At 45.0% G+C, this 57,671-nt stretch carries 56 protein-coding genes (2 of these 56 running past the window's edge); 34 read left to right on the forward strand and 22 right to left on the reverse strand.

The genetic code is table 11. The annotated features are described in order from the left end of the window. From F0229_RS06690 to tsaA, 3 genes are all read right to left on the reverse strand, one after another. Positions 1–581, reverse strand: the 5' portion of a protein-coding gene (locus F0229_RS06690) for a tellurite resistance TerB family protein (RefSeq protein ID WP_017060754.1). The gene continues 109 nt to the left of window position 1, outside the view; only the first 581 of its 690 coding nucleotides appear in the window; the start codon lies at positions 579–581; the stop codon falls past the left edge of the window. 190 nt (positions 582–771) lie between these two features. Continuing rightward, positions 772–2,487: a proline--tRNA ligase gene (locus F0229_RS06695; protein WP_171732504.1), complete on the reverse strand. Its 1,716-nt coding sequence runs from the start codon at positions 2,485–2,487 to the stop codon at positions 772–774. Between the two features lie 101 nt (positions 2,488–2,588). Next, a complete protein-coding gene (gene tsaA / locus F0229_RS06700) occupies positions 2,589–3,284 on the reverse strand; it encodes a tRNA (N6-threonylcarbamoyladenosine(37)-N6)-methyltransferase TrmO (protein WP_171732505.1) in 696 nt (231 codons plus the stop codon). A gap of 125 nt (positions 3,285–3,409) precedes the next feature. Here tsaA and F0229_RS06705 point away from each other — a divergent pair, with 125 nt between their 5' ends. The 3 genes from F0229_RS06705 (at position 3,410) to F0229_RS06715 (ending at position 5,771) form a co-directional block, all read left to right on the forward strand. Continuing rightward, positions 3,410–3,670 (forward strand): type B 50S ribosomal protein L31, encoded by a 261-nt coding sequence (locus F0229_RS06705; protein WP_009847432.1) that lies wholly within the window; start codon positions 3,410–3,412, stop codon positions 3,668–3,670. Between the two features lies 1 nt (position 3,671). Beyond that, the gene (ykgO, locus tag F0229_RS06710; RefSeq protein WP_004734365.1) at positions 3,672–3,797 is read left to right on the forward strand and encodes a type B 50S ribosomal protein L36; all 126 of its coding nucleotides are present in this window, start codon (positions 3,672–3,674) and stop codon (positions 3,795–3,797) included. A 387-nt stretch (positions 3,798–4,184) separates the two neighbouring features. Next, positions 4,185–5,771: an AbgT family transporter gene (locus tag F0229_RS06715; protein ID WP_017066391.1), complete on the forward strand. Its 1,587-nt coding sequence runs from the start codon at positions 4,185–4,187 to the stop codon at positions 5,769–5,771. Positions 5,772–5,883: 112 nt separating this feature from the next. Here the strand turns inward: F0229_RS06715 and F0229_RS06720 are convergent, their stop codons facing one another. Together F0229_RS06720 and F0229_RS06725 are read right to left on the reverse strand one after the other, a co-directional pair. Then, positions 5,884–6,327, reverse strand: a complete 444-nt coding sequence (locus F0229_RS06720) for a YaiI/YqxD family protein (protein WP_017063355.1) — start codon at positions 6,325–6,327, stop codon at positions 5,884–5,886. A gap of 54 nt (positions 6,328–6,381) precedes the next feature. After that, on the reverse strand, positions 6,382–6,669 hold the full coding sequence (locus F0229_RS06725; protein ID WP_017069390.1) for a hypothetical protein: 288 nt from the start codon (positions 6,667–6,669) through the stop codon (positions 6,382–6,384). A gap of 768 nt (positions 6,670–7,437) precedes the next feature. Between F0229_RS06725 and F0229_RS06730 the strand changes: the two genes are divergently transcribed. Further along, on the forward strand, positions 7,438–7,956 hold the full coding sequence (locus F0229_RS06730; RefSeq protein ID WP_017060749.1) for a GNAT family N-acetyltransferase: 519 nt from the start codon (positions 7,438–7,440) through the stop codon (positions 7,954–7,956). Here the strand turns inward: F0229_RS06730 and F0229_RS06735 are convergent. Next, complete coding sequence (locus F0229_RS06735; protein ID WP_017060748.1) at positions 7,922–8,230, reverse strand: DUF3301 domain-containing protein; 309 nt, start codon at positions 8,228–8,230, stop codon at positions 7,922–7,924. The two genes, F0229_RS06730 and F0229_RS06735, sit on opposite strands and share 35 nt — an antisense overlap. A gap of 84 nt (positions 8,231–8,314) precedes the next feature. After that, entirely contained in the window at positions 8,315–9,355 is a 1,041-nt protein-coding gene (locus F0229_RS06740; RefSeq protein ID WP_017060747.1) for a DUF3549 family protein, read from the reverse strand. Between the two features lie 87 nt (positions 9,356–9,442). Between F0229_RS06740 and F0229_RS06745 the strand changes: the two genes are divergently transcribed. After that, the gene (locus tag F0229_RS06745) at positions 9,443–9,757 is read left to right on the forward strand and encodes a YqcC family protein (protein WP_017063358.1); all 315 of its coding nucleotides are present in this window, start codon (positions 9,443–9,445) and stop codon (positions 9,755–9,757) included. Continuing rightward, positions 9,757–10,506: a tRNA pseudouridine(65) synthase TruC gene (truC, locus tag F0229_RS06750; RefSeq protein ID WP_017060745.1), complete on the forward strand. Its 750-nt coding sequence runs from the start codon at positions 9,757–9,759 to the stop codon at positions 10,504–10,506. The genes F0229_RS06745 and truC overlap by 1 nt, the downstream gene beginning before the upstream one ends. Positions 10,507–10,659: 153 nt before the next feature. Here the strand turns inward: truC and F0229_RS06755 are convergent, their stop codons facing one another. From F0229_RS06755 to map, 3 genes are all read right to left on the reverse strand, one after another. Continuing rightward, positions 10,660–11,043: a DUF3461 family protein gene (locus tag F0229_RS06755; protein ID WP_004734354.1), complete on the reverse strand. Its 384-nt coding sequence runs from the start codon at positions 11,041–11,043 to the stop codon at positions 10,660–10,662. Between the two features lie 218 nt (positions 11,044–11,261). After that, a complete protein-coding gene (gene glnD / locus F0229_RS06760) occupies positions 11,262–13,883 on the reverse strand; it encodes a bifunctional uridylyltransferase/uridylyl-removing protein GlnD (RefSeq protein ID WP_171732506.1) in 2,622 nt (873 codons plus the stop codon). A gap of 138 nt (positions 13,884–14,021) precedes the next feature. Beyond that, positions 14,022–14,900 (reverse strand): type I methionyl aminopeptidase, encoded by an 879-nt coding sequence (gene map / locus F0229_RS06765; RefSeq protein WP_102333429.1) that lies wholly within the window; start codon positions 14,898–14,900, stop codon positions 14,022–14,024. A gap of 458 nt (positions 14,901–15,358) precedes the next feature. On the opposite strand from map, the gene rpsB reads away from it, so the two are divergent. From rpsB to F0229_RS06870, 21 genes are all read left to right on the forward strand, one after another. After that, positions 15,359–16,090 carry a 30S ribosomal protein S2 gene (rpsB, locus tag F0229_RS06770; protein ID WP_032546326.1) on the forward strand — a complete coding sequence of 244 codons (732 nt, stop codon included), beginning with the start codon at positions 15,359–15,361 and terminating at the stop codon, positions 16,088–16,090. Positions 16,091–16,231: 141 nt separating this feature from the next. Then, a complete protein-coding gene (gene tsf, locus F0229_RS06775) occupies positions 16,232–17,077 on the forward strand; it encodes a translation elongation factor Ts (protein WP_017063361.1) in 846 nt (281 codons plus the stop codon). Between the two features lie 161 nt (positions 17,078–17,238). Then, positions 17,239–17,970 (forward strand): UMP kinase, encoded by a 732-nt coding sequence (gene pyrH / locus F0229_RS06780; RefSeq protein ID WP_017060742.1) that lies wholly within the window; start codon positions 17,239–17,241, stop codon positions 17,968–17,970. Positions 17,971–18,068: 98 nt separating this feature from the next. Further along, on the forward strand, positions 18,069–18,626 hold the full coding sequence (gene frr / locus F0229_RS06785) for a ribosome recycling factor (RefSeq protein WP_017060741.1): 558 nt from the start codon (positions 18,069–18,071) through the stop codon (positions 18,624–18,626). 98 nt (positions 18,627–18,724) lie between these two features. After that, positions 18,725–19,477: an isoprenyl transferase gene (locus tag F0229_RS06790; protein WP_017063364.1), complete on the forward strand. Its 753-nt coding sequence runs from the start codon at positions 18,725–18,727 to the stop codon at positions 19,475–19,477. A gap of 15 nt (positions 19,478–19,492) precedes the next feature. Beyond that, positions 19,493–20,335: a phosphatidate cytidylyltransferase gene (locus F0229_RS06795; RefSeq protein ID WP_102333430.1), complete on the forward strand. Its 843-nt coding sequence runs from the start codon at positions 19,493–19,495 to the stop codon at positions 20,333–20,335. Positions 20,336–20,386: 51 nt separating this feature from the next. Then, positions 20,387–21,595, forward strand: coding sequence for a 1-deoxy-D-xylulose-5-phosphate reductoisomerase (ispC, locus tag F0229_RS06800; RefSeq protein ID WP_017060737.1), 1,209 nt, complete (start codon positions 20,387–20,389; stop codon positions 21,593–21,595). Then, on the forward strand, positions 21,592–22,950 hold the full coding sequence (gene rseP / locus F0229_RS06805) for a sigma E protease regulator RseP (protein ID WP_017066403.1): 1,359 nt from the start codon (positions 21,592–21,594) through the stop codon (positions 22,948–22,950). Before ispC ends, rseP begins: the two co-directional genes overlap by 4 nt. A gap of 48 nt (positions 22,951–22,998) precedes the next feature. Next, positions 22,999–25,404, forward strand: a complete 2,406-nt coding sequence (bamA, locus tag F0229_RS06810) for an outer membrane protein assembly factor BamA (RefSeq protein ID WP_017069384.1) — start codon at positions 22,999–23,001, stop codon at positions 25,402–25,404. A gap of 27 nt (positions 25,405–25,431) precedes the next feature. Continuing rightward, on the forward strand, positions 25,432–25,932 hold the full coding sequence (locus tag F0229_RS06815; RefSeq protein WP_017056311.1) for an OmpH family outer membrane protein: 501 nt from the start codon (positions 25,432–25,434) through the stop codon (positions 25,930–25,932). 5 nt (positions 25,933–25,937) lie between these two features. After that, positions 25,938–26,969 (forward strand): UDP-3-O-(3-hydroxymyristoyl)glucosamine N-acyltransferase, encoded by a 1,032-nt coding sequence (gene lpxD, locus F0229_RS06820; RefSeq protein WP_171732507.1) that lies wholly within the window; start codon positions 25,938–25,940, stop codon positions 26,967–26,969. A gap of 93 nt (positions 26,970–27,062) precedes the next feature. Further along, positions 27,063–27,515 (forward strand): 3-hydroxyacyl-ACP dehydratase FabZ, encoded by a 453-nt coding sequence (gene fabZ / locus F0229_RS06825; RefSeq protein WP_009847408.1) that lies wholly within the window; start codon positions 27,063–27,065, stop codon positions 27,513–27,515. 1 nt (position 27,516) lies between these two features. Continuing rightward, the gene (gene lpxA / locus F0229_RS06830) at positions 27,517–28,305 is read left to right on the forward strand and encodes an acyl-ACP--UDP-N-acetylglucosamine O-acyltransferase (RefSeq protein WP_171732508.1); all 789 of its coding nucleotides are present in this window, start codon (positions 27,517–27,519) and stop codon (positions 28,303–28,305) included. A 129-nt stretch (positions 28,306–28,434) separates the two neighbouring features. Continuing rightward, the gene (gene lpxB, locus F0229_RS06835; protein ID WP_171732509.1) at positions 28,435–29,631 is read left to right on the forward strand and encodes a lipid-A-disaccharide synthase; all 1,197 of its coding nucleotides are present in this window, start codon (positions 28,435–28,437) and stop codon (positions 29,629–29,631) included. 48 nt (positions 29,632–29,679) lie between these two features. Continuing rightward, the gene (gene rnhB / locus F0229_RS06840; RefSeq protein ID WP_017069379.1) at positions 29,680–30,300 is read left to right on the forward strand and encodes a ribonuclease HII; all 621 of its coding nucleotides are present in this window, start codon (positions 29,680–29,682) and stop codon (positions 30,298–30,300) included. Between the two features lie 112 nt (positions 30,301–30,412). Then, the gene (gene dnaE, locus F0229_RS06845) at positions 30,413–33,892 is read left to right on the forward strand and encodes a DNA polymerase III subunit alpha (protein WP_171732510.1); all 3,480 of its coding nucleotides are present in this window, start codon (positions 30,413–30,415) and stop codon (positions 33,890–33,892) included. Positions 33,893–33,937: 45 nt separating this feature from the next. Further along, entirely contained in the window at positions 33,938–34,897 is a 960-nt protein-coding gene (gene accA / locus F0229_RS06850; RefSeq protein WP_017060731.1) for an acetyl-CoA carboxylase carboxyl transferase subunit alpha, read from the forward strand. A gap of 124 nt (positions 34,898–35,021) precedes the next feature. Further along, positions 35,022–36,356: a tRNA lysidine(34) synthetase TilS gene (tilS, locus tag F0229_RS06855; protein ID WP_171732511.1), complete on the forward strand. Its 1,335-nt coding sequence runs from the start codon at positions 35,022–35,024 to the stop codon at positions 36,354–36,356. Positions 36,357–36,402: 46 nt separating this feature from the next. After that, positions 36,403–36,726 (forward strand): cytochrome c, encoded by a 324-nt coding sequence (locus F0229_RS06860; RefSeq protein WP_170791809.1) that lies wholly within the window; start codon positions 36,403–36,405, stop codon positions 36,724–36,726. Positions 36,727–36,856: 130 nt separating this feature from the next. After that, positions 36,857–37,195 (forward strand): nitrogen regulatory protein P-II, encoded by a 339-nt coding sequence (gene glnB, locus F0229_RS06865; RefSeq protein WP_017063373.1) that lies wholly within the window; start codon positions 36,857–36,859, stop codon positions 37,193–37,195. 61 nt (positions 37,196–37,256) lie between these two features. After that, positions 37,257–38,099: an endonuclease/exonuclease/phosphatase family protein gene (locus F0229_RS06870; protein WP_017060728.1), complete on the forward strand. Its 843-nt coding sequence runs from the start codon at positions 37,257–37,259 to the stop codon at positions 38,097–38,099. 106 nt (positions 38,100–38,205) lie between these two features. Here the strand turns inward: F0229_RS06870 and F0229_RS06875 are convergent, their stop codons facing one another. The 3 genes from F0229_RS06875 to gloB form a co-directional block, all read right to left on the reverse strand. Next, positions 38,206–38,892 (reverse strand): YIP1 family protein, encoded by a 687-nt coding sequence (locus F0229_RS06875; protein WP_017060727.1) that lies wholly within the window; start codon positions 38,890–38,892, stop codon positions 38,206–38,208. After that, the gene (locus F0229_RS06880; RefSeq protein WP_171732512.1) at positions 38,889–40,463 is read right to left on the reverse strand and encodes a LysM peptidoglycan-binding domain-containing protein; all 1,575 of its coding nucleotides are present in this window, start codon (positions 40,461–40,463) and stop codon (positions 38,889–38,891) included. Before F0229_RS06880 ends, F0229_RS06875 begins: the two co-directional genes overlap by 4 nt. 70 nt (positions 40,464–40,533) lie before the next feature. Continuing rightward, positions 40,534–41,292 carry a hydroxyacylglutathione hydrolase gene (gene gloB, locus F0229_RS06885; protein ID WP_017060725.1) on the reverse strand — a complete coding sequence of 253 codons (759 nt, stop codon included), beginning with the start codon at positions 41,290–41,292 and terminating at the stop codon, positions 40,534–40,536. A gap of 53 nt (positions 41,293–41,345) precedes the next feature. On the opposite strand from gloB, the gene F0229_RS06890 reads away from it, so the two are divergent. After that, positions 41,346–42,128 (forward strand): class I SAM-dependent methyltransferase, encoded by a 783-nt coding sequence (locus tag F0229_RS06890; protein WP_171732513.1) that lies wholly within the window; start codon positions 41,346–41,348, stop codon positions 42,126–42,128. A gap of 98 nt (positions 42,129–42,226) precedes the next feature. On the opposite strand, the gene rnhA is transcribed toward F0229_RS06890, so the two are convergent. Then, on the reverse strand, positions 42,227–42,691 hold the full coding sequence (rnhA, locus tag F0229_RS06895; RefSeq protein WP_017060723.1) for a ribonuclease HI: 465 nt from the start codon (positions 42,689–42,691) through the stop codon (positions 42,227–42,229). A 56-nt stretch (positions 42,692–42,747) separates the two neighbouring features. Between rnhA and dnaQ the strand changes: the two genes are divergently transcribed. Together dnaQ and F0229_RS06905 are read left to right on the forward strand one after the other, a co-directional pair. Further along, complete coding sequence (gene dnaQ, locus F0229_RS06900) at positions 42,748–43,515, forward strand: DNA polymerase III subunit epsilon (protein WP_017060722.1); 768 nt, start codon at positions 42,748–42,750, stop codon at positions 43,513–43,515. A gap of 9 nt (positions 43,516–43,524) precedes the next feature. Next, positions 43,525–44,772 carry a TIGR03503 family protein gene (locus F0229_RS06905; protein ID WP_171732514.1) on the forward strand — a complete coding sequence of 416 codons (1,248 nt, stop codon included), beginning with the start codon at positions 43,525–43,527 and terminating at the stop codon, positions 44,770–44,772. A 128-nt stretch (positions 44,773–44,900) separates the two neighbouring features. On the opposite strand, the gene fadE is transcribed toward F0229_RS06905, so the two are convergent. Next, complete coding sequence (gene fadE, locus F0229_RS06910) at positions 44,901–47,366, reverse strand: acyl-CoA dehydrogenase FadE (RefSeq protein WP_048664595.1); 2,466 nt, start codon at positions 47,364–47,366, stop codon at positions 44,901–44,903. Between the two features lie 328 nt (positions 47,367–47,694). On the opposite strand from fadE, the gene lpcA reads away from it, so the two are divergent. Together lpcA and F0229_RS06920 are read left to right on the forward strand one after the other, a co-directional pair. Continuing rightward, complete coding sequence (lpcA, locus tag F0229_RS06915) at positions 47,695–48,273, forward strand: D-sedoheptulose 7-phosphate isomerase (protein WP_171732515.1); 579 nt, start codon at positions 47,695–47,697, stop codon at positions 48,271–48,273. Positions 48,274–48,337: 64 nt separating this feature from the next. Next, positions 48,338–49,183 (forward strand): class II glutamine amidotransferase, encoded by an 846-nt coding sequence (locus F0229_RS06920; RefSeq protein WP_171732516.1) that lies wholly within the window; start codon positions 48,338–48,340, stop codon positions 49,181–49,183. Positions 49,184–49,292: 109 nt separating this feature from the next. On the opposite strand, the gene purN is transcribed toward F0229_RS06920, so the two are convergent. Next, positions 49,293–49,967: a phosphoribosylglycinamide formyltransferase gene (gene purN / locus F0229_RS06925; RefSeq protein WP_171732517.1), complete on the reverse strand. Its 675-nt coding sequence runs from the start codon at positions 49,965–49,967 to the stop codon at positions 49,293–49,295. Between the two features lie 132 nt (positions 49,968–50,099). Further along, positions 50,100–51,140 carry a phosphoribosylformylglycinamidine cyclo-ligase gene (gene purM / locus F0229_RS06930; RefSeq protein ID WP_102464690.1) on the reverse strand — a complete coding sequence of 347 codons (1,041 nt, stop codon included), beginning with the start codon at positions 51,138–51,140 and terminating at the stop codon, positions 50,100–50,102. A gap of 169 nt (positions 51,141–51,309) precedes the next feature. On the opposite strand from purM, the gene upp reads away from it, so the two are divergent. Continuing rightward, positions 51,310–51,936 carry a uracil phosphoribosyltransferase gene (gene upp / locus F0229_RS06935; RefSeq protein WP_004738627.1) on the forward strand — a complete coding sequence of 209 codons (627 nt, stop codon included), beginning with the start codon at positions 51,310–51,312 and terminating at the stop codon, positions 51,934–51,936. Between the two features lie 141 nt (positions 51,937–52,077). Here upp and F0229_RS06940 read toward each other — a convergent pair whose 3' ends face one another. Further along, a complete protein-coding gene (locus tag F0229_RS06940; protein WP_171732518.1) occupies positions 52,078–53,316 on the reverse strand; it encodes a uracil-xanthine permease family protein in 1,239 nt (412 codons plus the stop codon). 278 nt (positions 53,317–53,594) lie between these two features. On the opposite strand from F0229_RS06940, the gene F0229_RS06945 reads away from it, so the two are divergent. After that, positions 53,595–54,854, forward strand: coding sequence for a DUF2066 domain-containing protein (locus F0229_RS06945; RefSeq protein WP_171732519.1), 1,260 nt, complete (start codon positions 53,595–53,597; stop codon positions 54,852–54,854). Positions 54,855–54,964: 110 nt separating this feature from the next. On the opposite strand, the gene F0229_RS06950 is transcribed toward F0229_RS06945, so the two are convergent. The 4 genes from F0229_RS06950 to F0229_RS06965 all read right to left on the reverse strand — a co-directional run. Then, a complete protein-coding gene (locus F0229_RS06950) occupies positions 54,965–55,402 on the reverse strand; it encodes a DUF2069 domain-containing protein (RefSeq protein ID WP_017060713.1) in 438 nt (145 codons plus the stop codon). Beyond that, entirely contained in the window at positions 55,399–55,992 is a 594-nt protein-coding gene (gene wrbA / locus F0229_RS06955; RefSeq protein ID WP_171732520.1) for an NAD(P)H:quinone oxidoreductase, read from the reverse strand. Before wrbA ends, F0229_RS06950 begins: the two co-directional genes overlap by 4 nt. 6 nt (positions 55,993–55,998) lie before the next feature. Continuing rightward, entirely contained in the window at positions 55,999–56,349 is a 351-nt protein-coding gene (arsC, locus tag F0229_RS06960; protein WP_017060711.1) for an arsenate reductase (glutaredoxin), read from the reverse strand. Positions 56,350–56,471: 122 nt separating this feature from the next. After that, positions 56,472–57,671, reverse strand: partial view of a M48 family metallopeptidase gene (locus F0229_RS06965; RefSeq protein ID WP_171732521.1) — the 3' portion only. 255 nt of this gene lie beyond the right edge of the window; the window shows 1,200 of its 1,455 coding nt (coding positions 256–1,455); its start codon lies beyond the right edge, outside the window — the gene reads right to left on this strand; it ends in the stop codon at positions 56,472–56,474.

A 57,671-nucleotide genomic window follows, 5' to 3' on the forward strand; every position in this document is an offset into this window, starting at 1 on the left:
ACAATCAAAGAGGCTAAGTAGATCTCACTCGCCTGTTGAGGTGACGTTGCCAGTTGAGCGATTTCGCTTGGGTCGAGTGGCTTATGCAGTTCTTCAGAGACCAATTTAGTCAGTTGATAATCAGCGCCCATATTCTCGACGGCTTGCTCTATCTTAGCCATCTCTTCTTCATCAACATGGCCATCAGCTTTAGACGCGGCAATCATCGATCGTAGAATCAGCACGCTGTGGTTTGCATCATTTTCATCAAACTGAGCCTGTTCGGCGTTAGGTGTCTGGCCTTGTTTGGACTGGTAGTCGTTGTAGACTTTATAAGCCAAAGCGCCCAGTGCTGCTGCGCCGCCAATCCCAGCCGCTTTCTTACCCATTTTCTTAGTCTTCTTAGAGCCCATTAACGCACCTAACAGTCCTCCGCCAACTGCGCCTGCACCGAAGGCTCCGAGTGTACTTTTACTGCTACTCTTGCTATTGCTGCCTTGAGAAAGGCCACTTAAACTTGAAGACCCTTGTGAAAGTTTCTGAGTACCTTGTTTTACGAGATCTGATTTAAGTGCTTGGTTCAGTAAGCTTTTGATATCCATCGATACCTCCAATGGTGAGCATGTCCAAAAAGTTGATGACACCAATATACGGATTTAAAGATGAACAGGGGATTAACTTACGTTATTTACTCTACTGATAAATAGAAGGGAGTTTGAAGCGAAATGACAGGCACAAAAAAGGCCACCTAACGGCAGCCTTTCAATGTTTATCTAGTCAGTAATCGGATTACTAAGCTAGTTGAGCTTTAAGGTGCTCGATAACCGTGTCTATTGCGATAACTTCTTTATCACCAGTACGACGGTTTTTGTATTCGAAGTTACCTTCGTCCATGCTGCGATCGCCGATAACGATAGTGTGAGGAATACCCACAAGCTCGATATCTTTAAACATAACACCAGGGCGCTCTTTACGGTCATCGAATAAAACTTCGATACCCATAGCTGTTAATTCAGCGTATAGCTTCTCAGCGGCTTCTTTAACGCGCTCAGATTTGTGCATGTTCATTGGTACGATAGCAACTTGGAACGGTGCTAGTGCGTCTGGCCAAGTGATACCGAATTTATCGTGGTTTTGCTCGATAGCCGATGCAACAACACGTGAAACACCGATACCGTAACAACCCATTTCTAGGATTACGCTCTTACCATCAGGACCAAGCACGTTACAGTTCATTGCTTTAGAGTAAGTATTACCTAGTTGGAAGATGTGACCAACTTCGATACCACGCTTAAGTTGGATAGTACCTTGACCACATGGGCTTAGGTCGCCTTCAATAACGTTACGTAGGTCTTCAACTTGAGCAAGCTCAACGTCACGACCCCAGTTGATGCCGAAGTAGTGCTTACCATCTACGTTTGCACCAGCGCCAAAGTCGCTCATTACAGCAACAGAGCGGTCAACGATGAATGGTAGCTCTAGGCCAACAGGTCCAAGTGAACCAGGACCTGCACCAACAAGTGCGCGTATTTCTTCTTCAGAAGCCATCTCTAGCGGAGCAGCAACTTGTGGAAGGTTCTCTGCTTTCACTTCGTTCAGTTCGTGGTCACCACGGATGATCAGAGCAATGATATCTGCTTCTACTTCATCAGATGCTTTAACGAATAGAGTCTTAACTGTCTTCTCGATTGCTAGACCGTGTTGCTCTACCAATTCTGCGATAGTTTTCGCATTTGGTGTATCAACCAGTTCCATCTCTTGAGTTGGTGCTGCTGCATCTTCAGTAGGAGCAAGTGCTTCTGCTTTTTCGATGTTTGCTGCGTAATCTGACTCAGTTGAGAATGCGATTAGGTCTTCGCCGCTTTCAGCAAGAACGTGGAACTCTTGAGAGCCGCTGCCGCCGATTGCGCCAGAGTCTGCCAATACTGGACGGTACTCAAGGCCCATGCGGTCGAATGCTTTACAGTAAGCATCGTGCATCGCTTGGTAAGACTTTTCTAAGCCTTCTTTATCGATATCAAAGCTGTACGCATCCATCATAGAGAATTCACGTGCACGCATTACGCCAAAACGAGGGCGGCGCTCATCACGGAATTTAGTCTGGATTTGGTACAGATTTAGAGGTAGCTGTTTGTAAGAGCTGATCTCGTTACGTACTAGGCTCGTTACTACTTCTTCAGCTGTTGGGCTAAGAACAAACGGACGAGAGTGACGGTCTGTGAAACGAAGTAGCTCAGGGCCCATCTTTTCAGAACGGCCAGTCTCTTCCCAAAGCTCAAACGGTTGAACTACGGGCATCAAGATTTCAACGGCACCTGCATTATCGATCTCTTGGCGAACGATATTTTCGACTTTACGCAGTACACGTAGACCAGTAGGTAGCCAAGTATATAAACCTGAAGCTAGCTTACGGATCATACCTGCACGTAGCATCAGCTGGTGGCTGATAACTTCTGCGTCGTTTGGAGTCTCTTTCAGAGTAGAAAGAAGGTAGTTACTGGTACGCATTCTATGGTATCCGTTTCATCATTGATAAAAGAAAACTTGCTGTCGTTAGCGACGACAGCAAATCTGATATAGCCGCATATAATATCAGCCTATTTGGGATCTCAAAAGCGTTCAATGTCAGTTACATTGATGAAAAGTGTTTCAACTACGAATTTCACGTTAAGATCGAACAAATTTACCGCATATTCCTTGTTGTCAGGTTTACCTTTCTTATAGGCAGGACGAGGATCTTGGCCTAATACTTCTTTGATCACCTGAACGATATGGCGCGCTTGTGGATGACTGGCTAGCTTACTTTGCGCTTGTTGCGAAAAGTTAACTTCGAGCACTTCTGGTTCGTCAGCAGCAAACCCTCCCAATGCGTCCGGAATCGAATCTGAGTAGGGGATGTAAGGCTTGATGTCGATGATCGGTGTGCCATCTACTAAGTCGACGCTGCCGAGATCCAACCAAGTTTGCCCTTTCTCTTGAGACACACCTTTTAGTTCAACCGCAGACATGCCAATTCCATTCGGTCTGAATGTGGCACGAGACGCGAATACACCAATACGTTCATTCCCGCCAAGGCGAGGTGGCCTCACGGTTGGTTTCCAGCCTGCTTCAAGGTTCTTGTCGAACAGAAATAGTAACCAAACATGGCTAAATTGCTCAATACCACGAACAGACTCAAGGCAGTTTGCTGCATCAACTAATCTGACTCTTGAGGTGGATGTGGGTACCAACCTAGGCTGCCTTGGCACAGCGAACTTCTCTTTATAAGGAGACTCAATAAAGCCAACAGGTTCAATGGTGTACATAGTTGGGTGTTCTCTGATTACGATTAAGACGGAAAAATATCATAAAATCGCTTGTTTTTCTTTTGATAATAATTAACATTTGCAATGTTATAACATATCAAAATTAGTTGTTTAAGGGAAATACAATGAAACCGAATATCCATCCAGATTACCGTCCCGTGGTTTTTCATGACACCAGTGTCGATGAGTACTTCTTAATCGGCTCAACGCTAAAAACAGACCGTACTATCGAATGGGAAGACGGCAATACTTATCCTTACTTCACGATTGAGGTGTCGTCAAAGTCGCATCCTTTCTATACGGGTAAACAACGAGTGCTACATAAAGAGGGACGTGTTGCGAACTTCACTCGTCGTTTTGGTCAATTAGGTAAGGGAGCGAAATAGAATGAAAGTTGTGAAATCACTTAAAAGTGCGAAAAGTCGCCATCCTGATTGCCAGATAGTAAAGCGCAGAGGTCGTCATTATGTTATCTGCAAAACCAATCCGAGATTCAAAGCGGTTCAGAAATAGTCAGTCAAATTGATGTGACGCGAGTGTAAAAACGAGGGGAAAGTCAAACTTCATTCATTTGTCTGTTTTTCTTTTCCCTCGAGAAGAACCTGACAGAATATTGCGTATTAACTTAGAGTATGGCGTGTTTTATTTTCAAGTGAATCAATGGCTTATATTATCAGTTATATTTGTAGTGAATGTGTATTTGTGAATTATAAATCTAGATTTTGTATTTAATGTAGATTTATTTGCTAATTAATTGTTCAAATAGAGTTAAAAATCGTCGTTTGTTACACATTTTGTAACATTTTGAATTTCTAATTGATAATTTTGTCGCGTACCCTTCGCTGGCAATTTGAACATTTTTGTCACAATTGCATAGGAATCACTACAAGGAGGGAACTGATGAGTTCATCAGCTTCAATAAAAAACAACTCGCCAAAGAAACCTATTTTTACCCGTTTTCTCGATGGTGTTGAATATTTGGGGAACCTATTACCCCACCCGATCACTCTTTTCGCAATCTTCTGTGTCGCTATTCTAGTTACTTCAGGTATCGCTGGATATTTTGATGTGTCTGTTATGGACCCTCGTCCAGAAGGTGCTCCAGGTCGTGCTGCTGACGGCATGATCTACGTTGTAAGCTTACTTAATGCTGAAGGCTTACAGCTCATTGTTACTAATCTAGTGACAAACTTTGTTGGCTTTGCGCCATTAGGTACCGTGCTTGTTGCAATGCTAGGTGTAGCGATTGCTGAGCACTCAGGTCTATTATCTGCGGCGATGCGTGGCATGGTAATGGGCGCATCTAAGCGCATGGTTACGGTAACCGTAGTTTTCGCAGGTATTATCTCTAACACGGCTTCAGAGCTTGGCTATGTAGTACTTATCCCGCTTGCAGCAATGCTTTTCCACTCTTTGGGTCGTCACCCATTAGCAGGTCTAGCGGCAGCATTTGCTGGTGTATCTGGTGGTTACTCTGCAAACCTTCTAATCGGTACGGTTGACCCGCTGCTTTCTGGTATTACTACAACAGCAGCACAAATGATTGACCCGACTTACAACGTTGGTCCTGAATCAAACTGGTACTTCATGTTTGTTTCTACTTTCTTCATCGCGATTACAGGTGCATTTGTAACTGAGAAGATTGTTGAACCAAAACTGGGTAAATACAACGACGAAGAAGCGTCTGAAGATTTATCAAATGATTCAATGGGCAAGCTAACAGACGTTGAGAAGAAAGGCCTTAAGTTTGCGGGTATCGCAGTGCTAGCGGTTTCAGCGCTTCTTGCTTGGACGATTGTTCCAGCTGATGGTGTTCTACGTTCAGCAGCAGGTACGGTTTCAGGTTCTCCATTCCTGAAAAGTATCGTAGCGTTCATCTTCGTATTCTTCGCAGTTCCTGGTTTTGTTTACGGTAAAGTTACCGGCACAATGAAAACAGACCGTGATGTAATCAATGCAATGTCTAAGTCTATGTCTTCAATGGGCATGTACATCGTACTTGTGTTCTTCGCTGCTCAGTTTGTTGCTTTCTTCAAGTGGACTAACTTCGGTCAAGTATTCGCAGTTGCAGGTGCTACTTTCCTACAGGATATCGGCCTAACGGGCCCAATGTTGTTCTTCGCATTCATCCTAATGTGTGGCTTCATTAACCTGATGATCGGTTCGGCTTCTGCTCAGTGGGCAGTAACAGCGCCAATCTTCGTTCCAATGCTAATGTTAGTAGGTTACGCACCTGAAACGATTCAAGCGGCTTACCGTATCGGTGATTCAACAACCAACATCATTACGCCAATGATGAGCTACTTTGGTCTTATCCTAGCTGTAGCGACGCGTTACATGAAGAACCTAGGTATCGGTACTCTGATTGCAACTATGCTTCCATACTCAATCGTATTCTTGGTTGGTTGGAGCTTAATGTTCTACGTTTGGGTATTCGTATTTGGCCTACCAGTAGGTCCAGGTGCTGCAACGTACTACACGCCTTAGTTGTAGAGTAGGGGAAACCTTCTTCTAATTGATATTAAAAAAACCTGCATTGTTTGCAGGTTTTTTGATTTTTTATGGAGAGATAGAACTAGGTTAAGCTCGGATGAGCCAGCTAGCGTTTGGCTAGAATTCTATCTAAGTGGTTGGCAAACTCACGACGGTCGGTTTGAGAAAGGGCACTTGGTCCACCCGTTTGGATGCCACTTGAGCGCATGGTATCCATAAAGTCACGAATGTTCAGACGCGCTTTAATGGTCTCTTTGGTGTAAAGCTCACCACGAGAGCTGAGTGCTTGCCCACCTTTAGTGATCACTTCGTCAGCCAGAGGGATATCGGATGTAATCACAAGATCGCCGGGTTCAGTGCGCTTTACGATTTCATCATCAGCAATATCAAACCCGCTTGGCACTTGAATTGAGTGAATGTTATTGCGTTTAGGAACGGGAACCAGATGGTTTGCCACAAAGGTACATTCAACCCCTGTGCGCTCAGCTGCGCGTACGATTGTTTCTCGGATAACCTTTGGACAAGCGTCCGCATCAACCCATATCTTCATAGTGTTCTATTTCTCTGTTAGCTTATTTATCGGTCAACTTATTGCTCAGTTGCCTTATTGATCAGTTAGTTTAGCTTCAAGCATGGCAACGCGAGCAGTGAGTTCAAGGATTTGCTTTTCCAGTTGGCTAACACGATCAAGTGCTGGCTCTTCTTGTGTCGCGACTTCAACTTTAGGAACACGATTTGCGCTTTTCCAGCTCTTGATGGTCGTGATTAAAGCGGGCATCGGAACGGATGTGCTCATACGAGCCTTAACTAAAGCAACTGTCGGCTCTTTCCCTTGCGCTTGCAGTCCTTCAAGCACTGATTTCAACTCTTCAGAAACATCTTTTGTCAGCATGTTGATCTCCACTTTTAGTCTTTAGTCATTTTACTCGCTCTGGTGAATGATAGCGAATCATAAAACCGCCCATGGCTTGTGAGAGATCTCTTACAAAGGTTGTGAGATAACACGAATACATCGCTAGAGAGATTGATGCGCACATGGTTAAGGTGTTGAATTTTAATTGTTTTATATAATTAACAACTTTCTTGAATTCAAAATGTGATGCAAATCTATTGTCCGAAATCCTAAATCGCGTAAATTAAACCTTGTCGGAAGGATTCTGACACGGAACAGGAAAGCACCAAGGATTTGGTTATCTTCAGGATGAAGATTTGGTTACTTAGGATTGAGTGATCAAGCATGGAGCGTAAGGACATTGTAGGGATACAGTCAGTTAACAGGAAGTTAGCTGCAACGGAATGACAATGGACACCTTTAGGATTAAAGGGTTGGATTAGCATCAGGACGATGTAAAGGACACCGCTCACGGAACAAGTGATGTGCGCTAACTAGGATTGTTAGCTTTCAGGATGATTGGACACCGCTAGGACGGCGAAGTAAAGGAAAGAGCTGAAGGATTACAGCCACTATTATGGATGATGCATGGAGCATTAATTAGTAGCCGGACTGCTGCGAGTAAGACCCTAGCCCTGACACTTCGGTGTCGGGGCTTTTCTTTTCCTAAGGCTTTTTCTCTATCTAGGGGCTCTCTTTAATTCAGGAGCTTTTATCTAAGCACGCGACATCTGCTTTTCTGCTAATGGTCAACACAAGGAGTGTTTTATGACGATAGCAACCTCAAGAACGCTGTTGGTACCTTATACCGAGCAGTTAGAACATGACTTTATCAAGTTGAATTGCTGCCCCATCAATCGTGCTGAAATGAACGGGCCGCATTCTATTGCCTCTGCAAAACACCTATTTCAAGAAATACTGAACGACAACGTTGGTTTTTGCCGAGCCATTATCCACAACCAAACCCGCGAATACCTCGGGCATTTGTTTGTTTCGTCTGAAGAAGGGAAGCATGAACTGGGATTTATTCTAGACAAGGAGTTTTGGAATCAAGGCCTTGCTAGTGAAGTGCTAAAACCTTTCTTTAGTTTGGTTTGTTTTGAAGAACACCTAACGAATGTTGTCGCGACCGTTAATGTTGGTCATAACCCATCAATTAAGTTACTTGAAAAGTTAGGCTTTGCATTTAAAGAGACCAAACAAGATCAGTTTGGCCCTTATCATGAATATAGTTATACCGCGTATTGCGACGTTACATTCTATGAGGCTGTAGCTCAAACCGCATAGAACGGAAGCCCACCATGGTCAGTTTCCCTTGGTACAGGTCATCACCTAACGCTGAAAACTCAAATTGATACACGGTGTGCCAGCGCCAAATGGTGGTGAGCTCATGGCGCATCTTAAGTTTATGACCACTAAAGGCAACACTTAATAGCTGTAAGTCGAGCTCTTTACATTTTCTCGCAATGGCAGCTTTCGCAAGCTCGGATTGCCTGCGCTGTTGCCAAAACAGAAAGCAAAAGAAGCACAGCATCAAAATAGCCAATAAGTTATCTATCATTTAATCCATACTTCCTTTTATCTCTCTATTCCGTTCGTGATTTGAGCTTTTTGTTATGAGCTACTGAGCTGTTCTGTCTGGTATCTATTGCGACTTAGCCGCTTGTTGTAATTCTACAAGTGCATTGGCGAGTTCTGGTGATGGGTTCGAGTTCAATAATGGTAAAAATACCATTCTCAGTGTCGGAATCATCACTAAATCTGCAAATAACTGATTGAACAAGTTTTGGTTGCCCGTTTGTGCGAGACGCAGCAAGAACTGCTCAGCAATCGCAGGATCTTGCAGTGCGTGCCAGCTGCGACCAGCCAAACCAATCAATACTTCTTGGTGGCTTAAGCGCGGGCTAGCCAGAACTTGGTTAATTACGGCGTTGGTTGTGCTTTGCTCTGCGCCAGAAAGGGCACGTACCAGTGCTGACAGTAAGAACAGATCTGGCTCTTGACTGTTAATCTCATTCTCTGCCATTTCTTGTAAGCGTTGAGCGAGCTTGTCATTGATTTGCGTATGCTCAAGCGCCCCGAGAGTCGCGTATAGAGGTTCTGAAGGCAGCTTATTCAATGCTTTGCGAATCGCGACACCATTTTGTTGGCTGCCTAAACGAGCACACATATCAGTGATGCCTTGTAGGCCAACGGTTTTCCAGTTGTCCCAGCCTAGATCGCCTGTGAAGTAGTGTTGAGCGTGTTCGTAGTATTGGCTCGTTGCAAGGTCTAAACCTGCTCTTACTTGGCTATGGAACACGGCCATTTTGTCTTCTGAAGGCTTGAAGGTATATGGGTTGTTTGACAGCTTTTGTTGTTGCTCTTCGCTGATCTCACCGTTCAAACGTGTGCCCATCGCTTCGATAACAAACTTAAGGAAATTGCCGACATCACCTTGATGTAATAGGCCTCTTTCGTCCAGTTTGAATTTTAGGAACCAGATCCAAGGTTGCTTGTGTTCGTTCCAGTAACTAATCGCTAAGTGAGCTTGTTTCTGAAGTGGAAATGGGTACGGCTGTTTCCCTTGCTCAACATCAGAGAATAAGGTGTTGTCGATCTTCTGAATACGGCGACCTAGGTCGTAGATATCGTACTGGCAACCGCTATTCTTTAGTAACTGAGTGAGCGTGTGAATCGTTTCCATAGTAATAAAGCTCCTAACTTTCTTTCCTAAATAGATGGTACTCTATGCCCCAATTTCAAGGTCACTAGATAAATAACTTGGTGAAAAATGACAGCAGCCACAAAGTTACCTCTTTTACTTCAACAATTAGAAGAACAAATGCGCCAATGTTCGCTATGGAGCACGCTTCCGCCTTCGGATGAAGCTCTGGCGAGCGTTGAACCTTTCGGGATTGATTCGTTACAACCGGAAGAGTGGTTGCAGTGGATCTTTATCGTTAAGATCAACGCAATGATGGATGCCCAAATGAGCCTACCGAAAGGCTTTGCTATCCATCCTTATTTTGGTGAAGTGTGGAAAAATGAGGCAGACAAAGTCGAACTGCTAGTGACAATTCAGAGCATTGATGAGGTATGTGCGTAATGTTAGAGATCATTTATCAAGATGAGTACTTTGTCGCGGTGAATAAGCCCGCTGGCATGCTAGTGCATCGTTCATGGTTGGATAAACACGAAACGCAATTTGTTATGCAGACATTGCGCGATCAAATTGGTCAGCATGTATTTCCATTACACCGCTTAGACAGACCGACATCGGGTGTGTTGGTGTTTGCGTTGTCGAGTGAGGTTGCTTCACAGGTGATGCCAATGTTCGCTAATCATGAGATGCAAAAAACCTATCATGCGATTGTCCGTGGTTGGATAGAAGAGGGCGATACGCTCGATTATGCACTTAAGGTTGAGCTGGATAAGATCGCAGATAAGTTCGCGAAAGAAGACAAAGAAGCGCAAGAGGCAGTGACAGTCTATGAACCGCTAGCAAAAGTAGAAGTGCCATATTCAACAGGACGCTTTCCTACGAGCCGCTACTGCTTGGTTGAGATGATGCCAAAGACAGGTCGCAAACATCAGCTGCGTCGTCACATGGCTCATCTAAGACATCCGATTGTCGGTGATACTTCACATGGTGATGGTAAGCACAATCGACTGTTCCGTGATGATTTAGATTCGCATCGTTTGTTGTTGCACGCTTCTGAGCTTCGCTTTATCCATCCTTTCACAAAAGAAGAGTTGGTGATGAAGGCCAACCTTGATGAAACTTGGCTAAGGTTGTTTGAAACCTTTGAGTGGGATACTAACTTAATCGATGCTCAAACTTGCTTGTCTAAGTAAGTCTCGCGTGTTTAGGCAATCTCCAGTCTAAGTGAATAGAGAAAATAGAATAAAAAACAAAGGGCTGATAGTGATATCAGCCCTTTTTGTATCTGTATAACCTTAACGGCATAACTAATGTTGGTTAGTTAACAGTAATAGTTAGTCGCGGGATCATTTTAGCTTTTCTAGATCAGCTTCGATCTCAGCGATCTTGCTTGATACCACTTTCTCTAGATGGCGTAAGTCGGTAAGGATCTTCTGCTTCACATCCACCTCAGCCGTTGGAGTCGGTTTGGTGATTTTGTTGAGTTCATCAATCACAAGAGTGAGGTTGCGGTTAATCTCTGTCACTTCTTTGTATTGATTATTGCCACCGCTAACAAGCACACTTTTTACTTGTCGTGGGTACTTAAATTTAACGCTTTTCGCGAACAGTTCCCCTTTCTGCTTACGAAAGTAAATCTTCAGGATATCTTTGTGCGCTTCTTGGCGAAGGGAGTAACGTTCAATCTGTTTAGGTTCGTGGATACCTAAGCCAGTGAGGTTTGGATACATAAGCGACCTCTAGGTTATGAATGTAATACTTTTATGTAATTGACTTGATCAATGTAGCAGCCTAACGACGAGCTAGATAGTTGATATCTGTGAATTGATTGTAAGTTGTGGGCAAGATCGCTCTCTATCTTTGCCCACACTTATTTGGCTATTAAAGCTGTTCCTAGAGCTAAACTTGTTTCCTAGTCATAACTTACTTCTAGCACTAAATTAGCTTTCTAAGGTGCGAGTTCTGAAACATGCTCAGTTAACCTTTCTCTTAGCGCTTGTTCCTGTTCTTCAGACAGTCTGCCTCCCGCATCACTGGTCAGAATAAACAAATCTTCAGCTCTCTCACCTATCGTGGTGATTTTCGCACCGTGCAAGTTGATGTCTAATTCTGCAAAGGTTGCACCGACTTGAGCCAATAACCCCGGCGTATCAAGAGCTCTTAACTCCATCAAGGTACGTTTCTTGCTCTTGGTTGGTAGGAACTCAACTAAGGTTTTGACCTTAAAGTGTTGCAAGTTACGTGGCGTGCGACGCGTCTTAATCTTAGTCGGGCGGCCATCAGTCAATACATGAGTCAGATGTTTAGCAACGGCTTTGTGTCTTGCTTCATCAATCGCTTCGCCGTGCTGGTCTAGTACGATAAAGGTATCCAAAACATGACCATCTTTGCTAACCATGACCTGCGCGTCATGAACGTTAAAGTTACGTCTGTCGAGTTCGGCAACCACGGTCGCAAACAGTGCTGCTTGGTCTTTACAATAAACGAACACTTCTGTGCCACCGCGCGTCGCTTTCTTACTGATCAGCACTAACGGTTGGCTTGGGTCTTCTAGGCGAAGTAAGTGCTCACAGTGCCAAGCGATTTGTTTATGTGTGTGACGCAAGAAATAATCGGCCTTAAAGCGTTGCCACAACACTTCAATCTCACGAGCGGTGAAGCCTTCTTTACGCAGCAGTGCTGATGCCAGTTGTTGGTTGTGACGAATACGGTCTCTGACATCGACAGGGTTTTCCAAGCCGCGGCGCAGTGCTCGCTGCGTTGAGTGGAACAGCTCAGCTAACAGGGTTCGTTTCCAACTGTTCCATAGCTCAGGGTTAGTCGCACAGATATCGGCAACGGTTAAACAAACCAGTAGCTCGAGTGATTCTTCATCACGCACTTTTTTGGCGAATTCGGTGATCACATCTGGGTCGTAGATATCACGACGTTGAGCCGTTACTGACATCAATAGGTGATTTTGTACCAACCACGCGACTTGTTTGGCTTCAGGCTTCGATAGCCCGTGTTCAATACAGAAAGAGTAAGCCTCAACCGCACCTATCTCAGAGTGGTCTCCGCCGCGGCCTTTGCCGATGTCATGGAAGATAGCGGCAAGGATCAGCAACTCTTTCTTCTGTACTCGAGGATAGACTTCACAGCAGATAGGGTGCTTATCGTGGTTTTCGATTTGACCAAAGCGGTTGATGTGCTTGAGCAGGCGGATACTGTGCTCATCCACGGTGTAAACATGGAATAGGTCAAACTGCATCTGACCAACGATCTGGCTCCACTGCGGTAAGTACGCAGAGATCACGCCCAATTTGTGCATTAAGCTAAAGGCTTTGTGCAGGGCATTAGGGTGGCGAACTAGATCCATGAACTTGTCACGAGCTTCAGGAATGGTATGCAGGAATCGGTTCAATCGACGGCGTGCCGTACGCAGTTGTCGCAATGTTGGTGGACTTACCCCTTCGATAGTCGAGTCATTGGCGATATGGATGAACATATCGAGAATGGTTTCTGGTCTTGCTTGGAATAGGGCAGGCTTGCGCGCTTCGATCAACGAACCTCGACGTTGGAAATCACTATCGAGAATTTCAGCGTCTTGGGTTTGACCGCCATTGATGATCGCTTGATCGAACAGCTTAAGCAGCATCTTATTCAGTTCAGCAACACGACGAAGGGTTCGGTAGAACTCTTTCATCATCATCTCAACACCACGGTTTCCTTCACCCGTATAACCCAGATGTTCAGCGACTTGAGCTTGATGCGCGAACGTTAAACGGTTGTCGTAACGGCGCAGTTCAATATGCAATGCAAAGCGAACACGCCATAAAAAATCTTGGCACTCAACGAGCTCACGATATTCAGCATCGGTCAGAAAGCCGTATTTGCTCATCTCTAACAAAGAGGTCGCGCCGAAGTGGCGACGCGCAACCCAGCTCAGGGTATGGATGTCTCTGAGCCCTCCCGGAGTCGATTTGATGTCCGGTTCTAAATTATAGGTGGTGTCGTGGTAGCGAGCATGACGCTCTCTCTGTTCTTGAATCTTGGCTTTGTAAAACGTCTCACTTGGCCAAAATGAATCGGAATGAATATTCAGTTTTAGTTCTTGGAAAGTGTCTTCACTACCACATAACAATCGCGACTCTTGTAGGTTGGTCGCGACGGTTAAATCATCGGTGCCGATATCGAGACACTCAGTAATAGTTCGCACAGCATGGCCAACTTCGAGCTTTAAATCCCAAAGTAGAGTAATGAATTGACTGACCTTTTCACCAAGAGCTGGTGGTAGTGTTTTTTGCGAGACAATGAGAATATCAATGTCAGACAAAGGATGCAGTTCGCCACGACCATAACCACCCACTGCGACAAGTGAAATATGAGGCAGTTTGTTGAATCCGAAATTTTCCCACAAACGATTGAGAAGTAAATCCATGTATTCGGAGCGCAGTAGAACCAAATCGGTGACGGGATGGTGGTTCAGAAATTCATTTTTTTGATACTGCGTGAAGATCTCGAGCTGATTTTTTAATTCGCAGATTTCAATTTGTTCGTCATTGAACGTAAGAGGGCATTGATAAGGCATAGTCTGCTATCCGTGCAAGCAAATGAGAATAGTAAACAATTTAACAGAAGCTGATGGAAAATCGAAATTGAGTGGATAAAAAATATCCTCGACAATGCGAGGATATTTTTAAAAGGCTGATGCGCTCAGTTCGGTGAACTAAGCGTTCTTCATGATACGTGGGATTGTATCATCGCTGCGCAGTGTTAGTACTTCACAACCAGTATCAGTTACAACCAGAGTGTGCTCCCATTGAGCCGAGTTCTTGCTGTCTGCTGTGTATACTGTCCAGCTATCTTCGTCATCAAGACGACAGCCAAACTTACCCGCGTTGATCATTGGCTCGATAGTGAAGCACATGCCTGCTTTTAGCACGGTGCGATCGCTGTTCTTGTAGTGAACTACTTGTGGATCTTCGTGGAATTCAGAACCAATGCCGTGACCACAGTAATCTTTAACAATAGAGAACTTAGCGCGTGGGTTGTTCTTGTTGTTTGTTTTGATGTACTTCTCGATAGCAGTACCGATTTGACCAAGTTGAACACCTGGCTTAACTTGGCGCATGCCTTCGTAAAGTGCTTCTTGAGCAACCATGCACAGACGCTTGTTTGCAGGTGAAACCTCACCCACTAGGAACATCTTAGAGGTGTCACCGTGGTAGCCTTGAGGGCGAGTACTAAGATCGGCATTTGCGTCATCAGGGATGATAACTGTGATATCAACGTTCAGAATGTCGCCATCTTTGAGTACCGCAGGTTTGAATTGACCTGTGCTACCCGTCTCGTCTTGTGACGCGGGAATGCCGTGACACACAATATGATTGATAGACGTACAGATAGACTTAGGGAAACCGTGGTAATCGAGTGGTGCTGAGTATGCGCCTCTTTCTAGAGCGTACTCGTGACAGATTTTGTTCAGTTCTTCTGTCGTTGTACCTACTTGGATGTGAGGTTCAATCATCTCTAGAATTTCAGCGGCCAGTTTGCCGGCAACGCGCATTTTTTCGATTTCTTCAGCAGTTTTAATTTTTACAGCCATTGCATATCTCTTAATTTGGTAGCACCTAAGTGTGCATATTGGGGCTATTCTATCAGTGCAGCATTTTAGCGCAACATTACCATGTCCGTACAATATTGGTGGATACTGCTCAATCTGAGTGGATAATGTTCGGTTTAATGGTGCAGAACCTGCTTGATATAGACACTATTTTTTAGAGAAAATTTACCTTTAGAGATCAGTATAGCAGTCGCCATTTTTAGAATTTTTTCTAGCCATAGATAGACAAAATATGGTATAAAGCGCGCCGGACATCAGGACTGTTTTCTCCAATTGGCGAAACAAGCTTTATGTCCACTAACTTATTTCTTTAAATCACACACATTCCGACACATGTTCCGGGGTGCCTCAACAACACAGATAACGGCTGAAAAGTGGTTAGTTGTTAGGGGTCGGATTCATGGGGGATGTGGAGGCCTAACCCCATAGAGGATTTTAAAATGGCAACTGTATCAATGCGCGATATGCTTAAAGCTGGTGTTCACTTCGGTCACCAAACTCGTTACTGGAACCCAAAAATGAAGCCATTCATCTTTGGTGCTCGTAACAAAGTACATATCATCAACCTAGAAAAAACTGTACCAATGTTCAACGAAGCTCTAGCAGAAATCGCTAAAGTTGGTGAGAAGAAAGGTAAAGTTCTTTTCGTTGGTACTAAGCGCGCTGCATCTGAAGCTGTTAAAGAAGCTGCTGTAAACAGCAACCAGTTCTACGTTAACAACCGCTGGTTAGGCGGTATGCTAACGAACTACAAAACTGTTCGTCAGTCTATCAAGCGTCTGAAAGAACTTGAAGCGCAAGCTCAAGACGGTACTTTCGACAAGCTAACTAAGAAAGAAGCTCTAATGCGCACTCGTGAAATGGAGAAGCTAGAGAAGTCTCTTGGTGGTATCAAGAACATGGGCGGCCTACCAGACGCTCTATTCGTAATCGATGCTGATCACGAACACATCGCAGTTAAAGAAGCAAACAACCTAGGTATCCCAGTTTACGCTGTAGTTGATACTAACTCTAACCCAGACGGCGTTGACTTCGTTATCCCAGGTAACGACGATGCAATCCGTGCAGTACAGCTTTACCTAAACGCTGCTGCAGACGCGGTTAAAGAAGGTCGTAACAAAGACGTTGCTGCTGTAGCTGCTGAAAAAGATGGTTTTGTAGAAGCTGAATAATAGCGGCTCTGAATCACGCTTGGCTTAGCTAATATAGATTTTGAAATCTTTATTAAATGTAAGCTAAGTTATAGTTAGATCGGGGGCCTCATTTTGGCCCCTGATTTTTACCTTATTTTCGAATCAACCGAGGAATAGAGAATGGCAACTGTAACTGCTGCTCTAGTTAAAGAACTTCGCGAGCGCACTGGCGCTGGCATGATGGAATGTAAGAAAGCGCTTGTAGAAGCAAACGCTGACATCGAACTAGCAATTGAAAACATGCGTAAATCTGGCGCAGCGAAAGCAGCTAAGAAAGCTGGTAACGTTGCTGCTGAAGGCGCAATCATCATCAAAGAAGAGAACGGTGTAGCTGTTCTTCTTGAAGTTAACTGCCAAACTGACTTCGTAGCAAAAGATGCTAGCTTCACTGCGTTTGCAGAAGAAGTTGCAGCTGCAGCCGTAGCTTCTAAAGCTTCTGTAGAAGAGCTACAAGCACAGTTCGAAGAAACTCGCGTTGCTCTAGTTGCTAAAATCGGCGAAAACATCAACATCCGTCGCGTAGCTTACGTTGAAGGTGCTGCACTAGCTTCTTACCGTCACGGTGAGAAAATCGGTGTTGTTGTAGCTGGTGAAGGCGAAGCTGAAACTCTTAAGCACGTTGCTATGCACGTTGCTGCTTCTCGTCCTGAGTTTGTTAACCCAGAAGACGTACCAGCAGACGTAGTTGCTAAAGAGAAAGAAGTTCAAGTTGAAATCGCTATGAACGAAGGCAAGCCTCAAGAGATCGCTGAGAAAATGGTTATCGGCCGTATGAAGAAATTCACGGGCGAAATCTCTCTAACTGGTCAAGCTTTCATCATGGAACCTAAGAAAACTGTTGGCGAAATCCTTAAAGAAAAAGGCGCTGCAGTATCTAACTTCGTACGTCTAGAAGTTGGTGAAGGTATCGAGAAAGCTGCTGAAATGAGCTTCGCTGACGAAGTTGCAGCGGTACAAAAAGGTTAATCCTTAGCGTATTGTTTGAAAAAAGACCGTGGCAAATGCTGCGGTCTTTTTATGAATAGTGAACTATTTTTGAAGGCAACGTTAGTGGTTATGAATGCAAACTGACTTACTCAGTTTTTATCCATGACTGTTAATCATCAACTCTTTGGAAGGTAAACTCCATGACTACGAACCCTAAACCAGTGTATCAACGTATTCTGTTAAAACTTAGCGGTGAAGCGCTACAAGGCGAAGAAGGTTTTGGTATTGACCCAACGATCCTTGATCGTATGGCTCAAGAAGTAAAAGAATTGGTTGAACTAGGCGTTCAAGTTGGTGTTGTTATCGGTGGCGGTAACTTGTTCCGTGGTGCTGGTCTTGCTGAAGCTGGCATGAACCGCGTTGTTGGTGACCACATGGGTATGCTTGCAACGGTAATGAACGGCCTTGCAATGCGTGACGCTCTTCACCGTGCTTACGTAAACGCACGTGTAATGTCTGCAATCCCTCTTAAAGGTGTGTGTGACGACTACAACTGGGCAGATGCAATCAGCCAACTACGTCAAGGTCGCGTTGTGATCTTCTCTGCTGGTACGGGTAACCCATTCTTCACTACGGATTCTGCTGCATGTCTACGTGGTATCGAAATCGAAGCTGACGTAGTTCTAAAAGCGACAAAAGTAGATGGTGTATTTACTTCTGACCCTGTAGCAAACCCAGACGCAGAGTTGTATGATACGTTGTCTTACAACACGGTTCTTGATAAAGAACTTAAAGTAATGGACTTGGCTGCATTTACGCTAGCACGTGATCACAAAATGCCAATCCGTGTATTTAACATGAATAAACCAGGCGCACTACGTCGCGTGGTTATGGGTGAAACTGAAGGTACATTAATCAGCGACGCTGACTAATTTTTCGGGCTTACTGAGGTGTTGTACCTTGGTAAGCTTATCCTTATCACTCCAAATAAAAAGCTTTCTTGAAGAAAGAACATAATCAAGGTGAAATTGTGATTAACGAAATCAAAAAAGACGCTCAAGAGCGCATGGTAAAAAGTGTTGATGCACTAAAAAACAGCCTGCAAAAGATTCGTACAGGCCGTGCGCACCCGAGCCTACTTTCTGGTCTTACTGTTGAGTACTACGGTGCTCCAACGCCTTTGACTCAAGTAGCTAACGTTATCGCTGAAGATGCACGTACACTAGCTATTACAGTGTTTGATAAAACACTGACTCCTCTAGTTGAAAAAGCAATCCTGACATCTGACCTAGGCCTAAACCCTATGTCTGCTGGTACGGTTATCCGTGTTCCACTTCCACCGCTAACGGAAGAGCGTCGTAAAGACCTAGTTAAAATCGTTCGTGGCGAAGCTGAAGGTGGCCGTGTTGCTATCCGTAACATCCGTCGTGACGCGAATGGCGATCTAAAAGCACTTCTTAAAGATAAAGAAATCTCTGAAGATGAAGATCGTAAAGCACAAGACGAAATTCAAAAGCTAACTGACGCTGCGGTTAAGAACGTAGACGAAGTTCTAGCTGTTAAAGAAAAAGAGTTGATGGAAGTTTAATTTTCCATATTCTTTTCTTTCCGGAAAAACGCTGTACTCACGGTGCAGCGTTTTTTTATGCTACTCTGTTCGACTATTAGAATTTGATTCACTCTTTTATGCATAATTCTCAAGCGTTCACAGACTCTCTTCCTAAACACATTGCTATCATTATGGATGGTAATGGTCGCTGGGCAAAAGCTCAGGGCAAGCCTCGCGTCTTTGGCCATAAAAACGGTGTTCAAGCCGTTCGTAAAACTATCTCTTCTGCAGCCAGACTTGGCATTAAAGCCGTTACTCTTTTTGCATTTAGTAGCGAAAACTGGCGTCGTCCTGAAGAAGAAGTCGGTATCTTGATGGAACTGTTTATTTCAGTGCTGTCGAGTGAAGTTAAAAAGCTTCATAAAAATAATCTACAACTTCGTGTTATTGGTGATAAAAGTCGTTTCAATGATCGACTACAAAAGAAGATAGAAGAAGCGGAAGCTTTGACTAGCACCAATACGGGTATGGTTATTAATATTGCAGCTAACTACGGCGGTAAGTGGGATATTCAGCAAGCAATGACCTCTATTGCTCAACAGGTAAAGTCTGGTGATATTAATGTAGATGACATTGATGAAGCTATGATTACACAGCACCTGACAATGGCAGATATTCCTGAAGTCGATCTACTTATCCGTACCAGTGGCGAATGCCGCATTAGTAATTTTATGCTTTGGCAGTTGGCTTACGCCGAAATGTATTTCACTGAACAATTCTGGCCAGACTTTAATGAAGACAGCTTAGTAGAAGCTGTGACTTGGTTTGTTAACCGTGAGCGTCGTTTTGGATGCACCGGTGAGCAAATTAAAGCTCTGATGGACAGTTAATAAGGATTTTTTGGTTTGAAACAACGAATTATTACGGCGTTGATTTTAGCTCCCCTAGTTATTCTAGGTATTTTCGAGTTATCACTTCCTACATTTATTCTTTCACTAGCGGTAATCTCGCTATTGGGTTTTTGGGAGTGGACTCAGTTTGTTGAAAGCAAATCACGTTATGTAGCGTTGATTCCAACGGTTGTGGTAAGTGCTGCAAGTTTTGCTTTTATCCCTTTTGATGCATTTAGCCTTAATAACTTGTCTACTGCTCACTACGCCATTCTAACGATTGGCTCGATTTGGTGGGTAATCGCGAGTGGCATGGCGGTGACTTATCCTAAGTCTATGCCTGCATGGAAAGACTCTTCTCTTCTTCGTCACGCCTTTGGTGTGCTGACTCTGCTGCCATTCTTCTGGAGTGTGGTTATCCTGCGTGCTAACGGTATCGATGCTGATCCTTACCACGGTGCTAAACTGGTGATGTTTGTTTGCTTGCTTGTTTGGGCTGCAGATAGCGGCGCATACTTTTCAGGAAAGAGTTTTGGTAAGCGTAAAATGGCACCAGCGGTAAGCCCTAATAAGACGATTGAAGGTCTTATCGGTGGCATTGTTACTGCGGTGATCGTGGCTTGGATCTTTGCTGACTTGTTTGACATCCAATTCACAAGCCCACTTCACATGATTGTTATTACCCTTGTGACCGTTGTTATTTCTGTTCTAGGTGACCTTGTTGAAAGCATGTTTAAGCGTGTTTCTGGGGTGAAAGACAGCAGTAATCTGATTCCTGGTCATGGTGGTATACTAGATAGAATAGATAGCTTAACGGCTGCATTCCCTGTCTTTGCTCTGCTTTATTTAGCATTCTAATAAAAAAGGGCAGTGATTCTGCCCTTTATTACATTTCTACGGTCATATGTGATGCGAAATCTAACTATCCTTGGCGCTACCGGCTCAATTGGTGCAAGTACACTAAAAGTCGTTGAGCAAAACCCAGATCTCTATTCGGTCGTGGCACTGGCTGCAGGCTCGAATGTTGAAAAGATGCTGGCGTTAGTTGAAAAGTGGCAACCAAGCTATGTTGCTATGGCTTGCTCTGATGCAGCGTCTCAACTGACTGAAGTGTTGTCCGTGAGTTACCCTAACGTAAAAGTACTTTCAGGCACTGAAGGCATGTGTCAGGTTGCTTCTCTAGAGGAAGTGGACACGGTAATGGCCGCGATTGTTGGTGCCGCTGGTTTACTTCCTACTATGTCTGCGGTTAAAGCGGGCAAGCGTATCTTGCTTGCAAACAAAGAAGCTTTGGTGATGTCTGGGCAGTTGTTTATCGACGCCGTGGAAAAATACGGTGCAGAGCTGCTTCCTGTCGATAGCGAGCATAATGCTATTTTCCAATGCCTTCCGCAGAACGTACAAACTAACCTAGGCCGCTGTAACCTTGAAGAAAACGGCATTAACCATATTCTTCTGACTGGTTCTGGTGGTCCTTTCCGTTATACCGATGTGGCTGAACTCGAATCAGTGACTCCTGAACGCGCAATTGCACACCCTAACTGGTCTATGGGGCCTAAGATCTCTGTCGATTCTGCGACTATGATGAATAAAGGGCTAGAGTACATTGAAGCGAAATGGCTATTTAATGCTTCTCAGGAGCAGTTAAAGGTCATCATTCACCCGCAGTCTGTGATTCACTCGATGGTTCAGTACAAGGATGGCTCTGTGCTTGCTCAAATGGGCGAACCAGATATGGCAACGCCAATCGCTTTGACGATGTCTTACCCTAATCGTACCGAGGCGGGTGTTAAGCCTTTAGACTTTACTAAAGTGGGTGAGCTTACCTTCTTAGAACCAGATTTCAGTCGTTACCCGTGTTTGAGGTTAGCGATTGAAGCGTGCTACTTAGGTCAGCATGCGACAACAGCCATTAATGCAGCAAACGAGATCGCGGTCGATGCTTTCTTGAACAATCAGGTGAAGTTTACCGATATTGCTGTCATTAACGAACACGTTATGAGCAAAGTATGTGAACAACATAACTCTGAGGGCTTAGATAGCTTGGAAAGCCTTCTCGAGCTCGATAATATGTCTCGTCAAATAGCCATTCAATTTATTAAAGAGCAGCTAGCATGAGTGGAATTCTGTGGAACTTCGCATCTTTTATCGTAGCGCTTGGCATTCTGGTTGCTGTTCATGAGTTTGGACACTTCTGGGTCGCTCGTCGTTGTGGTGTGAAAGTTGAAAAATTCTCGATTGGTTTTGGTAAATCGATCTGGAGCAAAGTAGGCCGAGATGGTACGGAATACAGCTTGTCCGTGATTCCATTGGGCGGTTACGTAAAAATGCTCGACGGTCGTGTCGATGACCTATCAGAAGATGAGCAGCAGTACGCGTTTGATAAAAAGCCATTGTGGAAGCGAACCGCGATTGTTGGCGCTGGACCAGCGTTTAACTTCATCTTTGCTGTGTTTGCATATTGGTTAGTATTTTTGATTGGCGTACCCGCGGTTAAGCCCGTGATTGGTGAAGTCACTCCACAATCTATTGCTGCACAAGCCGGAATTGAAACTGGAATGGAACTTAAATCTATTTCAGGAATCAAAACCGCAGATTGGGAATCAGTCAATATGGGGTTGATATCGCACATTGGTGATCAATCCATGACAGTGACGGTTGCTTCTCAAGACGACATCGGCTTTGAGCAACAAATGACATTGGATATTTCAGACTGGTCGTTCAACCCAGAAACTGAATCTGCAATGACAACGCTGGGCTTTAGACCGTATTCTCCAGAGATATCGACCGTACTGGCTCAAATCATTGATGATGGCGCTGCATACGATGCAGGTCTTGAAGCTGGCGATAAAATTGTTGAGATTAACGGGCAACCTATTGAACAGTGGCAGTCGGTTGTTGAGTTAATTCGTGCTAATCCAATGACATCATTGGACTTGGTCGTATTGCGAAATGGTGCCGAGCAGTCATTGGTTATGACGCCAAAAAGCCGCGAGCTTTCTGATGGTTCGACAATCGGCTATGCAGGTATTGCTCCGGAAGTCGCAGAATGGCCAGAAGATTATCGCTTTGAGTTACAATTTGGTGTAATTGAGTCTGTAGGAAAAGCATTTGATAAAACAGGTCAAATCATTGGATTGACACTGACAATGCTTAAGAAGCTCATCGTTGGTGATGTTGGCTTAAACAACTTGAGTGGCCCTATTTCAATCGCTAAAGGTGCAGGTACAACCGCCGATTATGGTCTGGTTTACTTCTTGGGCTTTTTGGCTCTGATTAGTGTTAACTTAGGGATTATTAATTTGGTTCCGCTGCCTATGCTTGATGGCGGACATTTGCTGTTTTTCGCTATTGAGGCCGTTACTCGTAAACCGGTACCTGAGAAAGTTCAGGAAATGGGATACAGAGTGGGAGGGGCAATCCTCTTCTCATTGATGGCTCTGGCAATATTTAACGATTTTACTCGTCTGTGAATGGTTTCTCACAGGCATTGGTAGTAGCAAGGAATAATTAGAATAAGTATGGCGATTAAGCAAATTCTGTTCGCAAGTCTATTGGCCACTAGTGTGGCTGCGAACGGAGCACAAAACTTTGTAGTTCAAGATATCAAGATCGAAGGTTTACAGCGTGTTGCACTTGGTGCAGCTCTACTGAAAATGCCAGTACGTATTGGCGATGAAGTGGATGAAAGCGATGTGTCTGAGATCATTCGTGCATTGTATGCTTCGGGCAACTTTGAGGACGTTAAAGTACTTCGTGATGAAGGTGTATTGATTGTTCAAGTTCAAGAACGACCGACCATCGCAAGCATCTCATTCTCTGGTAATAAAGCGATTAAAGAAGAACAGCTTCAGCAGAACCTAGATGCGTCTGGTGTTCGTGAAGGTGAAGCCCTTGACCGTACTACGCTGAGTAACATTGAAAAAGGCCTTGAAGATTTTTACTACAGTGTTGGTAAGTACAACGCGACAGTAAAAGCGGTTGTGACACCTCTGCCACGTAACCGTTCTGACCTTAAGTTTGTGTTTACTGAGGGCGTATCCGCTAAGATTCAGCAAATCAACTTTATCGGTAATGAAGTCTTCTCTGACTCTGAACTGCTTAGTCGTTTCAATCTGAATGTTGATGTTGCATGGTGGAATTTCCTTGCGGATGAAAAATACCAAAAGCAAGTATTAGCCGGTGATATCGAAGCGCTGAAATCTTACTACCTTGACCGTGGTTACCTTAAGTTTAAGGTTGACTCTACGCAGGTGGCGATCTCTCCAGACAAAAAAGGTGTTTACATCACGCTTGGCCTCGATGAAGGCGAAGCCTACACCGTTAAAGATGTCTCTTTCCGTGGTGAATTAATCGGTCGTGAGGCTGACTTCGAAGCGTTAGTGCCATTCGAAGACGGCGATACGTACAACGGTTCTTCGGTAACGTCTTTGGAAGAGAACGTAAAACGAATTCTTGGTGAATCTGGCTACGCGTACCCACAAGTTCGCACGATTCCTGAATTTGACGATGAGACCAAAGAAGTGTCGTTGGTTATCAATGTAGAAGCGGGCAGCCGTATCTATGTTCGTGATATTCGATTCACGGGTAACAACTCAACGAAAGACGAAGTACTGCGTCGTGAAATGCGTCAAATGGAAGGCAGCTGGCTTAACTCTAAGTCCATTGATACCGGTAAGAGCCGTCTTAACCGTTTAGGTTTCTTTGAAACGGTTGATGTACAAACAGTGCGTGTTCCTGGCAGTGAAGACCAAGTTGATTTGGTTTACAACGTTAAGGAAGCGAACTCAGGCAGTATCAACTTTGGTGTCGGCTACGGTACTGAATCTGGTGTGAGTTTCCAAGTTGGCCTGCAACAAGACAACTTTGCGGGCTCTGGTAACCGTGTTGGCGTAAGTGCCATGATGAACGATTACCAAAAAAACGTGAGCTTAGACTACCGTGACCCATACTGGAACCTGGATGGTGTGAGCTTAGGCGGTAAGATCTTCTACAACGAATTTGAAGCCTCTGAAGCGGGCATCGTCGACTATACCAACCAAAGTTATGGTACGAGCTTAACCTGGGGTTTCCCTATGGATGAGCTGAACCGCATTGAGTTCGGTGTTGGCTATACGCACAACAAGATCGGTAACGTACCGACTTATATCCAGGTTGAACAGTTTGCGAGAAGTATCGACCAATACGGTGATGAGCACATCTTAACCGATGACTTCGATATCAATATTTCATGGACGCGTAACAATTTGAACCGTGGTTTCTTCCCAACTGAGGGTAACCACCAACGTGCTTTCGCTAAAATGACGGTACCAGGCTCTGATGCTCAGTACTTCAAAATGCAGTACGATGTAAAACATTACATCCCGCTGACCAAAAAGCATGAGTTCACACTATTGATGCGCGGCCGATTAGGCTATGGTAATGGTTATGGTCAAACAGATGGTAACGATAACTTGTTCCCATTCTACGAGAACTACTACGCAGGTGGTTTTACAACCCTACGTGGTTTTGGCTCTAACTCAGCTGGCCCGAAAGCCGTTTACGGCAGCAGCACAGGTAATAACCCAACCTATGATACCGCTACTGATGATTCAGTGGGTGGTAACGCGGTTGCCTTAGCAAGCTTAGAGTTAATTGTACCAACGCCGTTTGCTTCTGATGAAGCGCGCAGCCAAATTCGTACCAGTGTCTTCTTCGATATGGCAAGTGTATGGGATACCGAGTTCGTAGACCGTGGCGCACCTAACAGTGGCGGCCAGTACTACTACGATTACTCTGATCCAACAAATTACCGTTCATCTTATGGTGCAGCCCTTCAATGGATGTCACCGATGGGCCCACTGGTTTTCTCTCTAGCTAAACCAATTAAAGTTTACGAAGGTGATGATGAGGAATTCTTCACATTCACCATTGGTAGAACTTTCTAATATTTAAAGGACAATATTTTGAAAAATATGATTAAAGCAGCAGGTTTAGGCCTTGTAGTTCTTAGCTCTTCTTTCTTTGCAACAGCTGCTGAAGCTGCGCAAAAAGTGGGTTATGTAAACACTGCACAAGTATTCCAGGCTCTACCTCAGCGTGAAGTTGTTCTTCAAAAAATGCAGGAAGAGTTCAAAGACAAAGCAGCTGAGCTACAGAGCATTCAAGCTGAAGCTAAAACCAAGATTGAAAAGCTTAAGCGTGATGGCGAGCTACTAGGTCCTGACGAAGTTGAGAAGCTACGTATCGAAGTAGGCCAACTAGACAGCAAGTACAAAATCAAAGCTCAAGCACTAGAAAAAGCAAGCCAACGTCGTGAAGCACAAGAGAAGCAGAAGCTATTCAAAGTGATTCAAGATGCTGTAACGAAAGTTGCAGAGAAAGAAGGCTACGACATGATCGTTGATATTCAAGCTCTGCAATACGGCAAGCCAGAATACAACATCTCTGAGAAAGTAATTAAAGCACTGAAATAAGTTTTATGAAGAATCTGACTTTAGCCGAATTGGCAACGATTACCGGGGGAGAGCTACACGGAGATGGTACAATTACCGTTTCAGCAGTCGCTCCGATGGATAAAGCGCAAGAAGGTAACATTACGTTCCTTTCTAACGTGAAGTACAGCAAGCACCTAGGTGACTGTAAAGCGTCCGCTATTATGGTTAAAGAGAGTGAGCGTGAACTGTGCAAGACTAACGTGATTGTGGTTAATGACCCTTATGTTGCTTTTGCTAAAGTTGCTCAAGCGCTTGATACTACTCCTGCTCCCGCAGCGGCTATTGCTGATTCTGCTTCAATCTCTAGCGAAGCAACCATTGGACAAAATGTGTCTATTGGCGCGAACGCTGTGATTGAGTCTGGTGTAGTACTTAGTGATGATGTGATCATCGGTGCTGGTTGCTTTATTGGTAAAAATGCAAAAATTGGCGCAGGCACTAAGCTGTGGGCTAACGTAAGTGTTTACCATGAAGTTGTGATTGGTGAAGGATGTCTGATCCAATCAAGTACTGTTATTGGCTCTGATGGCTTTGGCTATGCGAACGAGAAAGGTGAGTGGGTTAAGATCCCGCAAGTGGGTTCTGTTCGCATTGGTAACCGCGTAGAAATCGGCGCGTGTACTACCATTGACCGTGGTGCATTAGATGACACAATCATTGAAGATAACGTTATCTTAGATAACCAACTTCAAATTGCTCACAATGTTCACATCGGATATGGTTCTGCTCTTGCGGGTGGTACTATCATCGCAGGCAGCACGACGATAGGTAAGTACTGTATTATTGGTGGCGGCAGTGTGATTAATGGTCACATTGAAATCGTTGATGGCGTTACAATCACCGGTATGGGGATGGTAATGCGCAGCATCACTGAGAAAGGCATGTACTCTTCAGGTATTCCTTTACAGCCAAATAAAGATTGGCGTAAAACAGCAACGCGTGTTCATCGAATTGATGAAATGAACAAGCGTTTGAAAACCGTTGAAAAACTTATCGAGAAGAGCGCGGAATCATAATTCCAGCATTTCTAATAAAAGGCTCGCGTACAGCGAGTCTTTTTCGTTTATAATCCTTCTAATTAAATAAAGAATATATATAGGAATACGACTTTGACTACTGAACAGACAACGATGAACATTACTGAAATTCAGGAACTATTACCTCATCGCTACCCATTCTTAATGGTTGATCGTGTGACTAGCTTTGAAAAAGAAAAAACACTGACTGCGATTAAGAATGTCTCTGTTAACGAACCTCAGTTCACAGGCCACTTCCCACAACTTCCTGTATTCCCAGGCGTGTTGATCTTAGAAGCAATGGCACAAGCAACAGGCCTTCTAGCATTTAAATCTTTTGGTGCGCCTTCTGGCAACGAGCTTTACTACTTTGCAAGTGTTGATAAAGCAAAATTCCGTAAGCCAGTAGTACCTGGTGACCAACTGGTTATCGAAGTTGAATTCTTAAAAGAACGTCGTGGCATCGCATCGTTTAATGGTGTTGCTAAGGTTGACGGCGTAGTTGTATGTTCAGCTGAACTTAAATGTGCTCGTAGAGAGTTTTAATATGATTCATGAAACAGCGAAAATTCACCCGGCAGCAGTAATCGAAGGTGATGTAACTATCGGTGCTAACGTGACGGTTGGGCCTTTCACTTACATTGCTGGTAACGTGACCATTGGAGACGACACTGAAGTGATGTCGCACGTTGTGATCAAAGGTCACACAACCATTGGTAAAGAAAACCGTATCTTCCCACACGCTGTTATCGGTGAAGAAAACCAAGATAAGAAATACGACGGCGAAGACACAACAGTTGTGATCGGTGATCGCAACGTAATTCGTGAAGCGGTTCAAATCCATCGTGGTACGGTTCAAGACAAAGCAACCACAGTGATTGGTGATGACAACTTACTTTGTGTTAATGCTCACGTAGCGCACGATGTTATTGTTGGTAACCACACTCACATTGGTAACAACGCTATTCTTGGCGGTCATGTAACGGTTGGCGACTACGCTGGTGTTATGGCACTTTCTGCGATTCACCCATTCTGCTCAATTGGTGCTTACGCATACATTGGTGGCTGTTCTGCAGTTGTTCAAGATGTACTGCCGTACGTGCTTGCACAGGGTAACCACGCGGCTCCATTCGGCCTTAACCTAGTAGGCTTGAAGCGTAACGGATTTGAGAAACCTGAAATTCGTGCACTACAGAAAGCGTACAAAGAGCTATACCGTTCAGGTAAAACACTTGAAGAAGCGAAAGCGGCTTTAGTGGAAATGGCAAAAGAGTTTACTTCGGTAGTACCTATGCTTGAAATGCTAGAGAACTCTGAGCGCGGTATTATTCGTTAATACTCGATGTGGTTATGTACCAATCCGCGTAAGTATGACAATAATTACTTAATCAGATTGGTATAACAAAAAGATCGCTAATCATTAGGCGATCTTTTTTGTTTTAGGCAAGAAGGGAATTGGAAAACTATGGCACAGCAAGAAACAGCAACCAACAGCACGGACTTTGTTTCGAATGAACCACTGCGCGTAGGTATCGTTGTCGGAGAACTCTCTGGTGACACGCTTGGCGAAGGTTTTATCAAAGCAATCAAATCGCAGTACCCGAACGCTGAATTCGTGGGTATTGGCGGACCAAAAATGAAGGCGCTTGGTTGTGAGTCTCTTTTCGAGATGGAAGAGCTGGCTGTCATGGGCTTAGTTGAAGTACTTGGCCGTTTACCTCGCTTATTAAAAGTGAAAGCAGAGCTGGTAAAGTATTTCACTCAAAACCCGCCAGATGTGTTTGTGGGTATCGATGCGCCTGACTTCAACCTAAGACTTGAACTCGATCTTAAGAACGCCGGCATTAAAACAGTTCATTACGTGAGCCCTTCCGTGTGGGCTTGGCGTCCTAAACGTATCTTTAAAATCGACAAAGCAACCGACTTGGTTTTGGCCTTCCTGCCATTTGAGAAAGCGTTTTATGATAAATACAACGTTGCCTGTGAATTTGTTGGTCACACGTTAGCTGATGCTATTCCTTTAGAACCAAGCAAACAAGATGCACGTGAGCTGTTAGGCTTAGATCAAGACAAGCAATGGTTAGCTGTATTGCCGGGTAGTCGTGGTGGTGAGATGGGTTTGATTGCTCAACCATTTATCGAAACTTGCCAACGTATCAAGCAGAAGTATCCGGATATCAATTTTGTTGTTGCGCTCGTTAACGAACAGCGTAAAAAGCAGTTTACTGAAATCTGGCAATCGACCGCACCTGAGCTTGAATTCACGTTAGTCGAAGATACGGCAACCAACGTGATTACCGCCGCTGATTCTGTGCTCTTGGCTTCAGGTACCGTGGCTCTTGAATGTATGTTGCTTAAACGCCCTATGGTGGTTGGTTACAAAGTAAATAAGCTGACGGGTTACATTGTTAAGAAATTGGCGATCACTGAGTTTGTGTCACTGCCGAATATTTTGGCTGGTGAAGAGATCGTGAAAGAGCATATTCTTGAAGAGTGCCATCCAGACTTTTTGTTCCCGTCTGTCGATAAAATGCTATCAGCCGATAACAGTGCCTTGATCGAACGCTTTACCGAGATGCATCACTGGATCCGTAAAGACGCAGACAAACAAGCCGCTAACGCAGTACTGAAATTGATTGGTCGAGAGTTTGTTGAATCATAAAGTGCAGCCTCAGAAAGCACTGACTTATAAGTTACAAAGAGAATTGTCATGGCAGTAAAAGAGAAAAAAGAGCTTCCTCCATTTGAATATCCGCAAGGCTACCAGTTGTTTGCTGGTGTGGATGAAGTAGGTCGTGGGCCATTGGTAGGCGATGTGGTGACTGCTGCGGTTATCCTAGATCCAAATAATCCAATCGAAGGCTTAAACGATTCAAAAAAACTGTCTGAGAAAAAGCGTCTTGCTCTGCTTCCTGAAATCAAGGAGAAAGCCTTGGCGTGGTCTGTTGGTCGCTGTTCGCCACAAGAAATTGATGAGCTGAATATTCTACAGGCAACTATGGTCGCCATGCAGCGCGCTATCGCTGGGTTGAGCGTTCAGCCTGACATGGCACTGATCGATGGTAACCGTGTTCCTCAACTTCCAATGGACGGTCTGGCTATTGTAAAGGGCGATTTACGAGTAGCAGAGATCAGTGCGGCGTCTATTATCGCTAAAGTGGTTCGCGACCAAGAGATGGAAGAACTCGACAAACTGCATCCAGAGTTTGGTTTTGCTAAGCATAAAGGTTACCCGACCAAAGCGCATTTCGAAGCGATTGAAAAACATGGTGTAACCGAGCATTACCGAAAGAGCTTTAAGCCAGTAAAACGTATTCTTGGCATAGATTAAACGCTACATGGCTCAGAGCTAAGCTTCGAATAAATTTGCTTACTTGCTGCAGAAAAAAATAGAATACACTCAGTTGTAATCCTAGGCCCTAGCCTAGAACTCAGGAAAAATAATGTCAGATCCAAAATTTGTTCACCTACGCGTACACAGTGACTTTTCTATGGTGGATGGCCTGTCTAAGGTGCCACCGTTAGTTAAGAAAGTCGCTGAAATGGGTATGCCCGCCCTAGCACTTACCGATTTCACTAACCTGTGTGGTTTGGTGAAGTTTTACGGTACTGCCCATGGGTGTGGGGTTAAGCCAATTATTGGTGCTGATTTCCTCATGCAATCTCCAGAATTTGGAGATGAACTGACGAAACTGACGGTGTTGGCGTCTGATAACAAAGGTTATAACAACCTTACCTTGCTGATTTCAAAAGCTTACTTGCGCGGTCACGTGCAACATCAGCCGGTGATCGACAAAGAGTGGTTAATCGAAAACGCTGAAGGATTGATCATCTTATCCGGCGCTAAAGAAGGTGAGATAGGTAAGGCATTGCTGAAAGGTAACCGTGATCTCGTCGCGAGCAGTGTCGAGTTTTACAAGACTCACTTCCCCGATCGCTTTTATTTAGAGTTGATTCGTACCGGACGTGCCGATGAAGAGTCTTATCTGCACTTTGCACTAGAACTTGCTGAGCAACAAGACTTACCGGTTGTAGCAACCAACGAAGTGGTGTTCTTAACTGAAGACTTGTTTGATGCCCATGAAATCCGTGTAGCGATCCATGATGGTTACACCATGGTCGATCCGCGTCGTCCAAAAAACTACAGCGCGCAACAGTATCTTCGTAGCGAAGAAGAGATGTGTGAACTGTTCTCCGATATCCCAGAAGCGCTTGAAAACAGCGTTGAGATTGCTAAGCGTTGTAACGTCACTGTTCGTCTTGGTGAGTACTTCCTCCCGAACTTCCCAACCGAAGGTTTAGCGATTGAAGACTTCTTGATTAAAAAATCAGAAGAAGGCCTTGAGCGTCGTTTAGCATTCCTTTTCCCTGATGAAAAAGAGCGAGCGGAGCGCCGCCCAGAATATGACGAGCGCCTAAAGGTTGAACTGGAAGTTGTTAACAACATGGGTTTCCCCGGCTACTTCTTGATCGTAATGGAGTTCATCCAGTGGTCTAAGGATAACGATGTGCCAGTAGGCCCAGGTCGTGGTTCGGGTGCAGGTTCATTGGTGGCGTACGCGTTGGATATCACCGATCTTGATCCACTTGAATACGATCTACTGTTCGAACGTTTCTTGAATCCAGAACGTGTCTCGATGCCCGATTTTGATATCGACTTCTGTATGGATAAGCGTGACCAAGTAATTGATCACGTTGCCGAAATGTATGGTCGTGATGCGGTATCTCAGATCATCACCTTTGGTACCATGGCAGCAAAAGCGGTAATTCGTGACGTAGGCCGTGTACTTGGCCACCCGTTTGGCTTCGTGGACCGTATTTCTAAGCTTGTACCGCCAGATCCGGGGATGACACTAGAGAAAGCCTTCCTTGCTGAACCTGCATTACCAGAGCTTTACGATGGCGATGAGGAAGTTCGTGAACTGATCGATAAGTGTCGCATCCTTGAAGGTTGTACGCGAAACGCCGGTAAACACGCAGGTGGTGTTGTAATCTCACCAACTACGATCACGGACTTCGCACCTATCTATGCTGATGCTGAAGGTAATTTCCCAGTAACGCAATTCGATAAGAATGACGTTGAAACCGCTGGCTTGGTTAAGTTCGACTTCTTGGGTCTACGTACCCTGACCATCATCGACTGGGCGTTGGGCCTAGTGAACCCACGTTTAAAGAAGGAAGGCAAAGAGCCGGTTCGTATTGAATCGATCCCTCTGGATGACCAAGCGTCGTTCAACCTACTACAAAACTCTGAAACCACTGCGGTATTCCAGCTGGAATCACGTGGTATGAAAGACCTGATCAAACGTCTACAACCGGACTGTTTTGAAGATATTATCGCATTGGTAGCCTTGTTCCGTCCGGGTCCTCTGCAATCAGGCATGGTAGATAACTTTATCGACCGTAAGCACGGCCGAGAAGCGGTTTCATACCCAGATGAAACGTGGCAACACGAATCGCTGAAAGAGACACTAGAACCTACGTACGGCATCATCCTGTACCAAGAACAGGTAATGCAAATCGCACAGATCCTCGCTGGTTATACGCTTGGCGGAGCGGATATGTTGCGTCGTGCGATGGGTAAGAAAAAGCCAGAAGAGATGGCAAAGCAGCGTGGTACCTTTAAAGAGGGCGCTGAAGCCAATGGTGTTGATGGCGAACTGGCCATGAAGATCTTTGACTTGGTAGAGAAATTTGCAGGCTACGGCTTTAACAAATCTCACTCCGCAGCATATGCACTGGTTTCTTATCAAACGCTATGGCTGAAAACGCACTACCCAGCGGAATTTATGGCTGCGGTAATGACAGCGGATATGGATAACACCGAGAAGGTTATCGGCCTTGTTGATGAATGTTTCCGTATGAAGCTCAAGCTTTTACCACCAGATATCAACTCAGGTTTATACCGTTTCAATGTGGATGAAGATGGCGCGATTGTTTATGGCATCGGTGCGATCAAAGGGGTCGGTGAAGGCCCTATTGAAGCGATCATTGAAGCGCGAAATAAAGGCGGTTACTTTAAAGACTTATTCGACTTCTGTGCACGCCTTGATCTGAAGAAGGTCAACAAACGTGTTATCGAAAAGTTGATTCTATCCGGAGCCTTAGATAGATTAGGTCCTCACCGAGCGGCAATGATGGCATCTTTGAAAGATGCGGTGAAGGCGGCGAGTCAACATCATCATGCCGAGTCTTTTGGTCAATCTGATATGTTTGGCGTGTTGACCGACGCTCCGGAAGAGGTTGAACACAAGTATACCCAAGTGCCTAAATGGCCTGAGAAGGTTTGGCTTGAAGGTGAACGTGAAACGCTTGGTTTGTATTTAACGGGTCACCCGGTTAACGCTTACATCAAAGAGTTAGCGAAATACACCAGCTGTCGTTTGAAAGATGCCACGCCAACGCGTCGTGACCAATCACTAACAATTGCAGGCTTGGTGATTGCTGCGAGAGTGATGACGACGAAGCGCGGCACGCGAATTGGTTTGATGACACTTGATGACCGTTCGGGGCGAATGGAAGTGATGTTGTTCTCGGATGCGCTCGATCGCTACGCAGAATTGCTCGAAAAAGACAAAATTGTGGTCGTTTCCGGACAGGTCAGCTTTGATGATTTCAATGGCGGGCTTAAAATGTCCGCGCGCGAGGTCATGGACTTAGGAAGCGCCCGTGAGAAATATGCTCGTGGGGTGTCGATATCTATCGACCAATCCCAAATTAACGGTCAATTTTTTGAACGCTTTAGTCAAATCTTAGAACCTTATAGAGCCGGAACGGTCCCAGTCAATGTATACTACCAGCGTGCCGACGCTAGAGCGCGGTTAACATTGGGCACAGAATGGCGCGTGACGCCAAGTGATACATTACTAGACGAATTAAAACAGCTGCTTGGAAATAGCCAAGTAGAACTCGAATTTAACTAAAATTTAGCTTCGCGAATGCGGAGCTGAATCAACAAGGATTCATAGATGAGCCTGAACTTTCTAGAATTTGAAAAGCCTATCGCTGAACTTGAAGCAAAAATCGAAGCGCTACGTGACGTTTCGCGTCACGGTGGTGACACAGCGGTAGATCTAGACAAAGAAATCGAACAACTAGAGAAAAAAAGCTTAGAGCTTAAACAGAAAATCTTTAGTGACTTAGGTGCATGGCAGGTAGCTCAACTTGCTCGTCACCCTCAACGTCCTTACACCAAAGATTACCTGGAGCATGCATTCACAGAGTTTGAAGAGATGGCGGGCGATCGCGCTTACGCTGACGACAAAGCTATTGTGGGTGGTATGGCTCGTCTAAATGGCCGTCCTGTTATGGTTATTGGTCACCAGAAAGGTCGTGAGACTAAAGAGAAAGTGATCCGTAACTTTGGTATGCCAAAGCCAGAAGGTTACCGTAAGGCGCTACGTCTAATGGAAACTGCTGAGCGTTTCAACATGCCTATTATTACTTTCATCGACACAGCGGGCGCATACCCAGGTGTTGGTGCTGAAGAGCGTGGTCAATCTGAAGCTATCGCTAAAAACCTAAAAGTGATGGCTGGCCTTTCAGTTCCTGTTATCTGTAACGTTGTGGGTGAAGGCGGTTCTGGTGGCGCACTAGCGATTGGTGTTGGTGACTACGTGAACATGCTTCAGTACTCTACGTACTCAGTAATCTCTCCAGAAGGTTGTGCTTCAATCTTATGGCGCGATTCAGATAAAGCACCACAAGCAGCTGAAGCGATGGGCCTGATTGCTCCTCGTCTTAAAGAGCTTGAGCTTATCGACGAAATCATTCCTGAGCCTCTAGGTGGCGCGCACCGCGACCCTGCACAAACCGCTCAAAACATGAAAGACATGTTAGTTAAACAGCTAGAAGAGCTAGAGCAGTTTGATAACGAAACGCTGCTTGAGCGTCGTTACCAGCGTCTAATGAGCTACGGCTACTGCTGATAACTTGCCTTAGCGATAAGGCTAGCTATACGAACAAATGATGAAAGGGTTGGACTCAGTGCCAACCCTTTTTTATTATTAAAACATTATCCCTTAAAACACGATCTCTTGGTTTATTAGCCTCATGACACACTTAATTGATACCTTCACATCTGTACTTGATCAAAGCGCGCTTAAGCCTTGTCGGTTGATCGTCGCTTTCAGTGGTGGTGTCGATTCACGAGTGTTGTTGGAGTTGGCTGCCCAATTCGCTAAGTCCCATCACATCGATTGCTGTGCGGTACATGTTCACCACGGCTTAAGCAACAATGCTGATTATTGGGCAGAGCAGTGCAAAACATGGTGTGATGCTTTGTCGGTATCCTTGTTCATTGAACGAGTCTCGCTAGATATTAGCCGTGGAGAAAGCGTTGAAAAGCTGGCTCGAGACGCGCGATACCAAGCCCTTAAAAAGCATATTAGACAAGGTGATGTGTTAGTGACAGGCCAGCACATCGATGACCAAGTCGAGACCTTCTTGTTAGCTCTTAAGCGTGGCAGTGGTCCGAAAGGGCTCTCTTCAATGGCGAAAGTGATGCCATTTTCAGGTGCTCATATCGTTCGCCCACTGCTGTCGGTGACGAGAACGGATATTGAAGTGGCGGCGCGCGATATGGCTTTAACTTGGGTAGAAGATGAGAGTAATCAAGACGTTCGCTTTGACCGTAATTTTATTCGTCATCAAGTCACTCCGACACTGACCGAGCGTTGGCCTAGTTTTCGAGAATCGGTCAGTCGTAGTGCTCAGCTATGTGCAGAGCAAGAGTTACTGTTGGATGAGTTGTTAGAATCTCACTTACAACAAGCTTTGACTGAGAAGCACAGCTTAAGTATTGAGGTATTATCTCAGTACTCTGATTTACTGCGTGCACGCTTATTAAGAATGTGGCTGAGCCGCTGTAATCAACCGATGCCGAGCCAAAAGCAGCTCAAACTTATATGGGATGAGGTGGCATGTGCTCAGGCAGACGCCAACCCTAAGCTGGTGTTGAATGAGGTTGAGGTTAGACGTTTTAATCATCAGCTCTATGTCGTAAAAGAGACCAAAGACTTGTCGAACTGGCAAAGTGATATCTCGATGGAAGAGAGCTTAGTTTTGCCTGACGGTTTAGGGGAACTACACTTAACTTCAGCGGCGAGTGATGGTGTATCTAACCACTGTGATGCGCAACATTTTAGTCTCAACACAACGAGAGGAACACTGCGAGTGATATTTAACCCTGAGGGATTGTCAGCACACCCTGTTGGGCGCGGTCATAGCAGGAAGCTTAAGAAGTTGTTTCAAGAGTACCAAGTACCCAGTTGGTTAAGACGCAGAACGCCGATATTAATGGATGGCGATCGAGTGATCGCTGTTTTAGGCTTATTCGTAGATAAAAACTACGAAGGTCAAGATTGTGAAGCGCTTTGGAGCAAGTAGAAAAAGTTTATGTCACAATTCACCGTCACTTTAATAAAAATAATTAATGGAATATGCAATGAAGAAAATTACACTAGGATTAGTTCTTGGATTTGGACTATTGAGTGGTAACGCTCTGGCGGCTGATGTTGCTGCGGGTCAAGCTAAAGCAGCAATCTGTGCGGCATGTCATGGTGCAGACGGTATCGCAGTGATCCCTGGCTATCCAAACCTTAAAGGTCAAAACGAGCAATACATAGCTTCATCAATTAAGGCCTATAAGAATGGCCAGCGCACCGGCGGTTTGGCCGCTGTAATGCAGGCTCAAGCTTCAATGCTGAGTGATGAAGACATCGCGAATCTAGCCGCTTACTACGCAAGCCTTAAGTAAAACCTTCTCAAAGCGCTGATTAAACAAGATGATAAATTTCGAGCCAGAGCTTTAAAGCTCTGGCTTTTTTCATTGAATGTTTACTATAGCTAACCGATAATGAGCCATTCGCACAGTTTAAGGGATGAACATGAAAAAGATTGAAGCCATTATCAAGCCATTCAAACTTGATGATGTACGTGAAGCACTTGCAGAAGTGGGTATTACGGGTATGACAGTATCTGAAGTTAAAGGCTTTGGACGTCAAAAAGGTCATACTGAGCTATACCGCGGCGCAGAGTACATGGTCGACTTTTTACCTAAAGTGAAACTAGAAATCGTTGTGACCGACGAAGTGGCTGACCAATGTGTTGATACCATCATTGAGACGGCTCAAACAGGTAAAATTGGTGACGGTAAGATCTTCATTACTGAAGTTGAACGTGTGGTACGTATTCGTACTGGCGAAGAAGACGAAGACGCCGTATAAAAAAACTATTACCCTAAAAGGAGCGTTTATCGCTCCTTTTTCATCTCTGGTAGGGTGCTGTATGTTTAAGAAAACCATCATTGTTATCACGTTATTGATAACGCTTGCTGTCGTTAGTTTTCATTTTATCTTCGTGATCCCGAATAAACCCAACCTGATCATTTCCTCTCAAAGTACCAGTAACGACATCTACAGTTGCTACCAAAACTCTGCACCGAAAGCGATTGATGTGTCTGATGGCTTAGACATTACGGTGTGGAATATCTACAAGCAAAACCGAAATAATTGGCAGAGTGAGTTAAATAAGCTGTCGGCAGGTAGCGATTTAGTCTTGCTGCAAGAAGCTAGTATGACAGAAGGACTTCGCCAATGGGTAATGAGCGGACAGTGGGGAAGCACACGTGTTAATGCGTTTGAGGCCTTTGAGCAAAGTGCTGGGGTACTCAACCTAGCAACCCATTTACCGATTGAAGCGTGTGCTTATACTCATGAAGAACCTTGGCTTCAACTGCCTAAATCGGCGCTTTGGTCGCGTTACCAACTAAACAATGGCGAAGAGCTGGCTGTGATTAATATCCACGCTGTGAACTTTACCTTTGGTACGGAAGATTACGAGGCTCAGCTCAAGAGCTTAACTGACAATCTGCAAAAGTATCGTGGGCCGGTTATTTTTGCTGGGGACTTTAATAGCTGGAGTGAAGCTCGCTTTGCTGTATTGAAAGATGCGTTGGAGAAGGTTGGTTTGACGGAAGTTGCCTTTGAGCCAGATAACAGAACTCAGTTCATTACAGGACTGGTGCTTGACCATGTGTTCTATCGAGGGCTAGAGGTAGAAAAAGCAAAAGCGCCCATTACGGACGCTTCTGATCATAACCCTATGCGAGTGACCTTTAAGGCTAAATAGTGATTAGCTATTAGTCATTGGAACTTAACCATTCGCACGGTGGTTACCTTGGGAAATCTAACGGAACAATAGGCTAGAGAGTCTTCGCTAGCCTTATCTCTTCTACTTAAAAGATTAAAATGTAGAGCGCCCAGATTAGGTAGTAGCCAACCCATGGTAAGCCTGAAATCACAAGCGCTTGCCCGCGTTCAAACTCAGTCCACGTTAATACCGCAGCATAACCTAGCACGATGTACCATGGCAGAAGCAGTGGTAATGAGCTAGCAAACTGTGACCAATCATTAGTTAGCGGTAACTTGATCAAGCCATTTAAGCTGTTCAAGTCGGCAGCGTAGTTCATCACATGTCCATGCTTGAGTATCAGGCTTGCGTAGCTTGCTACATCACCTAAAACAGCTGGGAATATAACAACCGATGCCGCTGCAAACCATCGCCAAAAGCTGTGTTGGTGCTGGCTTGGCTTGGTTGCTAGGTTAAACCAGAATGCCAATAGAACGATGGTCAACGTTCGGCCAAATACGTCGCTGATGATCTCACTCGCGAGTAAGGTATTGCTGTCAAGTAACGCCAATTGGTCAGGGTTCGTTTGAGCCAGTTGCTGCGATAGCTCTGCACTTAACCACGCAAAATCTACATTCGAAAAATAAGCACCCCAAAACAAAAATGGGCTGAGCATTAATACGACGTAGGGTTGCCATCCCCAAGCACTTCGTTGATAAAGCGCTAAGAAACAAGCTGTTGGTGAACGGAATATATCCAACAGCATGACGAGTGGGTTACTTGACGGGTTCATACACTTACCTTAGTTACATCAACATACAGCTTCAGTTTTTGTCCTGGCTGTAGGTATTTCTTGTTCTGCAAAGTGTTCCATTTTACAACATCTGCACTTTTTACTTTGAACTTTGATGCAATACCGCTGACTGTGTCACCTGATTTCACGTTATAAAAGATCGTACGGATGATGGCGCCGTCTGAGCCGTTCTTCCAAATGACCAGTTCTTGACCAACTCTAAGCGTGTCGCGTGGTCCCATGCCATTCCACTTAGCCAGTGATTGATGAGAGACCTTATTTGCGCGTGCAATCGTCCATAGGCTGTCACCACTTCTTACAGTATGGCTGAGCTTATATTGACCACGACTCTTCGACTGTGTGCTTGCTAGGCGGTTTGAGGCGCTTAGGGCGTATGTCTTGTCGTCTTTGGTGGATGTTGGGATAAGTAAGTGCTGGCCAATACGAATATTGTTGTTGCTCAAACCGTTTGCAGAGCGGATCACTTTGCTGGTGGTGTTATATTTGCTTGCCAGTACGCTAATGCTGTCACCAGATTGAACCTTGTAACGCACCAACTTCATGCCTTTGCCTTTATTGGCAGCGACTTCTTTGTTGAATTTCTCAACTGAATCTAAAGGAAGTAATAGTTGTTGGTGTTTCTCTGGTGCCGTTGCCCATTGGTTGTAAGCCGGGTTGTAACCTTGCAGTTCTTTGACAGGAATACCTGCGTAGTTCGCAGCAATGGCTAAATCAAGCTGTTCTTCAGGGTTAACCAGAGTCAGCACTGGCTTATTCGGGATCGCCGGAATATCGATGCCATACTTTTCTTGGTTGGCAATGACATCTGCTAGAGCAAGCAGTTTAGGTACATAGCTGCTGGTCTCTTTTGGTAAGTCCAAAGAGAAAAAGTCGATTGGCTTGCCAAGCTTCTTGTTCTTGCGGATTGCGCTGTTTACTCGACCACCACCACTGTTATAGGCAGCAATCGCATGATTCCAGTCGCCATCGAAACGTCGGTTAAGATCTGAGAGGAAGTCCAATGCGGCGTCGGTAGAGGCGGCAACATCGCGGCGGCCGTCATACCAAAAGTTCTGTTCAAGCCCGTAGTCTTTGCCAGTGCCTGAAATGAATTGCCATAGACCAGCAGCACTGCCATGAGAGTAGGCAAACGCATCGAAAGAGCTTTCTACAACGGGTAGTAGTGCCAATTCTAGTGGTAAGCCTTTTTCTTCAATCTTAGTCGTGATCAGATACAAGAAAGGTTCAGCACGCTTTGATACTGTTTTTAGATGACTCGGGTGCTTGAGATACCAAGTTCGGTAGTAGTCGACCTTCTTTTGGTCTGGCACTTCCATTTCAAGTTGCATCGCAATGCGTTTCCAAACATCTTCTTGTGTTTGTGGAGTAACGACAGGTGCTTCAACTTTTTGATCTTCTTTGGCTGTTGCTTCTGATGAAACGTTCGCTTGAGAAACTTCTTTAGTAGGAGATGTGTTGGTTTGCTCGGAAGCTTGGTCTGGATTCTCTGACTGAGTTAATTGGCAACCAGAAAGTAGTAATACCAAAGCCCAGCTGTACTTAACTCGCATGTTACAGCCTTTTTAATTAACGGCCGATGATAATACTTGCCACCCCCTATGAGTGACAAGTCTGTATTTGTTAAAATTCGTTCTTCCACGCACGTAAAGCGGTGAATACCGATAAAGGATCGGTCTGCTCGGTGCGATTAGACACTGATTTCACTACACTTGGCTCGGTATAGCGCAGGAAGGGGTTCACAAACTTCTCTTGTCTCAAATTTGTGGGGATGGTCGACTTATTTTGAGCGCGAAGTCGGTTCACTTGGTCGCGATATTGCTGCAAATGTTGGTTATCAGGCTCTACGGCTAATGCGAAAGCGATATTGGCTGCAGTGTACTCATGTGCACAATACACTTCGGTTTCTTGAGGCAGAGCCGTGATCTTATTCAGTGCATCGAACATCTGTTGTGGTGTGCCTTCCATGATTCGGCCACAGCCCGCAGAGAACAACACATCACCACAAAACAGTTTGGCATCGCCCACATAACCAATATGACCCGCAGTATGGCCACTGAGCCCTAGGACGAGGAATACTTCGCCAAACAGTTCTAATTGATCACCATCATCGACCGGATGAGTTAAGGTAGGGATAGGTTCATTCCTTGGACCGACAACATCCACGCCGGGAAATTGTCTAACGAGTTCTGGAACACCACCAATGTGATCGTGGTGGTGGTGTGTAATCAAGATTGCATCTAAAGTTAGCTCATGGTGTGCCAAGTACTCTAATACTGGAGCCGCATCACCAGGGTCGACGACAGCACAACGGCGATCGCTATTTTGAATCAGCCAGATGTAATTGTCGTTAAATGCAGGTATGCTTTTGATATGTAACATTATTGGTTCTCCAGTCACTATTAGTGCGACAGAATAAGTGAGACAGATTATTGATGAAGCCAGCACGTAGCAGAAAGAAGTTTGAACGTCCTTACACTTGGGCGCAATTGCACAATGGGGACTGGTTGAGAGAATCTATTCAAACTCGACTCGATGAGTGGTGCCCAAAGCTATTTGGTTACCATATGCTCAAGCTCGGTGGCCTCAGTAGTGAGATTTCTAGCTGCACATGCAACATTCAACATCAAGTAAACCTAGATATCCAGAACCCATTACATAATGTGATAGCGGATGGCTATAATTTACCCTTTTTGGAGAAAAGCTTTGATGTTGTAGTAATGAGTCATCAGCTAGATTATAGCAATGACCCGCATCGCTTATTGAGAGAAGTCGATCGAGTGATGATGGACGATGGCTATATCATTATCACGGGCTTCAACCCAATCAGTGTCACTGGGCTTGCCAGTTTGATGCCTTGGCGAAAGAACAGCTTGCCTTGGAGTGGGCGTATGTACACGCCAAGTCGAATTAAAGACTGGTTAGGTGTACTTAACTATGAAGTAATTCATTGTGACACCTACGCGCTGTTTCCGATGAGTAAGTATCAAGCGATGTGGACGTGGTTGGAGAACAGCTTAGGTGGTTGTGCATCCTTCGCCGGAAGCCAATACTTTATTGTTGCTCGTAAGCGTACTTACCCGCTAAAACCCATCAAACCACATTGGCACCTTAAGCGACGTTTCTCGCCTGTTGGGGCAAGTTTTAGAACCAATACGCGCCGTACAATGGATTCAGCCAAAGCGTCATATCCGCTAAAAACAGAAAAAGCCGATTAGTTGTCGGCTTTTCATCTATCAATTCGATTGAGAAATTGTCAATTAGTTTAAGAAATTATAAATCGCTTTCTGAAATGTGCGTCTAATTAAAAAGACGATTAGCTTGGTTGATAGCCCGTATCTTCTAGAGTCGGATTCTCCGCTGCATTTCGCGCTAAATCATCACACATTTCGTTTTCTCTGTGTCCCGCGTGTCCTTTTACCCAGCGCCAATCAACGCTATGGCGAGCGGTTTCTTTATCGAGCCTTTGCCACAGATCGGCATTTTTAACCGGTTTCTTGTCGGCTGTTTTCCAGTCACGCTTTTTCCAGTTATGAATCCACTGTGTGATGCCTTGACGCACGTATTGGCTATCTGTGGTCAGAATCACAGAGCAAGGTTCTTTGAGGGCTTGGAGAGCAACGACAGCGGCGAGCATTTCCATACGGTTATTGGTTGTTAGCGTGAAACCTTCTGCTAGCGTCTTCTCGACTTTTTTGTAGCGAAGTACGATGCCATAGCCGCCGGGACCAGGGTTGCCTAAACAAGAACCATCAGTGAAAATTTCAACTTGTTTCGTCATGATTTGATACTATTACCTCAAGCACATTATCGGCATAGTCTGACACAATTATCCTTATGAATACCAGTAGCACTCCAGAACAAAGCACGAACGAAAAAAACAGTTCGAACGAAAATAAGCGCATTGTTGTACTCGATACCGAAACCACCGGTATGAATACAGAAGGTGGCCCTCACTATATGGGTCACCGCATCGTTGAAATTGGTGCAGTAGAGATCATCAACCGTAGGCTGACCGGGCGTCATTTCCACGTCTACATCAAGCCCGATCGTGCGATTCAAGAAGAGGCGATTGGCGTTCACGGTATTACCGATGAATTCTTGATTGATAAGCCTGAATACCAAGACATTCATAAAGAGTTTCTCGACTTTATCAAAGGTGCGGAGCTGGTGGCTCATAACGCGCCCTTCGATACGGGCTTCATGGACTATGAGTTTGAGAAGCTCAACCCAGCGATAGGTAAAACGGATGACTACTGTAAAGTTACCGATACCTTGGCAATGGCGAAGAAGATATTCCCAGGTAAAAGAAACAACCTAGATATCTTATGTGACCGTTACGGTATCGATAACTCGCACCGTACTCTCCACGGCGCATTGCTCGATGCGGAGATCCTAGCCGACGTCTACTTATTGATGACGGGTGGTCAAACTTCGCTGCAATTTAACGCTGGTCAACAGGAAGGTGAAGCCGAAAGCATACGAAGAGTAGAAAGTGGTCGAAAATCCCTAAAGGTTTTACGAGCTACGGCCGATGAAGTAGAAGCGCATCAAAGTCGTTTAGATCTCGTCGAGAAAAGCGGAAGCTGCCTCTGGCGTCAGTAGGGAGAAAGTATGTTAAGGGTATTGGCTACCGGTTGCTTATTGCTGTTAAGTTTTGGCTTACATGCAGCAACAGAATCCGTTATGAGTTTATTGGACAACCGTTTTCGAGTTGATCCCAGTATTGAACAAGTCACCTTTGTGATTTATCGAGCCGATAACTCTAAACCTGTCGTTTTGGTTCGCCCTGATGGCAAGAAATACTACTCTTGGCGCAATGCTGATAATGTCCGTTGGTACGAAGAATCGTCCATGGACATTATCTCTATCGACAATCCGATGCCCGGCCCTTGGCAAGCGATAGGTAAAGTTTCCCCTAAGAACAATATCAAGCTGCTGTCTCATCTTGTTTTGGATGCTAATGAGTTCCCAGATAAGTTGTATCAAACAGAGCGCATCAAATTTACCGCTCGACTGACTTCTGATGGCAAGCCGCTGGTGCTGCGCGATTTTCTCGATCGCGTGAAGCTTAAGGTTACCTTTACTAAGTTTGTTGAAAACGAAGAGTCTTTGGTGAGAGAAGCGCGCCCGGTGCCGGTTGTGATGGGCGAGTTTGCCGATGATGGCGCTGATCTTGATGAAAAGGCCGGAGATGGTGTGTTCACTGTCTCTTTGCCAATTGATATCGAGCCCGGTAAATACCGAGCGCGTATTACCTCTGGTAATGGCGTGTTCCTGCGAGCGCAAGAGCAAGAAGTCTTGGTTTACCCAACACCGATCACTAGCACCTTCATTCAATCACGAAAAGAGGGTTTACCTCATACTATTGTGGTGTCTGGTGAACAGGGGATGATCGCATCGAGCTCGTTAGCGGTTCATGTTGAGCACAAGGCTCCTGATGAATATGTGATGTACAAGCAGGGGCAAGCTGAAGTCGACGCAATGAAAGTCACTTTAGAGGTGCCTTATAATGGCGATTTAGGAATTTATAATTGGTCAGGGATGGTTTATGCCACTGATGCTTCAAGTCAGCGCCCGCTGATTTTTCCAATTACCGAGCAGTCGTACAGCGTTGTTGAAGATATCGACTTAGCAGAGTCACGACGTCTTCAAGAAGAAGCTCTTGCTGAACAGAAGCGTATCGTAACAGAGTTGATGATCCTTCAAAAACGTGAAGATGACAGACAGCGCAGTATGATCATTATTGCGGTGGGTAATGTGGTCGCTATTCTATTGGGCTTATTGATTTGGTTTGTGGTTCGTAAGGTCAAGGCGAAGAAAAAAGCGTTACCTGAGATGCAGCTCAAGGCGCCCAAGTAACTCGCTTAGATGATTAGATTGTCTAGAGAGAATAAGCCGCTAGATAAAGCATTGGAATTTGTGGCAACGAAATCATGAACAAAAAGACGGGACTCATAGGAGTCCCGTTTTTGTTTCTTTTTCTGGCCTTAAGCGACGTTATCAATCGATTGGTCTGGGTACTGAGACTTTGCTGCAAGCTCCTCTGGTGAGAAGTCATCCACGTTAATCGTGTACAGTCTATGTTCCTCAGCGCTAATCAGAAGATTTGCTTCGTCTTGCGTTAAGATACCTTTCTCAAGTCCCAACTGAGCAACAAGATCAAGTCGTAAGAAGGCACGTTTTTGATGTGTCTCTTTGCAGACTTTGTCGAACAGAGGTTCAGCTTGAAGAATCACTTCTAGCGCTTTTTCAATCTTACCTACTGGGTTGTATTCCGTCGCTTCTAAGTATTGGCCGCGACCGATACGAGAGCGTGTTTCGCTTGGTGTTTGTAGAATGTGCGCAACTTTGCTATCGAGCTTGTCGTTTGGAGCACGACGGATACGACCGAATGGCATTAGCACAACACGAAGCAGACGACCAATCACAGGGTTAGGGAAGTTCGCTAAGAACTCATCAATCGCCACTTCAGTCTGACGTAAGCTATCTTGCATCCCCCAATGTACTAACGGTAGATCTTCAGCGTGGCTGCCTTCACTTTCAAAGCGCTTCAACGTTGCTGAACCGAGGTAAAGTTGACTTAAGATATCACCCAGTCTTGCTGATAAACGTTCTCTACGCTTCAGTGATCCGCCAAGAACTGCCATTGAAATATCAGACAGTAGCGCTAGGTTTGCACTGTAGCGGTTTAGCTGTTGGTAGTAACGCTGTGTCTGTTTATCTGTTTTATTTGAAGGTGTTGGCGCATCTGAACCACGGCCATCGGTTAAACCAAACCACAAGCTGCGGACTAGGTTACTCATAGTAAAGCTAACGTGTCCTGCTAACGCCGAATCAAACTTATCTAGAGCATCACTGCTTTCAGAATAAGCCGCTTCCATTTCGTTAAGTACGTAAGGGTGACAGCGAATCGCACCTTGACCATAGATGATCATTGAACGAGTCAGGATGTTTGCGCCTTCAACCGTAATCGCGATAGGCGAACCTTGGTAGCCACGAGCTAGGAAGTTCGATGGACCTAAGCAAATACCTTTACCGCCAACAATATCCATAGCATCGATGATGCTGCGCTGACCACGGTGTGTACAGTGGTACTTAACGATTGCTGAGATAACCGAAGGTTTTTCGCCAAGATCGATACCTGCAACGGTTAGATTACTTGCCGCATCCATCACATAAGCGTTACCCGCTAGGCGTGCAAGTGGCTCTTCAACCCCTTCCATGCGGCCAATCGGTTGTTTGAATTGACGACGAATACGAGCATAAGCGCCCGTTGCTAATGCAGCAGACTTAATACCACCCGTTGAGTTTGAAGGCAGTGTGATACCACGACCAACCGACAGACACTCAACCAGCATACGCCAGCCTTGACCTGCCATTTTCTGGCCACCAATGATGAAGTCGATAGGCACAAAGATATCGTCGCCTTGCGTCGGACCGTTCTGGAACGGCACATTCAGCGGGAAGTGGCGATTGCCAATTTCTACGCCTTTTAAATCCGTTGGGATAAGCGCACAAGTGATGCCTAGATCTTTTTGGTCACCAAGCAGACCATCAGGGTCACGCAGTTTAAAGGCCAAGCCTAATACCGTCGCGACAGGTGCTAGGGTGATGTAACGCTTGTTCCAAGTTAGGCGCATGCCCAATACTTCTTCACCTTGCCATTCGCCTTTACATACCACACCGTAATCTGGGATTGAACCTGCATCAGAGCCAGCTTCTGGGCTCGTCAGGGCAAAACAAGGGATCTCTTTACCTTCTGCTAGGCGCGGCAGGTAATGATTTCTTTGTTCTTCTGTACCGTAGTGTTGTAATAACTCACCAGGGCCTAATGAGTTAGGTACGCCAACCGTTGATGACAATACGCTAGAAACGCCGGTTAGCTTCTGAAGAACCAAAGACTGAGCGTAAGCCGAGAATTCTAAACCGCCGTATTTTTTCTTGATGATCATGGCGAAGAATTTATGGTCTTTCAGGTATTGCCATACTTCTGGTGGCAAATCTGCAAGCTCATGGGTGACTTGGTAATCATTGACCATCTCACACACAGTATTTACTGGGCCATCTAAAAATGCTTGTTCCGCTTCCGAGAGTTTCGGGTCGGCAATATTCTGAAGTTTCTTCCATTCAGGCTTGCCTTTGAACAGCTCTGCTTCCCACCATACTGTGCCAGCTTCCAATGCTTCTTTTTCTGTCTGGGACATCGCTGGTAGAACTTTCTTAAATAAAGAGAGTGCTTTTTGGCTGATTAGGGTCTGACGAATGGTCGGTACAGCAAAGATCGCAACGGCTAACAAGTAACAAAGCCAACCAGTGACGGCCACGCCGCCGAACAGTGTTAATGCTACCATTGCGCCAGTTAATACAACTAATGCACGTACCAGACTAACTCTATGGTAAAGACAGACGCCTAAGATGGCTGTCATGCCGAGTAGGGAGAGCAATATGTTCATGATCGATTTCCTTTTCAGAGATCACTTATTGTTATTAAGTTTTAGGTAAGAGGTCTAACCAGTCAAGTGTAAACAAAATATTAAATATTTGTAAAACTCCAAAGTGAATAAAAAGTGATCTCAATAGAGTTAAAGTTCTAATTGTGAGAGGTTGGTGGCGAATATTTGGACGGATCGGCAGCGAGACTCTAATTAAGGTGGCAATCTTTGGGCTTAAGTGTCGACACTATTTCATGTTTGTGGGTAAACTCAGGTAAAAGAGGGGAAAACCCTCAGCTCTCATTTCACGTACTTTAAGTTGCGTAAAAAAATATAAGAGATAAGCCTTATGTACCATGACCTAATCAAAAGTGAATTGAACGAAGCTGCTGACGTTCTGAATAAGTTCCTGAGTGATGACCATAACATCGCTCAAATTGAAGCGGCGGCAAAACTGATTGCTGACTCATTCAAGCAAGAGGGCAAAGTGCTTTCTTGTGGTAACGGTGGTTCACACTGTGATGCAATGCACTTCGCAGAAGAGCTTACTGGCCGATACCGTGAAAACCGTCCAGGTTACGCTGGTATTGCGATTTCAGATCCAAGCCACCTGTCTTGCGTGAGTAATGATTTTGGCTACGACCACGTATTTTCTCGTTATGTAGAAGCGGTAGGTCGTAAAGGTGATGTGTTGTTCTGTCTGTCGACTTCAGGTAACTCTGCCAACATTTTGAAAGCAATTGAAGCTGCTCAAGCTAAAGGCATGAAGACGATTGCATTGACGGGTAAAGATGGCGGTAAAATGGCGGGTTGCGCTGATATCGAAATCCGAGTGCCACATTTTGGTTACGCAGACCGTATCCAAGAGATTCACATTAAGATCATTCATATTGTGATTCAGCTTGTCGAAAAAGAGATGGAAGAATAATTTTACAGACATCTGGAGCCCAGATTTCTGGCTCCATTGGTTTTAATAGGGAGTAGATTAAACCATGTGTGAATTGCTCGGTATGAGCGCGAATGTGCCAACTGATATTTGTTTTAGCTTTACTGGTCTTATGCAGCGTGGAGGTAACACCGGCCCGCATCGTGATGGCTGGGGTATTACCTTTTATGAGGGTAAGGGTTTTCGCACCTTTAAAGATCCGAATCCGAGCTGTGAATCTAAGATCGCTGACTTGGTTCAAAACTACCCAATTAAAAGCCAAGCTGTTGTCAGTCATATCCGTCAAGCCAATCGTGGTGGCGTCAATCTAGAAAATACACATCCTTTTACCCGAGAGCTGTGGGGGCGATACTGGACCTTTGCTCACAATGGTCAATTAACGGATTACGACGATCTGATTAGTGGTCGTTTCAGACCGGTTGGCGAGACAGACAGTGAGCTCTCCTTCTGTTGGCTACTCAAACAACTTGAAGAGCGTTTCCCTGAGCCACCTCAAGATATGGAAGGTATGTTCCGCTTTGTGGCTGAGTGTTGTGACCAGCTCCGAGAGAAAGGCGTTTTCAACATGTTGTTGAGTGATGGTGAGTACGTGATGACTTACTGTACTAACCATTTGTACTGGATAACAAGGCGCGCACCTTTTGGTAAAGCGAGCCTGATTGATGAAGATGTTGAGATTAACTTCCAGGAAGAAACTACGCCTAATGATGTGGTTACGGTGGTGGCAACTCAGCCTCTAACAGACAATGAACAGTGGTTTAGAATGAAGCCGGGCGAATATGCGCTGTTTCATTTTGGTGAGCTGATTGGCAACAATCATAAAGCGTTGGAAGATGTCGCTTATGCGCCGAAGAAGGTAGCAAGCCAAGCGCCAACTGAACCATTGAGCTGAGCTAAGTGTCTCGAATAGTATTATTTGAACCCTATAAAAAAAAGGCTGCTTACTGAACTAATGAATCAGTGAGCGGCCTTTTTTTGGATTTGATTTAGTTTCTGAAGAATTACTCTTCTGCGTAACCGTGTTTACCTAATGCCTTACCGTCTAAGACAGCTTGCCCATTTAGCATTGATAAACGATCTTCGGCGAACCATTTACAGACCATAGGGTAAATGCAGTGTTCTTGGGTAAGCACTCGGCTTGCCAGCATATCAGCATCATCATCTTCAAATACCGGTACCTTAGCCTGTAAGATCACAGGACCCCCATCAAGCTCTTCAGTAACAAAGTGGACACTAGTTCCGTGCTCTTTGTCTTGTGCATCAATGGCACGCTGGTGGGTGTGTAGGCCTGGGTATTTAGGCAACAGGGAAGGGTGGATGTTGACCATTTTACCCGCATAGTGACGAACAAACTCTGAACTCAGGATACGCATATATCCCGCAAGTACGATTAAATCGGGTTGGTATGCATCAATCTGAATCATCAATTCATGATCGAACTCTTCACGTGAACCAAAGTCTTTTGGATTCACTGAATGTGCGCCAACACCTGCGGTTTTCGCTCGTTCTAATCCAAAAGCCTCTGCTTTGTTTGAAAAGACAGCTTTAACTGAAGCATCAATCATATTGTTATCACAGGCATCCAAAATTGCCTGTAAGTTACTTCCGCTTCCTGAAACTAGCACAACGATGTTTTTCTTAGAGTGACTGGTTTTATTTGAGTGATTGTTTTTCATAGAGTGGGTCATACGAATGATTAACTGAACTGTTTACAATGTACCTACATAAACTAAGGTTTTCTGCGGGCTAAATAGCAAAATGAGGACCATTAGGTCCTCATTGATTAACTAAGTAAGTGAGCGTATCACTTATTTAATTTCAACTTGCTCTTCGCCAGCTTCAGCGTTTGCGATCTCACCGATAACCCAAGCGTTTTCGCCTTCAGTTTTCAGTAGTTCAACTGCAGCGTCTGCTTGATCTTTAGGTAGAGCAACAACTAGGCCTACACCACAGTTGAAAGTGCGGTACATTTCGAATGTCTCCACGTTACCTTTCTCTTGTAGCCAGTTGAAGATAGCAGGCCATTCCCAGCTCTTGCCATCAATGACTGCTTTAGTACCTTCAGGAAGTACGCGTGGGATGTTTTCCCAGAAACCACCACCTGTGATGTGTGAGATAGCATGAATGTCATGCTCTGCAATCATCTTAAGCGCTGATTTGATGTAAATCTTAGTTGGTTCTAGTAGGTGCTCACCGATAGTGCGACCTTCTAGTTCTTCACTCTTATCAGCACCAGAAACTTCTAGGACTTTACGAATTAAAGAGTAACCGTTTGAGTGTGGACCACTTGAGCCAACAGCGATAAGTGCGTCGCCTGCTGCTACTTTAGTGCCGTCAATGATGTCCGCTTTTTCTACAACACCAACACAGAAGCCAGCTACATCGTAGTCGTCGCCTTCGTACATGCCTGGCATTTCAGCAGTTTCACCACCGATAAGTGCACAACCAGCTTGAACACAACCTTCAGCGATGCCAGAAACAACGTCTGCTGCTGTGTCTACATCTAGCTTACCTGTTGCGTAGTAGTCTAGGAAGAATAGAGGCTCACCACCTTGAACGATTAGGTCGTTCACACACATTGCCACTAGGTCGATACCAATGGTGTCGTGTTTTTTCAGATCCAAAGCAAGGCGAAGTTTAGTACCAACACCATCAGTACCTGAAACAAGTACTGGCTCTTTGTATTTCGTTGGAAGTTCACATAGGGCGCCAAAGCCACCAATACCGCCCATTACTTCAGGGCGACGAGTGCGTTTAACAGCACCTTTAATACGGTCTACTAGTGCATTACCTGCGTCGATATCAACACCAGCGTCTTTGTAGCTTAGAGAAGAAGTATTACCACTCACGGGATAGTCCTCGAACTTAAGTTGGATGTGAAAACGGCGCTATTCTAACAGGGCTTGAATATGAAGAGCAAACGTTTGCGCGGTTTTTTTTATTAGAATAAAGATTCTGAAATAACCTTAGAGTTCGTGTATAATCTACAGGTTTGTTTAAATATTGCCGGAGTTGGAAATGAAAGTTGTTGAAGTGAAACACCCGCTAGTAAAACATAAAATTGGCCTGATGCGTGAAGGTGAGATTAGCACTAAGCGTTTTCGTGAGCTAGCGACAGAAGTGGGTAGCCTTCTAACATACGAAGCGACATCAGACTTTGAAACTGAACGTGTAACTATTAATGGTTGGGACGGCCCAGTTGAAGTTGACCAAATTAAAGGTAAAAAAGTAACAGTAGTGCCAATCCTACGTGCTGGTCTAGGCATGATGGACGGTGTTCTTGAGCACATCCCAAGCGCACGTATCAGCGTTGTTGGTATCTACCGTGACGAAGAAACGCTTGAGCCAGTTCCATATTTCAACAAGCTTGCATCTAACATCGATGAGCGTATCGCTCTAGTGGTAGACCCAATGCTTGCAACGGGTGGTTCTATGATCGCGACTATCGACTTAATGAAAGAGAAAGGTTGTAAGCACTTCAAGATTCTTGTTCTTGTAGCGGCTCCTGAAGGTATTGCGGCTCTAGAAAAAGCGCACCCAGATGTTGAACTTTACACAGCTGCAATCGATGAGAAGCTAAACGACAAGGGTTACATTGTTCCTGGTCTTGGCGATGCTGGTGATAAGATCTTCGGTACTAAGTAATTCGGTTTCAGCTTAAGTGACTCTAAATCGTTTCTTAACTCGCTGAATTAGCCGTATTAATAAAAAGGGAGAGCATTGAATGCTCTCCCTTTTTTGATCTTGTTGGTTTGTGATTCTTTTGAATCTAGCCTTACCGATGGATTAATCGATTTGAGCTTTGTCTACCACAGTGTTGTCACCTAGCTCTTCTGGAAGTACTAGGTTAAGTAGAATCGCTACGATACCGCACAAGCTTACGCCCTGTAGGCTGAAGTCACCGATACCAAAGGCCATGCCGCCAATACCAAAGACTAAAGTAATGCCCACAATCACAAGGTTACGTGATTTGTGAAGGTCAACGTTGTTCTTGATTAGCGTGTTAAGACCTACGGTTGCGATAGAGCCAAACAGAAGAATCATGATACCGCCCATCACTGGAACCGGAATGGTTTGCAGTAATGCGCCTAGCTTACCAACCAATGCAAGAACGATAGCCGTTATTGCAGCCCAAGTCATGATTACAGGGTTAAATGCTTTGGTAAGCATTACTGCGCCTGTTACTTCACTGTAAGTTGTGTTTGGTGGAGCGCCCAGCATAGAAGCAGCTATTGTTGCCACGCCGTCACCTGTGATTGTGCGGTGCAGGCCAGGTTTCTTAAGGTAGTCTTTACCCGTCACGTTAGAAATCGCCAGCATGTCACCTACATGCTCAACGGCTGGGGCAATCGCGACAAACACCATGAAGAAGATAGCGTTGATGTTGAACTCCGGCATGGTGAAGTTTGGTAGTGCTAACCACGATGCTTGCGCTACTGGAGTGAAGTCTACCGCGCCGTATACCAAGCTGGTGATGTAACCCGCAACAATCCCACCGAAGATTGGCAGTAGCTTAAGGAAGCCTTTTGAAAACACACTGATGACAATCGTCACTAACAGTGAAATTGAAGAGATCCACAGGGCAGCGTCTGCATCAACAAGCTGAACCGCACCATCGCCTGTCTTACCTAGCGCCATGTTAACTGCAACAGGTGCAAGACCTAAACCGATAACCATGATCACAGGGCCAACAACGACTGGTGGAAGCAGTTTATGGATGAAGCCAACGCCACGAACTTTAATTAACGCGCCCATTAGTACATACACAACACCCGCCGCCATCAAGCCGCCCATGGTTGCACCAACACCCCAAGTTTGAATACCAAACATGATAGGCGCGATGAAAGCAAAAGAAGATGCTAAGAAGATTGGCACTGAACGGCGTGTAATAAGTTGGAATAAAAGGGTACCGATACCTGCGCCAAACAGTGCAACGTTGGGATCGAGTCCAGTCAGTAGCGGCACTAATACAAGCGCACCAAATGCTACAAACAGCATTTGCGCACCTTGCAGAGCATTTTTCATGTTATGTCCTTAAAAATGGTCGTTATATGAAAAGCGAAAAATAAAATTCGCGGGATTCTATCACTTGGCAATCGATTGCTACACCAAATAGATCAAATTTATTTATCTTAGTTATGTTTTATATCCATCTAAGCCCTAGAAATTCAGTTTATAAGTGAGCGATTTATCATGGCCAGGTGATATTTTGTGGTTATTAAACACAGTGGGCGCTATCGACCTTGCCCCTCAATCCATAGTTGCTTATCATCTAGGCACAAGATTTGAATATTAGGATCAGTATGCGCTACATAGCATTGTTGTTGATGGGACTATTAGCCTCTCCGAGTTATGCCTTAACTCAAGTAGATATCTTTAGTGCTGAAGTTGCGATTAACGCTGAAGACAAACAGCCAGAACAAGTGGCAAGAAATACAGGTATGGAGCAGGTATTGATACGTGCGACTGGCCAAACTGATGTCGCTTCGAATGAGACGATTCAAAAGGCGATGCGCAAGAGTTCGCAGTACATGTCTCAAATGAGTTTTGGCGAAAGCAATGACCAATCAACATTGCGTATGCGTTTTAACGGTGCTCAAATCCGTTCTCTGTTGACTCAAGCACAGTTACCTTACTGGCCTGACACGCGTTCAAACATCCTTGTTTGGCTGGTGGAAGAGGACAACTACGACAAGAACATCGTATGGGAACACTCTAACTCACAGTTAGCAGCTAGCTTACAAGCGAACGCAAAAGAGCGTGGCTTGCCTCTAACGCTGCCTGTGGGTGACTTTGACGATATTACGGGTATTGCGACTTCTGATTTGTGGGGTAGCTTTGTTACGCCAATCAGTAAAGCGAGTCAGCGTTATCCTGTTGATGCTGTGTTGGTGATAAAGGCTCAATCTTCAGGCCTACGTTGGGCTCTATACGATCAAAAGCCAAGTCAATTGACGAGTGCACCAACATCGCCTGTAAGTGGTTCACTATCGGGTAACAGCGACACGACTTCTAAGAAGTTAGTTGACCAAATCAGTAACTACTACGCAGGCAAAAGTGCTGTGACGGTAGCGAGTGAGTCATCAGAATCGATTTTAACGCAGTTTATTAGCCTGAATAATGCTCAAGACTTCTTCCAGTTAGAGAACGCACTTAAGCGTCTAAACTCGGTGGCAAGCCTAGATATTCTGAAGATTCAGAACAACGAAGTCACTTTCCGAATTCACTTATTGTCGACTCAACAAGAGTTTGAGCAAGAAGTAGCAAGTATTCGACAAGTCGCGAAGGTTGAAGAATCTTACATTGAACCTGAAGTGAGCCCTGAATTTGAAACTCAAGACAACACAATGTCTGTAGGTGATGATTCAACAGACGCTGCTGAAGTCGTTGGTGACGAAACTGACTCAGGCGTACAAGTGATTAAGGGCAACGAGGTATCTGAGGATGCTGAGCTAACGAATACGCCTGACGCAACGTTAGAGGATTCTAGTACAGAAGATCTAACCATCACTGCGCCAGTACATGCTAATCCAAGCTTGGTATACGAGTGGGTTCGCTCATAATTGTCAGCTGACATGACTGATTGAAATGAAAACTTGAAAAAAGCCCTGCAAGAGCAATCTCGCAGGGCTTTTTGTTTGTAAGCGGTCAGTTTAAAAGCATGGGCTTAATATTATTGCTCGAACTTAGCTTTTTCTCTCTTTTCTACTTCAGAAAGACGCTTCAACTTGATGCCTAACTCTTTGGCTCTAAAGCGAGTAAATAAGATATTGCCCGCGAAACCTAGAGTCGTCAGAAGCAGTTCTACAGCCGCTAATAAACGTTCACCATCGTCTACATACAAGATAGTTAATGCGTGTAGGAAATAGAGCATCAAGACGAAATTTGCCCATGCGTGCGTATAAGGTTTTCCTGCTAAAATGCCCGGTAATGGCAATAACAGCGGGATAGCCCAAGCAATCGCCAGTGTGACATTACTGAGATGAGGGTGCGGTGAAAGCGTCATCTGCCAAGCCACCACCCAGAATAAAAGCGACAAGTTGCCCGCTAAAGCAAGGTAGCGAAATAGCTTGGTTTTGGGAGACATAGCCTTCTCTGGCATATACATCATTGAGAAATTCCCTTCTGGTTTAACGCGATGCGCGCTAGGCGTTTACCTAGGTTTTGCGCCAACTCAATCTCTTCTTTGCTAAGTGAAGCGCTCTCTCCAGTACTGCTTGCACCATAAGGCGTACCACCAGTTTGAGTGGTGTGCAGCGCCGGTTCTGAGTAGGGGATGCCCACGACTAACATGCCGTGATGAAGCAGGGGCAACATCATGCTTTGTTGTGTTGTCTCTTGACCACCATGCAATGATGAAGAAGAGGTAAATACACAACCTGGCTTATCGATGAGATCACCATTGATCCACATTGATGTCGTGCTATCCCAAAAGTGCTTCATTGGCCCGGCCATGTTACCAAACCAAACCGGACTGCCTAGCGCCAAACCATCACAAGATCGAAGTTCTTGTAACGAGGCAATAGGATCGGTTGGTTGATAACGCGAATCAGGCTGCTCTTCTACTGTGTACACGTCGTTCACCGTCCTTAGCATAGCTTCGCAGTTCGGGATGGATTCAACCCCTCGTGCAATCTGCCTTGCTAGAGCTTGTGTGTTGCCGTGGCGACTGTAATAAAGAACAAGAATGTTAATGCTCATATTGGATTACAGAATCTCTAGCACTTGCTCTGGTGGACGACCAATTTTTGCTTTGTTGTTCGCGACAACGACTGGGCGCTCAAACAGTTTTGGATTGGTTGCCATCGCGGCGAAAAGATCTTCATCAGTAACTGAAGCATCGCCAAGGTTTGCTTCTTTGTAGTCCGCTTCTTTGGTGCGCATCATGTCGCGAACACTGTCAAAACCAAGCTGAGTGAACAGTACTTTCAGCTGTTCAACTGTTAACGGAGTCTCCAGGTATTTGATGACCTCTGGCTGTACGCCGTTTTCCTGAAGCACTTCTAGAGTTTGACGGCTCTTTGAGCAGCGTGGGTTATGATAAATCACGACAGACATGGTTCTTCCTCATTATTATTTTTGATTTAGTTGTTTAGCTGAAGCCACCAGGGGTGACTTCTTTTTTGTGTAACGTTGAGCTTTCTTTTTATTCTGGTAACGAGCTGTTACCAGTAAACACTCTATTGTAGCGACAAGAAGCGCTCTCGTTGAATCATTAGCTGATCAATTCGAGCGTCGTAGCGTGCTTGTTTTAGGCTTCCTAATTCGGCGATTTGGCTTGCTTGCGTGTAGTACTGAATCGCTTTGTTCCAGTTGGCTTGCAGTGCCAAAATTTCTGCACGAGCAGCCAGTTCTTCGTCGCTATTACCAAGGCTCGTATTTACTTTTGAAAGTAAGTGCCAGCCATTGGTGTCATTCGGGTTATCGTGCGTGTAACGCTGCAATACGCGAACCGCTTCTTGAAGATCTTCATTTTCAATCAGTGCGTTGGCGTAGTTAATGGTCAGAACCGGGTTGTTTGGTTGACGAACCAGTGCCGATTTAAGTTCTTTAATCGCAATCTCAGGCTGCTTCTTCTCGATGTGCAGATCCGAAATAGCATCTAGATAAAACAGGTTGGTTGGATCGCTGTTAATCAGCTTGTTCAGGATCGGCTCTGCTTTGTCTAATTTTTTAGAGTCTAGGTAAACCAGTGCTTGGCCATATTCTAATGACGGAAGCAAAGCTTTAGGGGCTTTCTTTAGCTGACGCTCAAACCAATCAAGAGCAGCATCATTATTAATGCCAGCATAGCGCGCAACAATGCGGGCTCTTGCTAGGTGGTAGTCCAGAGAGGGAGCCAGTTTCAGTGGCGGGTAACTACGAGCACGAGCACGTGAATCGGTAATTCGGTCTTCTGGTAATGGGTGAGTCAGTAGCATTGGCGGTGGTGTGCTCGCATAGCGATATTCATCAGCTAAACGGCCAAAGAAACGTGGCATCGCATTCACATCAAACCCAGCTTTTGCTAGCGTGTTGATACCAAAGCGGTCGGCTTCTTTTTCATTACTACGGGTGTAGTTGATTTGGCTTTGCATATTACCCGCAGTCGTTGCCGTTAGGGCTGCAATGCCGGCTTCAGGAGCTGCAATTGCCAGTAATACAGAGGCTGCTAGCGCTGCAATGGTTGCTGGAGAGCGGCGCGCTTGGTCTTCCATACTACGCGCTAAGTGACGTTGGGTTACGTGCGCGATTTCGTGCGCTAATACAGAAGCTAATTCACTTTCAGATTGTGCATGCAGGAATAGACCTGAGTGCAAAGCAACATAACCACCAAAGAAAGCAAAGGCGTTGATGTTGCGGTCACGGATCATAAAGAACTGGAAAGGTGTCTTTACATC

Origin of the sequence: Vibrio sp. AIC-3 (assembly GCF_013114515.1) — a bacterium.
GTDB lineage: Bacteria > Pseudomonadota > Gammaproteobacteria > Enterobacterales > Vibrionaceae > Vibrio > Vibrio crassostreae_C.

Bases quoted from the DNA above. Each gene is read 5' to 3' on its own strand.
- dnaE (WP_171732510.1), top strand. From the start codon at position 30,413: ATGTCAGATCCAAAATTTGTTCACCTACGCGTACACAGTGACTTTTCT.
- F0229_RS06945 (WP_171732519.1), top strand. From the start codon at position 53,595: ATGCGCTACATAGCATTGTTGTTGATGGGACTATTAGCCTCTCCGAGT.
- accA (WP_017060731.1), top strand. From the start codon at position 33,938: ATGAGCCTGAACTTTCTAGAATTTGAAAAGCCTATCGCTGAACTTGAA.
- lpxA (WP_171732508.1), top strand. From the start codon at position 27,517: ATGATTCATGAAACAGCGAAAATTCACCCGGCAGCAGTAATCGAAGGT.
- F0229_RS06720 (WP_017063355.1), bottom strand. From the start codon at position 6,327: ATGAAGATATGGGTTGATGCGGACGCTTGTCCAAAGGTTATCCGAGAA.
- pyrH (WP_017060742.1), top strand. From the start codon at position 17,239: ATGACTACGAACCCTAAACCAGTGTATCAACGTATTCTGTTAAAACTT.
- F0229_RS06740 (WP_017060747.1), bottom strand. From the start codon at position 9,355: ATGGAAACGATTCACACGCTCACTCAGTTACTAAAGAATAGCGGTTGC.
- upp (WP_004738627.1), top strand. From the start codon at position 51,310: ATGAAAGTTGTTGAAGTGAAACACCCGCTAGTAAAACATAAAATTGGC.
- rpsB (WP_032546326.1), top strand. From the start codon at position 15,359: ATGGCAACTGTATCAATGCGCGATATGCTTAAAGCTGGTGTTCACTTC.
- F0229_RS06695 (WP_171732504.1), bottom strand. From the start codon at position 2,487: ATGCGTACCAGTAACTACCTTCTTTCTACTCTGAAAGAGACTCCAAAC.
- F0229_RS06860 (WP_170791809.1), top strand. From the start codon at position 36,403: ATGGAATATGCAATGAAGAAAATTACACTAGGATTAGTTCTTGGATTT.
- F0229_RS06815 (WP_017056311.1), top strand. From the start codon at position 25,432: ATGATTAAAGCAGCAGGTTTAGGCCTTGTAGTTCTTAGCTCTTCTTTC.
- fadE (WP_048664595.1), bottom strand. From the start codon at position 47,366: ATGAACATATTGCTCTCCCTACTCGGCATGACAGCCATCTTAGGCGTC.
- F0229_RS06715 (WP_017066391.1), top strand. From the start codon at position 4,185: ATGAGTTCATCAGCTTCAATAAAAAACAACTCGCCAAAGAAACCTATT.
- wrbA (WP_171732520.1), bottom strand. From the start codon at position 55,992: ATGAGCATTAACATTCTTGTTCTTTATTACAGTCGCCACGGCAACACA.
- F0229_RS06875 (WP_017060727.1), bottom strand. From the start codon at position 38,892: ATGAACCCGTCAAGTAACCCACTCGTCATGCTGTTGGATATATTCCGT.
- F0229_RS06870 (WP_017060728.1), top strand. From the start codon at position 37,257: ATGTTTAAGAAAACCATCATTGTTATCACGTTATTGATAACGCTTGCT.
- map (WP_102333429.1), bottom strand. From the start codon at position 14,900: ATGGCTGTAAAAATTAAAACTGCTGAAGAAATCGAAAAAATGCGCGTT.
- lpxB (WP_171732509.1), top strand. From the start codon at position 28,435: ATGGCACAGCAAGAAACAGCAACCAACAGCACGGACTTTGTTTCGAAT.
- F0229_RS06755 (WP_004734354.1), bottom strand. From the start codon at position 11,043: ATGTATCCAAACCTCACTGGCTTAGGTATCCACGAACCTAAACAGATT.
- F0229_RS06940 (WP_171732518.1), bottom strand. From the start codon at position 53,316: ATGAAAAATGCTCTGCAAGGTGCGCAAATGCTGTTTGTAGCATTTGGT.
- dnaQ (WP_017060722.1), top strand. From the start codon at position 42,748: ATGAATACCAGTAGCACTCCAGAACAAAGCACGAACGAAAAAAACAGT.
- tsaA (WP_171732505.1), bottom strand. From the start codon at position 3,284: ATGTACACCATTGAACCTGTTGGCTTTATTGAGTCTCCTTATAAAGAG.
- glnB (WP_017063373.1), top strand. From the start codon at position 36,857: ATGAAAAAGATTGAAGCCATTATCAAGCCATTCAAACTTGATGATGTA.
- arsC (WP_017060711.1), bottom strand. From the start codon at position 56,349: ATGTCTGTCGTGATTTATCATAACCCACGCTGCTCAAAGAGCCGTCAA.
- rnhB (WP_017069379.1), top strand. From the start codon at position 29,680: ATGGCAGTAAAAGAGAAAAAAGAGCTTCCTCCATTTGAATATCCGCAA.
- F0229_RS06905 (WP_171732514.1), top strand. From the start codon at position 43,525: ATGTTAAGGGTATTGGCTACCGGTTGCTTATTGCTGTTAAGTTTTGGC.
- ykgO (WP_004734365.1), top strand. From the start codon at position 3,672: ATGAAAGTTGTGAAATCACTTAAAAGTGCGAAAAGTCGCCATCCTGAT.
- F0229_RS06745 (WP_017063358.1), top strand. From the start codon at position 9,443: ATGACAGCAGCCACAAAGTTACCTCTTTTACTTCAACAATTAGAAGAA.
- rnhA (WP_017060723.1), bottom strand. From the start codon at position 42,691: ATGACGAAACAAGTTGAAATTTTCACTGATGGTTCTTGTTTAGGCAAC.
- F0229_RS06725 (WP_017069390.1), bottom strand. From the start codon at position 6,669: ATGCTGACAAAAGATGTTTCTGAAGAGTTGAAATCAGTGCTTGAAGGA.
- F0229_RS06920 (WP_171732516.1), top strand. From the start codon at position 48,338: ATGTGTGAATTGCTCGGTATGAGCGCGAATGTGCCAACTGATATTTGT.
- F0229_RS06730 (WP_017060749.1), top strand. From the start codon at position 7,438: ATGACGATAGCAACCTCAAGAACGCTGTTGGTACCTTATACCGAGCAG.
- purN (WP_171732517.1), bottom strand. From the start codon at position 49,967: ATGAAAAACAATCACTCAAATAAAACCAGTCACTCTAAGAAAAACATC.
- rseP (WP_017066403.1), top strand. From the start codon at position 21,592: ATGAGTGGAATTCTGTGGAACTTCGCATCTTTTATCGTAGCGCTTGGC.
- lpxD (WP_171732507.1), top strand. From the start codon at position 25,938: ATGAAGAATCTGACTTTAGCCGAATTGGCAACGATTACCGGGGGAGAG.
- lpcA (WP_171732515.1), top strand. From the start codon at position 47,695: ATGTACCATGACCTAATCAAAAGTGAATTGAACGAAGCTGCTGACGTT.
- F0229_RS06890 (WP_171732513.1), top strand. From the start codon at position 41,346: ATGAAGCCAGCACGTAGCAGAAAGAAGTTTGAACGTCCTTACACTTGG.
- tilS (WP_171732511.1), top strand. From the start codon at position 35,022: ATGACACACTTAATTGATACCTTCACATCTGTACTTGATCAAAGCGCG.
- F0229_RS06950 (WP_017060713.1), bottom strand. From the start codon at position 55,402: ATGATGTATATGCCAGAGAAGGCTATGTCTCCCAAAACCAAGCTATTT.
- truC (WP_017060745.1), top strand. From the start codon at position 9,757: ATGTTAGAGATCATTTATCAAGATGAGTACTTTGTCGCGGTGAATAAG.
- F0229_RS06705 (WP_009847432.1), top strand. From the start codon at position 3,410: ATGAAACCGAATATCCATCCAGATTACCGTCCCGTGGTTTTTCATGAC.
- tsf (WP_017063361.1), top strand. From the start codon at position 16,232: ATGGCAACTGTAACTGCTGCTCTAGTTAAAGAACTTCGCGAGCGCACT.
- ispC (WP_017060737.1), top strand. From the start codon at position 20,387: ATGCGAAATCTAACTATCCTTGGCGCTACCGGCTCAATTGGTGCAAGT.
- bamA (WP_017069384.1), top strand. From the start codon at position 22,999: ATGGCGATTAAGCAAATTCTGTTCGCAAGTCTATTGGCCACTAGTGTG.
- F0229_RS06735 (WP_017060748.1), bottom strand. From the start codon at position 8,230: ATGATAGATAACTTATTGGCTATTTTGATGCTGTGCTTCTTTTGCTTT.
- glnD (WP_171732506.1), bottom strand. From the start codon at position 13,883: ATGCCTTATCAATGCCCTCTTACGTTCAATGACGAACAAATTGAAATC.
- F0229_RS06880 (WP_171732512.1), bottom strand. From the start codon at position 40,463: ATGCGAGTTAAGTACAGCTGGGCTTTGGTATTACTACTTTCTGGTTGC.
- F0229_RS06790 (WP_017063364.1), top strand. From the start codon at position 18,725: ATGCATAATTCTCAAGCGTTCACAGACTCTCTTCCTAAACACATTGCT.
- gloB (WP_017060725.1), bottom strand. From the start codon at position 41,292: ATGTTACATATCAAAAGCATACCTGCATTTAACGACAATTACATCTGG.